General features: G+C 64.7%; 46 protein-coding genes and 1 pseudogene (1 of these 47 running past the window's edge). 20 read left to right on the forward strand and 27 right to left on the reverse strand.

All coding sequences use genetic code 11. The features are described from left to right. Positions 1 to 223: 223 nt before the first annotated feature. From modA to F6X42_RS29120, 3 genes are read left to right on the forward strand one after another with little or no spacing between them, the layout of a single operon-like run. The gene (gene modA / locus F6X42_RS29110; protein WP_187637501.1) at positions 224 to 997 is read left to right on the forward strand and encodes a molybdate ABC transporter substrate-binding protein; all 774 of its coding nucleotides are present in this window, start codon (positions 224 to 226) and stop codon (positions 995 to 997) included. A 21-nt stretch (positions 998 to 1,018) separates the two neighbouring features. Continuing rightward, positions 1,019 to 1,693, forward strand: coding sequence for a molybdate ABC transporter permease subunit (modB, locus tag F6X42_RS29115; RefSeq protein WP_187637502.1), 675 nt, complete (start codon positions 1,019 to 1,021; stop codon positions 1,691 to 1,693). 1 nt (position 1,694) lies between these two features. Then, positions 1,695 to 2,405 (forward strand): sulfate/molybdate ABC transporter ATP-binding protein, encoded by a 711-nt coding sequence (locus F6X42_RS29120; protein WP_187637503.1) that lies wholly within the window; start codon positions 1,695 to 1,697, stop codon positions 2,403 to 2,405. Between the two features lie 60 nt (positions 2,406 to 2,465). On the opposite strand, the gene F6X42_RS29125 is transcribed toward F6X42_RS29120, so the two are convergent. Further along, positions 2,466 to 3,311, reverse strand: coding sequence for a TOBE domain-containing protein (locus F6X42_RS29125; protein WP_187637504.1), 846 nt, complete (start codon positions 3,309 to 3,311; stop codon positions 2,466 to 2,468). Positions 3,312 to 3,395: 84 nt separating this feature from the next. Continuing rightward, a pseudogene (locus F6X42_RS43495) lies at positions 3,396 to 3,530 on the reverse strand (3-oxoacyl-ACP reductase); the annotation flags it as partial. Between the two features lie 263 nt (positions 3,531 to 3,793). Here F6X42_RS43495 and F6X42_RS29135 point away from each other — a divergent pair. From F6X42_RS29135 to F6X42_RS29145, 3 genes are all read left to right on the forward strand, one after another. Further along, a complete protein-coding gene (locus tag F6X42_RS29135) occupies positions 3,794 to 4,042 on the forward strand; it encodes a hypothetical protein (RefSeq protein ID WP_187637505.1) in 249 nt (82 codons plus the stop codon). A gap of 81 nt (positions 4,043 to 4,123) precedes the next feature. Beyond that, entirely contained in the window at positions 4,124 to 4,312 is a 189-nt protein-coding gene (locus tag F6X42_RS29140) for a hypothetical protein (protein ID WP_187637506.1), read from the forward strand. Positions 4,313 to 4,564: 252 nt separating this feature from the next. Beyond that, positions 4,565 to 5,296: a transporter substrate-binding domain-containing protein gene (locus tag F6X42_RS29145; RefSeq protein WP_187637507.1), complete on the forward strand. Its 732-nt coding sequence runs from the start codon at positions 4,565 to 4,567 to the stop codon at positions 5,294 to 5,296. Between the two features lie 629 nt (positions 5,297 to 5,925). Here the strand turns inward: F6X42_RS29145 and F6X42_RS29150 are convergent. From F6X42_RS29150 to oxlT, 6 genes are all read right to left on the reverse strand, one after another. Continuing rightward, positions 5,926 to 6,177, reverse strand: a complete 252-nt coding sequence (locus F6X42_RS29150) for a DUF1488 family protein (protein WP_018425166.1) — start codon at positions 6,175 to 6,177, stop codon at positions 5,926 to 5,928. A 69-nt stretch (positions 6,178 to 6,246) separates the two neighbouring features. After that, positions 6,247 to 6,564 carry a hypothetical protein gene (locus F6X42_RS29155; protein ID WP_187637508.1) on the reverse strand — a complete coding sequence of 106 codons (318 nt, stop codon included), beginning with the start codon at positions 6,562 to 6,564 and terminating at the stop codon, positions 6,247 to 6,249. An 856-nt stretch (positions 6,565 to 7,420) separates the two neighbouring features. After that, complete coding sequence (locus F6X42_RS29160; RefSeq protein ID WP_187637509.1) at positions 7,421 to 7,852, reverse strand: PAS domain-containing protein; 432 nt, start codon at positions 7,850 to 7,852, stop codon at positions 7,421 to 7,423. 100 nt (positions 7,853 to 7,952) lie between these two features. Next, positions 7,953 to 9,203, reverse strand: a complete 1,251-nt coding sequence (frc, locus tag F6X42_RS29165) for a formyl-CoA transferase (RefSeq protein ID WP_187637510.1) — start codon at positions 9,201 to 9,203, stop codon at positions 7,953 to 7,955. Between the two features lie 25 nt (positions 9,204 to 9,228). Beyond that, positions 9,229 to 10,971 (reverse strand): oxalyl-CoA decarboxylase, encoded by a 1,743-nt coding sequence (gene oxc / locus F6X42_RS29170; RefSeq protein ID WP_187637511.1) that lies wholly within the window; start codon positions 10,969 to 10,971, stop codon positions 9,229 to 9,231. 63 nt (positions 10,972 to 11,034) lie between these two features. Next, positions 11,035 to 12,366, reverse strand: a complete 1,332-nt coding sequence (oxlT, locus tag F6X42_RS29175; protein ID WP_187637512.1) for an oxalate/formate MFS antiporter — start codon at positions 12,364 to 12,366, stop codon at positions 11,035 to 11,037. A gap of 579 nt (positions 12,367 to 12,945) precedes the next feature. On the opposite strand from oxlT, the gene F6X42_RS29180 reads away from it, so the two are divergent. Then, the gene (locus F6X42_RS29180) at positions 12,946 to 13,395 is read left to right on the forward strand and encodes a hypothetical protein (RefSeq protein ID WP_312892935.1); all 450 of its coding nucleotides are present in this window, start codon (positions 12,946 to 12,948) and stop codon (positions 13,393 to 13,395) included. Positions 13,396 to 13,558: 163 nt separating this feature from the next. Here F6X42_RS29180 and F6X42_RS29185 read toward each other — a convergent pair whose 3' ends face one another. Beyond that, a complete protein-coding gene (locus tag F6X42_RS29185; protein ID WP_187637513.1) occupies positions 13,559 to 13,942 on the reverse strand; it encodes a tautomerase family protein in 384 nt (127 codons plus the stop codon). A gap of 98 nt (positions 13,943 to 14,040) precedes the next feature. On the opposite strand from F6X42_RS29185, the gene F6X42_RS29190 reads away from it, so the two are divergent. Further along, the gene (locus F6X42_RS29190) at positions 14,041 to 14,892 is read left to right on the forward strand and encodes a LysR family transcriptional regulator (RefSeq protein WP_187637514.1); all 852 of its coding nucleotides are present in this window, start codon (positions 14,041 to 14,043) and stop codon (positions 14,890 to 14,892) included. Between the two features lie 44 nt (positions 14,893 to 14,936). Here the strand turns inward: F6X42_RS29190 and F6X42_RS29195 are convergent, their stop codons facing one another. Continuing rightward, on the reverse strand, positions 14,937 to 15,623 hold the full coding sequence (locus F6X42_RS29195; RefSeq protein WP_187637515.1) for a hypothetical protein: 687 nt from the start codon (positions 15,621 to 15,623) through the stop codon (positions 14,937 to 14,939). Between the two features lie 112 nt (positions 15,624 to 15,735). Between F6X42_RS29195 and F6X42_RS29200 the strand changes: the two genes are divergently transcribed. Together F6X42_RS29200 and F6X42_RS29205 are read left to right on the forward strand one after the other, a co-directional pair. Next, entirely contained in the window at positions 15,736 to 16,173 is a 438-nt protein-coding gene (locus F6X42_RS29200) for an MbcA/ParS/Xre antitoxin family protein (RefSeq protein WP_187637516.1), read from the forward strand. Continuing rightward, positions 16,170 to 16,871, forward strand: a complete 702-nt coding sequence (locus F6X42_RS29205) for an RES family NAD+ phosphorylase (RefSeq protein WP_187637517.1) — start codon at positions 16,170 to 16,172, stop codon at positions 16,869 to 16,871. The genes F6X42_RS29200 and F6X42_RS29205 overlap by 4 nt, the downstream gene beginning before the upstream one ends. Before the next feature lie 38 nt (positions 16,872 to 16,909). Here F6X42_RS29205 and F6X42_RS29210 read toward each other — a convergent pair whose 3' ends face one another. The 4 genes from F6X42_RS29210 to F6X42_RS29225 form a co-directional block, all read right to left on the reverse strand. Further along, positions 16,910 to 17,647, reverse strand: coding sequence for a metallophosphoesterase (locus F6X42_RS29210; protein ID WP_187637518.1), 738 nt, complete (start codon positions 17,645 to 17,647; stop codon positions 16,910 to 16,912). 60 nt (positions 17,648 to 17,707) lie between these two features. Continuing rightward, positions 17,708 to 19,135 carry a cytochrome c gene (locus F6X42_RS29215; protein WP_187637519.1) on the reverse strand — a complete coding sequence of 476 codons (1,428 nt, stop codon included), beginning with the start codon at positions 19,133 to 19,135 and terminating at the stop codon, positions 17,708 to 17,710. Positions 19,136 to 19,155: 20 nt separating this feature from the next. Then, a complete protein-coding gene (locus tag F6X42_RS29220; protein WP_187637520.1) occupies positions 19,156 to 20,757 on the reverse strand; it encodes a GMC family oxidoreductase in 1,602 nt (533 codons plus the stop codon). 109 nt (positions 20,758 to 20,866) lie between these two features. Next, entirely contained in the window at positions 20,867 to 21,493 is a 627-nt protein-coding gene (locus F6X42_RS29225; RefSeq protein WP_187637521.1) for a sugar dehydrogenase complex small subunit, read from the reverse strand. 315 nt (positions 21,494 to 21,808) lie between these two features. Here F6X42_RS29225 and F6X42_RS29230 point away from each other — a divergent pair, with 315 nt between their 5' ends. The 8 genes from F6X42_RS29230 (at position 21,809) to treY (ending at position 41,568) form a co-directional block, all read left to right on the forward strand. Further along, complete coding sequence (locus F6X42_RS29230) at positions 21,809 to 22,471, forward strand: DUF1345 domain-containing protein (RefSeq protein WP_187637522.1); 663 nt, start codon at positions 21,809 to 21,811, stop codon at positions 22,469 to 22,471. Positions 22,472 to 23,004: 533 nt separating this feature from the next. Next, positions 23,005 to 26,457 carry a maltotransferase domain-containing protein gene (locus tag F6X42_RS29235; protein WP_187637523.1) on the forward strand — a complete coding sequence of 1,151 codons (3,453 nt, stop codon included), beginning with the start codon at positions 23,005 to 23,007 and terminating at the stop codon, positions 26,455 to 26,457. Further along, entirely contained in the window at positions 26,454 to 29,921 is a 3,468-nt protein-coding gene (gene treS, locus F6X42_RS29240) for a maltose alpha-D-glucosyltransferase (RefSeq protein ID WP_187637524.1), read from the forward strand. The genes F6X42_RS29235 and treS overlap by 4 nt, the downstream gene beginning before the upstream one ends. After that, positions 29,914 to 32,124 (forward strand): 1,4-alpha-glucan branching protein GlgB, encoded by a 2,211-nt coding sequence (gene glgB / locus F6X42_RS29245; protein WP_187637525.1) that lies wholly within the window; start codon positions 29,914 to 29,916, stop codon positions 32,122 to 32,124. The genes treS and glgB overlap by 8 nt, the downstream gene beginning before the upstream one ends. Positions 32,125 to 32,239: 115 nt before the next feature. Then, on the forward strand, positions 32,240 to 34,453 hold the full coding sequence (gene glgX / locus F6X42_RS29250; RefSeq protein ID WP_187637526.1) for a glycogen debranching protein GlgX: 2,214 nt from the start codon (positions 32,240 to 32,242) through the stop codon (positions 34,451 to 34,453). Positions 34,454 to 34,598: 145 nt separating this feature from the next. After that, positions 34,599 to 36,503, forward strand: coding sequence for a malto-oligosyltrehalose trehalohydrolase (gene treZ, locus F6X42_RS29255; RefSeq protein WP_187637527.1), 1,905 nt, complete (start codon positions 34,599 to 34,601; stop codon positions 36,501 to 36,503). Next, positions 36,500 to 38,704: a 4-alpha-glucanotransferase gene (malQ, locus tag F6X42_RS29260; protein ID WP_187637528.1), complete on the forward strand. Its 2,205-nt coding sequence runs from the start codon at positions 36,500 to 36,502 to the stop codon at positions 38,702 to 38,704. Before treZ ends, malQ begins: the two co-directional genes overlap by 4 nt. Continuing rightward, complete coding sequence (gene treY / locus F6X42_RS29265; RefSeq protein ID WP_187637529.1) at positions 38,701 to 41,568, forward strand: malto-oligosyltrehalose synthase; 2,868 nt, start codon at positions 38,701 to 38,703, stop codon at positions 41,566 to 41,568. Before malQ ends, treY begins: the two co-directional genes overlap by 4 nt. Positions 41,569 to 41,607: 39 nt before the next feature. On the opposite strand, the gene F6X42_RS29270 is transcribed toward treY, so the two are convergent. Together F6X42_RS29270 and F6X42_RS29275 are read right to left on the reverse strand one after the other, a co-directional pair. Next, positions 41,608 to 42,951: a hemolysin family protein gene (locus F6X42_RS29270; RefSeq protein WP_187637530.1), complete on the reverse strand. Its 1,344-nt coding sequence runs from the start codon at positions 42,949 to 42,951 to the stop codon at positions 41,608 to 41,610. Between the two features lie 91 nt (positions 42,952 to 43,042). Beyond that, positions 43,043 to 43,864 (reverse strand): sensor histidine kinase, encoded by an 822-nt coding sequence (locus tag F6X42_RS29275; RefSeq protein ID WP_187637531.1) that lies wholly within the window; start codon positions 43,862 to 43,864, stop codon positions 43,043 to 43,045. Positions 43,865 to 44,066: 202 nt separating this feature from the next. On the opposite strand from F6X42_RS29275, the gene F6X42_RS29280 reads away from it, so the two are divergent. Together F6X42_RS29280 and F6X42_RS29285 are read left to right on the forward strand one after the other, a co-directional pair. Beyond that, positions 44,067 to 44,408, forward strand: a complete 342-nt coding sequence (locus tag F6X42_RS29280) for an FKBP-type peptidyl-prolyl cis-trans isomerase (protein ID WP_187637532.1) — start codon at positions 44,067 to 44,069, stop codon at positions 44,406 to 44,408. 19 nt (positions 44,409 to 44,427) lie between these two features. After that, positions 44,428 to 45,216 carry a helix-turn-helix transcriptional regulator gene (locus F6X42_RS29285; protein ID WP_187637533.1) on the forward strand — a complete coding sequence of 263 codons (789 nt, stop codon included), beginning with the start codon at positions 44,428 to 44,430 and terminating at the stop codon, positions 45,214 to 45,216. Between the two features lie 200 nt (positions 45,217 to 45,416). Here F6X42_RS29285 and purF read toward each other — a convergent pair whose 3' ends face one another. The 11 genes from purF to F6X42_RS29340 form a co-directional block, all read right to left on the reverse strand. After that, a complete protein-coding gene (gene purF / locus F6X42_RS29290; protein ID WP_187637534.1) occupies positions 45,417 to 46,967 on the reverse strand; it encodes an amidophosphoribosyltransferase in 1,551 nt (516 codons plus the stop codon). Between the two features lie 89 nt (positions 46,968 to 47,056). After that, on the reverse strand, positions 47,057 to 47,608 hold the full coding sequence (locus F6X42_RS29295) for a CvpA family protein (RefSeq protein WP_187637535.1): 552 nt from the start codon (positions 47,606 to 47,608) through the stop codon (positions 47,057 to 47,059). A 7-nt stretch (positions 47,609 to 47,615) separates the two neighbouring features. Further along, the gene (locus F6X42_RS29300; protein ID WP_187637536.1) at positions 47,616 to 48,569 is read right to left on the reverse strand and encodes an SPOR domain-containing protein; all 954 of its coding nucleotides are present in this window, start codon (positions 48,567 to 48,569) and stop codon (positions 47,616 to 47,618) included. Positions 48,570 to 48,598: 29 nt separating this feature from the next. Then, positions 48,599 to 49,909 (reverse strand): bifunctional tetrahydrofolate synthase/dihydrofolate synthase, encoded by a 1,311-nt coding sequence (gene folC, locus F6X42_RS29305; protein WP_187637537.1) that lies wholly within the window; start codon positions 49,907 to 49,909, stop codon positions 48,599 to 48,601. A 320-nt stretch (positions 49,910 to 50,229) separates the two neighbouring features. After that, on the reverse strand, positions 50,230 to 51,102 hold the full coding sequence (accD, locus tag F6X42_RS29310) for an acetyl-CoA carboxylase, carboxyltransferase subunit beta (RefSeq protein ID WP_187637538.1): 873 nt from the start codon (positions 51,100 to 51,102) through the stop codon (positions 50,230 to 50,232). A 78-nt stretch (positions 51,103 to 51,180) separates the two neighbouring features. Continuing rightward, a complete protein-coding gene (trpA, locus tag F6X42_RS29315) occupies positions 51,181 to 51,993 on the reverse strand; it encodes a tryptophan synthase subunit alpha (RefSeq protein WP_187637539.1) in 813 nt (270 codons plus the stop codon). A 79-nt stretch (positions 51,994 to 52,072) separates the two neighbouring features. Continuing rightward, positions 52,073 to 52,987, reverse strand: coding sequence for a DNA-methyltransferase (locus F6X42_RS29320; RefSeq protein ID WP_187637540.1), 915 nt, complete (start codon positions 52,985 to 52,987; stop codon positions 52,073 to 52,075). Between the two features lie 9 nt (positions 52,988 to 52,996). Further along, positions 52,997 to 54,190 carry a tryptophan synthase subunit beta gene (gene trpB / locus F6X42_RS29325; RefSeq protein ID WP_187637541.1) on the reverse strand — a complete coding sequence of 398 codons (1,194 nt, stop codon included), beginning with the start codon at positions 54,188 to 54,190 and terminating at the stop codon, positions 52,997 to 52,999. Between the two features lie 59 nt (positions 54,191 to 54,249). Further along, the gene (locus F6X42_RS29330; protein WP_187637542.1) at positions 54,250 to 54,960 is read right to left on the reverse strand and encodes a phosphoribosylanthranilate isomerase; all 711 of its coding nucleotides are present in this window, start codon (positions 54,958 to 54,960) and stop codon (positions 54,250 to 54,252) included. Further along, positions 54,957 to 55,769 carry a tRNA pseudouridine(38-40) synthase TruA gene (gene truA, locus F6X42_RS29335; protein ID WP_187637543.1) on the reverse strand — a complete coding sequence of 271 codons (813 nt, stop codon included), beginning with the start codon at positions 55,767 to 55,769 and terminating at the stop codon, positions 54,957 to 54,959. Before truA ends, F6X42_RS29330 begins: the two co-directional genes overlap by 4 nt. Continuing rightward, positions 55,766 to 57,671, reverse strand: the 3' portion of a protein-coding gene (locus F6X42_RS29340) for a FimV C-terminal domain-containing protein (protein ID WP_187637544.1). Its footprint extends 518 nt past the window's final position; only the last 1,906 of its 2,424 coding nucleotides appear in the window; the start codon falls outside the window, past its right edge — the gene reads right to left on this strand; it ends in the stop codon at positions 55,766 to 55,768. The genes truA and F6X42_RS29340 overlap by 4 nt, the downstream gene beginning before the upstream one ends.

Genomic DNA, 57,671 nt, shown 5'->3' on the forward strand with positions numbered 1-57,671 from the left:
CGCTTGCCCTGCGCCCGGCGTGCGTCACGCAGCTCCGAAAATACGCCTCCGAATATCATCCCTGTTCCCGCCGTCTTGTTTGGACGGTCACAAAGTTAACACGGTCGGACGGAAGTTAACAGCCCTGCGAGTGGACCGTTGCGCGCACCGCTATAACCGTACATATACTACGATAGCGCTTTTAAGCCGCTGCTTCCTGTTCACGTCAGACTCCAGGCCCTTCATGACATTCCTATGCCATCTCAGGAAATACGCGCTGTGCGTCGCAGCCGCCGTACCCCTCGTAGTCAGCGCGAATGCGCGCGCTGATGAACTGGTGGTCTCGGCCGCCGCCAGCCTGACCAATGCGTTCAAGGCGGTCGGCGATGCGTTCGAGCAGCAGCATCCGGGCACCAAGATACTGCTGAACTTCGGCGCGTCGGACGTGCTGATGCAACAGATTGTCAAAGGCGCGCCCGCCGACGTATTCGCGTCCGCGGATCAGAAGGCAATGGATAAAGCCGCGGCGGAGAAGGTGATCGTGCCGTCCACGCGGCGCGACTTCGCCGCCAACTCGCTGGTGCTGATCGTGCCGACCGACAGCCATTTCGCGCCTACGAGCCTCAACGCGCTGACGACCGCGAACGTGAAGCGCATCGCATTCGGCGATCCGGCTTCCGTGCCGGTCGGCCGCTACACGCAGGGCGCGCTGCAGGCCGCGGGCGTGTGGGACGCGGTCAGCGCGAAGGCGGTGCTCGCGTCGAATGTGCGTCAGAGCCTCGATTACGTCGCTCGCGGCGAAGTCGACGCCGGCTTCGTGTTCGGCACCGACGCCGCGATCATGCCCGACAAGGTCAAGGTCGCGCTGAACCTGCCGACGCAAACGCCGATCGCCTATCCGATCGCGCGGGTCGAAGGCAGCCATCGCGCGGCCGACGCCCAGGCGTTCATCGACTTCGTGCTGTCGCCGGCAGGCCAGGCGGTGCTGGCGAAGTACGGCTTCAGGCCGGCGCATTAATTCACGGGAGAGCACACGCTCATGCAACAGGCCTGGGTTCCGCTGCTGCTATCGCTGAAGGTCGCGGGCTGGGCCACCGTACTCAATCTGGTGCTCGGCGTCGCGGCGGCGCTCGGCCTGTCGCGCTGGCGCTCCGGCGCGCGCGACGTGATCGATTCGCTGCTGATGCTGCCGCTCGTGCTGCCGCCCACCGTGCTCGGCTACTACCTGCTCGTGTTGCTCGGCCGACGCGGCGTGATTGGCGCGTGGCTCGACCGTTTCGACATCCAGCTCGTCTTCACGTGGCAGGGCGCGGTGATCGCGTCGACGGTAGTCGCGTTTCCGCTCGTGCTGAAGTCGGCGCGCGCCGCCTTCGAAGGCGTCGATCCGCAGTTGGAACGCGCGGCGCGCACGCTCGGCGTCAGCGAAGCCGCAGTGTTTTTCCGCGTGACGCTGCCGCTCGCCGCGCGCGGCATCCTCGCCGGCGGCTTGCTCGCGTTTGCGCGCGCGCTCGGCGAATTCGGCGCGACGCTGATGATCGCGGGCAACCTGCCGGGCCGCACGCAGACGCTGTCGGTCGCGGTCTATTCGGCGGTACAGGCCGGCGACGACAGCACCGCCAACTTCCTCGTACTCGTGACCTCGCTCGCGTGCGTGACGATTCTGCTGCTCGCGGGGCGCCTCGTGCCGCAGCACACGCTGCTGAGAGCCCGCTGACATGCCGCTGAACGTCGCCATCCGCAAGACCTTCGGAACCGCCGAGCGGCGCTTCACGCTCGACGTCGCCTTCAGCGCGAGCACCCAGCGGCTCGTGCTGTTCGGGCCGTCGGGCGCGGGCAAGAGCCTGACCTTGCAGGCGATCGCCGGCTTGCTGCGTCCCGATGAAGGAATCATCACGCTGCACGGCACTGCGTTGTTCGACAGCGCGGCCGGCATCGACCAGAAGCCGCAGGCGCGCAAGATCGCGTATCTGTTTCAGGATTACGCGCTGTTTCCGCATCTGAACGTGCGGCAGAACATCGGCTTCGGGCTGCGCCGGGGCTGGCTCAATCCGAGTGCGCGCGGCGCGCATGCGCAAATCGACTACTGGCTCGATGCGCTCGAGTTGAAGAGCGTGGCGGGCAATCATCCGGCGCAGCTGTCGGGCGGGCAGAAGCAGCGCGTCGCGCTCGCGCGCGCGCTGATTTCGCAACCGCGCCTGCTGCTGCTCGACGAACCGTTTTCCGCACTGGATAGCGCGCTGCGCCAGCGTATGCGGCGCGAGCTATCGGATCTGCAAACGCGGCTCGATATTCCGATGGTGCTGATTACGCACGATCCGGACGACGTCGCCGCATTCGGCGACCAGGTCGTGCAGGTCAGCGACGGCCGCGTGCGCGAGGATCATCCGTTCGCGGGGTATGCGCGCAGTGAGGCCTCGCCTCGTTGAACGAGTGGCTTGCGAGAGGCTTGCGAGTGGCCCGGCGCCCTCGTTGCACCCCGGCAGTCCTCAATCCTTCACGCCGAGTATCACGCTCGACGCCTTGAACACCGCGACCGCGCGCGCGCCTTCCTGCAAACCGAGCGTATCGACACTGCCATTGGTGACGACCGCGGTGATCACCGCGCCGCCTTCGAGCCCGAGCGACACTTCCGCGTTCACCGCGCCGCGCTTCACGCTCTGCACGGTGCCACGCAACTGATTGCGCGCCGACAGTTTCAACGGCGCGTCACCATCGCCGTCACGCGCGACGAGCAGCACGACCCACGACGCCTTGATCAGCGCAAACGCCGCCACGCCGACCGCGAGCCCGAGCGCTTCGGTGCTCTCGTGCGTGAGCACGGCGACGATGCTGTGGCCACCGGGCAGCGCAAGCGTCACTTCGTCGTTGACGGTGCCGCGCGCGATCGCCGACACCTTGCCGTAGAACTGATTGCGCGCGCTCGTCTTTACACCGATGCGGCCGATCAGATCCCAGTCCGTCGCGAAGCCCTCGCCAATCGCCGCGCCCGCGCGTTCGAGAAAGCGTCGATGCTCGCGCTCGACCGCGCGAAACGTGTCGATCAGCTTCACCGCGCGCGGCGTCAGCGTCGTGCCGCCGCCGCCCTTGCCGCCGGTCAGACGCACGACGAGCGGCTCGCCGGCAAGGTTGTTCATCGTGTCGACGGCATCCCACGCGCCTTTGTAGCTGATGCCGACCGCCTTCGCCGCGCTCGTGATCGAGCCGGTCTCACCGATCGCCGCCAGCAGCGCGATGCGCGCCGCACCGCCGAGCGTCTGCGTGCCGGCCTGAAACCAGACGGAGCCGCTGAGTTCGAGGGTATCGCGGGGAGGATCGGGGCGGTCGATGGTCATGGTAGCGAACGGTCGAGGTCGGTGATAGAGCGGCGAATCATTATAGCGACGCACTCGTCTACCGCCGGTCCCTACGACCGCCGCTCACCACGGCACGACTCTGCCGAGATAGTCGAGGTAGTGCAAGCCGCCACGGCCTTCGTAGGCGTCGATCGTGCTGACCAGGTTCGGGATGCTTTCGTCGATGCTCAAACGTGCGTCCGGGCCGCCCATATCGGTTAGCGATGACTCGCCAGCCGCGCTTCAGGTACTCCTCGACCATCGCGAAGCCGAGGCCGCGCGAGGCGCCGATCAAAAGTACGGTTTTTTGCTGGGTTGCGGGTTCCATCGGTCGTTTCCTTCGAATGAATTCCGGTTGAAAGTGCCTCCACGAAATATAGCCACGCGCCAGACAGGGTGGAAGGCGCAATCGCGACGGCTACGCCCCTGACCGAGCGCAAATCGTCGACAATGGGCAAGCCCCCGAATCAGGAGACCGCGTGATGTCGCCCTCGCATGAATACTGGTTTCCAGCCAAACGCTATGGCTGGGGCTGGGGCCTTCCGGCGCGCTGGCAAGGGTGGGCGACACTGCTCGCGTATGTTGTGTTGCTCGGTGCAGTGGGGTTCGCGTTTCGACCCGCGAGTCATCCGCTGATGTTCGCGATGCTGGTCGCGCTGTTAACCGTTGCGCTCGTGGCCGTGTGCTGGCTGAAGGGCGAGCCGCCGCGCTGGCGGTGGGGCAAGGACTAGCTAGTCCGGTCGCTCACGGTAACTGTGCAACCATTCCAGCCTGCTAGACTGGAAGTTCCCCTGCAAGCCATGGAGGGAAACATGACAACCGTCTACGTCGTAAAAACCGGCGAGAAGTTCCTCTGCACCGCGGAGGACGGCGATATCGGCATGGCCCCGGAGATTAAGGAAGCCACGTCTTTTCGCACGTATGAGGAAGCGAATAAGGTCGCGAACGAGAACGCCGACCCTGGATACGAAATCTTGGCCGTCGACGTTCCGAGACACTGACCAGGAGTCCGCTTCCAGGCGCTCAGTGAAAGCGGGATAGCGATCTGGCAGGCACCGCGCGATAGGGTGCCGCGGTCGGCTGCGTCCAAATCTCTGAGAATGCGCTGTACTCACCCCCGCTGGCGGTGAGGTACCGACTTGCCGTTCCTGTTGCATTGCCGTTACGCCAGCCCAATAAGGCGCCCGATCTGTGGCTCCAACTGGGCGAATGCCGGCTCCGTGATGCCCATTCCCGTTTTGCGAGGAACAGCAATGAAGGTGACGATCGCGTACATCGAAGAACCTCCGTTCGGTTGGACGGAAGCGGATCGTGTCGCTACCGGTGCTGACATCGAGCTGGCCGATGCAGTCCTTCGGGCGATCGGTGTCACCCGGATCGAGCATCGCCTGACGACGTTCAGCGAACTGCTTCCCGGCGTCGAAGCCGGCCGCTGGGATATTAACGTTCCGCTCTTCGTTACGCCTGAACGGGCCAATCACGTGGCGTTCAGCTTGCCTGTTTGGGCGATCGGAGACGGCTTCCTGGTTCGGGCCGGAAATCCAAAAGCGCTCAGCAGCTATGCGTCACTCGCCGAACGTCGCGACGCGCGCCTTGGCATCATTGCCGGTCAGGTGCAACACGACTCGGCGAGAGCGTCAGGTGTCGGCGGGGACCAGATAGCCATCTTCGAGCATCAGGCCGATGCTATCGAAGCGGTTCGCTCGGGGGCGATCGATGCGTACGCGAGCACCGCCTTGGGAAATCGCATACTTGCGGACCGTATCAGCGGCTCGGTGCTGGAGGCGGTCGAACATGAACCCGCAAAGAATGGCAAGCAGCACAATCTCCCGCTCGGAGCGTTCTCGTTTAACAAGAGGAACAGCGATCTGCTCAACGCGGTGAACCGGCAGCTTCGCTTATATCTGGGCTCACCGAACCACCGCTCGCGCATGGCGAAATTCGGGCTTACCAGTAACGAGATCGATCCCGCTCTGGTCCGTTGAATTTTTTTGCCTGCGGCTTATACCCGGCCGCCACCAACTTCGGATGCGGCCGGCTTCGTTCGTTCGAACGATCCTTTGAGTTTGCGAAGGCCGCCTGAATGGCCACCTGCGAGAAAAATCACTGGCCGTCGCGGTCCGTCTGCGGCCGCCTAATGCCTCGCTACTTCTGTGCGCAGTACTGGCAAATCCCATTGCCAAAAGATACGCAAAATAACACGCGTCAAAAACCGCTGAAAGTCGCGCCAGTCAGCGCTTTGGCATGATTTCGCGAGACGCGCGACGCGCCAAATCGAACTCCGCACCGTAGTGCCCGTACTATCTTGTCCGGGATAGAGAGCATGGGCGGCACGCCGTCGAAAGACGTACGTCTGGACGCGGCCAAATACATGAAAGTGCCCGCTACAGCCATGGGCGCCATTACAGACTGAAGGGCTCAAATGGGTCCGATTGCTGCTCTAGACGCGGCCAAGGGGTCAATGGATCTTTCCAGGCTTCATCGCATAAGTTTCTCGAAGCAAGTCGAAGCGAGCGTGCGGTTTCTCCTGCATCCTCGCCTTGAGCGCAATCCTCGGCGGATGCCTGCGCGCCCGATGCGGCGGGTGTGTCGCTCGCGGCCTGCCCTGGCTTCTTTAGTGTAGCGTGTAGAGAGTCTGCGGCCCCTCGGCATAGAGGGTCATGGCGACCTTCAGGATCTCATTGCGATTCCGGTCGAAGGAGGCAAGCACCTCGGCTTCGTCAGTACCGAGGGCGGAGTCGAAATGCTTCAGTACGCGGTCTTCCACAAAAAAGGTAATCTCGCGTGCTTTGTCGTATCCCCAGAACCACACGCCATGCCTGATCCCATCATAGCTGCGGCTGGGGTTGGAAAAACTAAGTGCCATGTGTCGTCCTTCGTTCTACGCCTTAGATGGACCGGGTTGCACGCTCACTACCTGCGCGGAGCGCTCCCGCTAGTGCGGATCGCCTTTCATGCTTTCGGCTTCCATCGCGGCATGCAATTCCTCATACGCCTCGATTGGTTCCATGTCCTGATCGACGAACGCCGTTGCGCGCTCAGCGGCGGTCGACGCGTCGCCCGGGATATCGCTCTCGCTGTCGTCTTCGGTACTTGGCGGCAGCAGCATGTCCTCAAGCATCCCGCGTAGCTCGGGAGTATTCCATGGCTTGCCCAGCTTGGCCTTCCTGTTCAGGTAGTGACGAATTTCCGAGTCTTGCTCGGCCGTGAGCGGAAGCCCGCGAAAAGTGGGGTCCCAGTTGTGATGGATCATGATGCGCCTCCCGAAGCGGTTTGCGCCTTCAATGTGGAGATGTCAATTTCCTGCGGTGAACGTTATAAGTTGCGTGTGATCGCTGTGCCGCGTGTCCGCGGCCAACCGATTTACGTCTTCTTCTTGGCGACACCTTCGTTCGCAACCCGCGGATGAACCGTGCTGAACGGCTTTGCCGGCACTGACGGCTTCGTGGGTTGCTTGGGCTTTTTCGCTTCGCGAGTGCTGCGTAATTGACTCTTGGCCATGGCGTTGCTCCCGGTGCGTTGCGTAACAAGGTTGCATTCCCAGCATACGCGCTTAATTTGGTCGCGGCGTCAAAATGAACTGATGTGGAGTGTCGCTACGCGGAAAACTGACAGGGTTGGCCGATTGCGAATGGCATCTTTGGAGAAATGTGAAAGTCCCCCCTCGGGTAGCGTGCTGCCGATCGCTGCCTCGTGAGGCTGGGGAGCATACGCCCATTGCAAGGCAGTAACCGGCCACTACCGGTCACTCGACGACATCCCCAAGATCGTCGACGATCCCCACGAACCCGGGACATCGCCTCGGCGCATTCCTTTGGGGCGGAACGATCCTGGACGCGCTGCGCCTGATCAGATCTACCCCGGCTCCGTTGCGTGCCGCACCTACGACGGCGTTCGTGCTGGCCGCGCGCACTGTGTCAGTGCATGCACGGGACGACCTCGATCTGGTCAGGCAACTATCCAATCCGATTGCGGCCCAGACTTTCTCTATGTCGACCAAGGCTCGCCGCGACATCCTCGACCGTGCTTACGCGCTTGCGCCGCTGGCTGCGGCAACGCCCGTCATCCCACGTAGACGCGGAACGGGAGTTGCTCATTCAGGCGGCGTCTCACGCGCCCTGGGACGCCTCCAGCTCCGCAAGACGTTTGCGTAGCACACGATCCTGCTGGAAGCGGGCGGTTTCGTCGCGGATCACTGCGACGATGCCGGTGAGTTCGTTTTGCTGCGAACGCAGCAACGCGACTGTAAAGGCGATCGACATTGACCGTCCGTCCTTGTGCACAGCGGGGACGCGCAGCACGTCATTGCCGTAACGGGTTTCGCCCGTTGCCATGGTCTTGTGATAGCCATCCCAATGGCGGCCGCGCAAGCGTTCCGGAATGATCAGGTCCAGCGACTTTCCGAGCGCCTCGCTCTGCGTAAATCCGAACATGCGTTCGGCCGCGGGGTTCCAGAAAGTGATGCTGCCGGCGGAATTGGAGATGATGATGGCGTCGCCGATTGCGGTGGCAAGTTGCTGGAAGTCGATGGCAGTTTGCACGGCGTTCCTCCAAAGTGAACGTAGACTTGAATCGGATGCGGCGCCCTCAGGGGTACCGCATTTGCACGTCGGAGCCTGACACTGCGCCTGTGTGACACCGTTAAACTGCTTTGACTTCGCGTAGATTGAAGATTTCCTGCTGGCTGTAGCCAAGGCCCGCCAGCACTTCGTCCGTATGTTCTCCGAGCAGCGGCGACGCGGTGACTTGCGGCTTCATATCCGAGAACTTGATCGGGCTGCCGACGGTCAGATACGAGCCGCGTTTCTTGTGCGGCACTTCGACAATCGTGCCGCTCGCGCGCAACGACGGATCGTTGGCCAGTTCTTTCATAGTCAGCACCGGCGCGCACGGAATGTCGAACCTGCGCAAGATGTCGACCGCTTCGAATTTCGTCTTGTCGGCAAGCCACGCTTCGATCGTCTTGAAGATTTCGAAGATATGGGGCTGACGCGCTTCAGCGGTATTGTAGGCGGGGTCATTGATCCACTCTGGCTTGCCGAGTGCTTTGCAGATCGGCTCCCATGCATGCCCCTGGATCGTGAAGTAGATGTAGGCGTTCGGGTCCGTCTCCCAGCCTTTGCACTTCAGCACCCAGCCCGGTTGACCGCCGCCACCCGCATTGCCGCCGCGTGGCACCACGTCGCTGAATTCGCCGTGCGGATATTGCGGATATTCCTCAAGATAGCCAACTCGCTCAAGCCGCTGCTGGTCACGCAATTTCACCCGGCACAGATTCAGCACGCTGTCCTGCATCGACACCGCGACCTTCTGACCCTTGCCGGTTTTGTCGCGGCCCAGCAGCGCGGTGAGAATGCCGATTGCCAGATGCATGCCGGTGTTGCTGTCGCCGAGCGCAGCGGCGCTAATTGTCGGCGGACCGTCCCAGAAGCCGGTGGTGGACGCCGCGCCGCCTGCGCATTGGGCGACGTTTTCGTAGACTTTCAGGTCATCGTAGTGATGGCCGTCGCTGAAGCCCTTCACCGAGGCGACGATCATCTTCGGATTGAGTTCATTCAGGCGCTCCCACGAAAAGCCCATCCGGTCCAACGCGCCCGGCCCAAAATTTTCGACCAGAACGTCGGACTCGCGGATCAGCTTTTCGAGCACCTCCTTGCCTTCGGCTTTTTTCGTGTCCAGCGTTAGCGACTTCTTATTGCTGTTGAGCATCGTGAAGTACAGCGCGTCGGCATCGGGAATGTCGCGCAGCTGGTTACGCGTCACATCGCCCGAGCCCGGTCTTTCCACCTTGATCACATCGGCGCCGAACCAGGCGAGCAACTGCGTGCACGCGGGACCGGCTTGAACGTGGGTGAAGTCGATGATCTTGATCCCTTCGAGAGGCTTGGTCATTTGGGTATCTCCTGAGTTATCCCGATTACTTTTTCATTGCCGCGCTTTGCGGATTCAGATTGGTCAGTCGGCCGCTTTCGGTTCCGGCCGCTTCGTCGATGACGACATTGATCAAGGTCGGTTTGCCTGATGCGATAGCCTCGAGCAGCGCCTTCGACAGTTCTTCCGGAGTGGTCGCGTTGTAGCCAACACCGCCGAATGCCTCGATCATCCTGTCGTAACGCGCCCCCTTCACGAATACGGTCGGCGCGACGTCCTTGCCGCCCGTCGGGTTCACGTCGGTGCCGCGATACACGCCGTTGTTGTTGAATACGACCGTGCAAACCGGCAGGTCGTAACGGCAGATCGTTTCGAGTTCCATACCGCTGAATCCGAACGCGCTATCGCCTTCGATCGCGACAACCGGTTTGCCTGTCGTTACCGCTGCGCCGATAGCGAAACCCATACCGATACCCATGATTCCCCACGTGCCCGAATCAAAGCGTTTGCGCGGCTCGTACATGTCGATAATGCTGCGCGCGTAGTCGAGCGTATTCGCGCCTTCGTTGACGACGTTGATTTCCGGGCGCGTCTTCAGCACATCGCGAATCGCGCGCAACGCGCTGTGGAAGTTCATCGGCGACGGGTTCTTGTCGAGCGTCGCGGCCATCTTGGCGAGATTCTTGTTTTTGCGCTCGGCGATCGCTCCGATCCACTCGGCGTCCGGTTTGCCCAAGCTCGCGTCGATGCCGGCGCGAAGCGCCGCCACGCACGAGCCGATATCGCCGATCACCGGCGCGGCAATCGCGACGTTGCTGTCGATTTCCGTCGGCGAGATATCGACCTGGATGAATCTCTTCGGCTGCGCTCCCCACGTCTTGCCTTTGCCGTGCGAGAGCAGCCAGTTCAGACGCGCGCCGATCAACACGACCACGTCGGCTTCCTGGAGCACGAACGAGCGCGCCGCTGACGCCGATTGCTCATGTGTATCGGGCAGCAGGCCCTTGGCCATCGACATCGGCAGATACGGAATGCCGCTTTGCTCGACGAAGCCGCGGATCTCGGCGTCAGCCTGCGCGTACGCCGCGCCCTTGCCCAGCAGGATCAACGGACGTTTGGCGCTCTTCAGCACCTCGATCGCACGTTCGACGGATGCCGGCGCCGGCAGCTGACGCGGTGCGGCGTCGACGACTTTCACCAGCAACTGCTGCGCCTTCACGGCGTCCAGCGTTTGCGAAAGCAGTTTGGCCGGTAAATCCAGATACACGCCACCCGGTCGGCCCGACACCGCCGCGCGGATCGCACGCGCTACGCCGATGCCAATATCCTCCGCATGCAGAACGCGATACGCAGCCTTCGCGTAAGGCTTGGCCGCGTTCAACTGATCCATTTCTTCGTAATCGCCTTGCTGTAGATCGACGATTTCGCGTTCGCTCGAGCCGCTGATCAGGATCATCGGGAAACAATTAGTGGTCGCATTGGCGAGGGCGGTCAGGCCGTTGAGAAAGCCCGGCGCCGACACGGTCAGGCAGATGCCCGGCTTTTGCGTGATGTAGCCGGATATGGCTGCCGCGTTGCCGGCGTGCTGTTCATGACGAAAGCCGATGAAACGCATTCCTTCGGCTTGTGCCAGTCGCGCCAGGTCGGTAATGGGGATGCCGACCAGTCCAAAAATGGTATTGATGTCGTTCAGTTTCAGCGCATCGATGACGAGATGGAATCCGTCGGTCGTTTCGGTCGCCTGTTGTTTCAACGTGCCGTCTGTTGTGAGCTGGTCGGCTTCTGCCATGACATGTCTCCTGGTGGTGGAGCGTTGTGTGGTTGGTCGTGAGCGGTGCACTCACGCTGTCGTTTATTCAGATGAGCCGCCTGGCCACTGCTGCAGCCGTGCTTCGGCAATGGCTACGCCTGCTGGCATGCCCGAGTTTTCGATCCAGCGCTTTCTCATGGGTGCAAGGATGAACTTCGCGGATATGGCGGCCGCGATCGATATCACTGCCGCCGAGATGAACACCGTGCTCCAGCCGCCATTCGCCGACAGAAGCGATGCGACCGGCACCAGCATCGAGGCCGTACCCTTCGCCGTGTAAAGCGTCCCCGCATTCGCAGCGGCGTATTTGCTGCCGAACGTGTCCGCGCAGGTCGCGGGGAAGATCGAGAAGATCTCGCCCCAGCAGAGGAAAACGGCGGCCGCGAAGAACATGAATGCATACGGGTTGTGGCCAAACTGCATCAGTCCCAGCAACGCGACGCCTTCGCCGAGGAAGATCATGAACATCGTGTTTTCGCGGCCAATGCGGTCCGACAGAAAGCCGCATAAGGGACGGGTGAGTCCGTTGCACAGATTGTCGATCGACAGCGTCATCGTGAGGAGCGGCAGCGTGACGCCGATCAAACTCACAGGCAGCTTGGCAAAGCCGTATTCCTTCGCGATCGGCCCAAGCTGCGCGGTCGCAATGATGCCGCCGGCCGCAACGAACACGAACATCAGATACAGCACCCAGAAGAGCGGCGAGCGGACCATCTCGCCGGACGTGTAGTCGATCTTGCTTGCAACGATACGTTTAGTCGGGATCGCACTGGCGGGCGGCTTTGGCCGTACCAGCATGGTGGCGAGCAGCAGGATGCAGATACCCTGGAAAATGCCGAAGAACATGAACGCGTGCTCGTAGCCCGAACGCTGAATCATGTTGGCAATCGGTATCACTGTGACGGCCGCGCCGGCGCCGAAACCCGCCGCCGTCAAACCGGCTGCGAGACCGCGTTTGTCCGGAAACCATTTGAGCGCCATGCCGACGCAGGTGCCATACACACAGCCTGCGCCGATGCCGGCGATGACTGCTGCGACGTATAGCTCCGCGAGACTGGTCGCATGCGCGTTGATGATCCAGCCGAGCGCTGCGCACAGCGCACCGCCGGTCACAACCGGGCGTGGCCCGAACTCGTCGACGAGCCAGCCTTCGACGGGTACGAGCCAGGTTTCAGTGACGATGAAAATAGTGAATGCCGTCTGGATCGCTGCCTGACCCCAATGGTGGGCGTTGTCCATTGGTACTACGAACAGCGTCCACGCATACTGCAGATTCGCGACGAGCCCCATGCACACGATGCCGATAGCGAGTTGCACCCACCGGTGATGCCAGAATCGTGCGCGGCCGCCATCCGATACGTTGGAATGTCCCATGTCTTCGTCTCCTGCATATTCCGTCGCGCTCAAGCGGCGCGTTGGACTTACGTGATCGAATCGCTTCGTCGCCGGTTCGCCTGCGGCAATGAAGCGCCAATGGTCGGCCAGAGGGTATTGCACTAACTTGCACTAACGAAACAACCTTGCTCGTTGAACGCACAACAGTGGAGTGCAAGCTATTGCACGAGCAGCGTGGGTGAGGGGATGCTGCGCGAGAACGGTGATAAACGAAAGTTAAAATGTTTTATCGTTTGCATTAGGTATCCGTAATATATGGGTCGTCCGCGTTGATGCGACACGCGGCTCCCAGCCAACGGAAAGTCTTCCAGGCATTGACTGGCATGTAATTTTTTCGCGTGCAGGCCTATGAAATTGGCTTCGCCCAGCGGGCGGTCGATTTGGAAATTGACCAGATCGGAGAGCACGCGCGACTGGGTTCTCTCGCTGCGCTGGATGTCGTCGGATTCGTGTGATGCGCGGTACGTATTGCACTGCTAGAAGCAGTGTTTTCCATCCGGTCCACGGCGATCACATGTATAAACAAATCGCTATAGATATTTGAAGAAACTTTAACTGTTGTTTATTTATGTGGTCTCCTATGCTTTTGCTCAGGCCATTTGCCGGAAGGAGTCGACCATGAACCCCTCTCAATTCCGTGTTCGCGACAGCGCGCATGACGCGGAAGTCCGGGCACAACTTTGTGCCTATAACGTCGCTTTCGACGAACTCGGCCTGCGTTTCCGTTGGGATGAGCGCACACTGATGTCGCTGGCCATGATTGAGGGCGAACAGCAGCAGATTGCCTCGTACATCGAAGCGCACCATGCACACCTGCTGAAAGCCTATAGCGCCGAGTTTCTGAGCCGAGCCATTCTCGAAAAGAAAAACGCCCGCTATCCATCGCGCTTACAGACGCGCGTCGAAAGCGCGCCGCATCCGAGCCAAGGAATGCATCAACCACCGATGAGCCGCTGGTCCGAACGCATTTCGTATGGCGTGGAGTTGCCAGCGCTGGCTGGCGTGTAGGCCGCGGTGGTTAGCCGCGTATCTTGAACGGCCGTTATTGGTAGAACTGAAAGGCTGCTCCGGGTCGATCTCAGCCGATCGCCTGTAAGCAACACCCTGCCCCCGTCCGCCCCTCCTCGGCTCGCTTGAGCATAACCATCCCCTGCCGACCGCATACGATTGCTCATGTTGCATACTGAGCAACCCCATTGCCGAACGACCAGTCCTCCTTCCCGACCTCGACGAGGTTGATGAACACATCCTCCGGCCGCACGCCCGGCGACTTCCCGAGTTCATCGACGATGCGCCGGTACAGCGCCTTCTTCTGCTCGACCGAGCGCGTATTGCTGACCGTCAGCTGGATCACGACCAGATCGTCGCCACGCTCGATATTCTGGTACTGCCGGTCGTAGATCATGTTGTCGGGCGCGTGCTCGGTGATCAGCATGAACATGTCGTCCTTCGGCACATTGAAGGTCTCCGCCAGCGAGCGCTGGATACCGGCGGTCAGCGCGTGGCGGTAGCCGGCCGGCTTGCCGGCGCGCAGTGAGATTCGGGTGAGCGGCATGACGAACTCCTCGTTGCGGTGTTGGGTTAAACACAGCTTAGGCGCGCTCGGTCATAATAAACAGATATCTCTGTCTATTTCATCCATTTTCGTTTGAAATGAAAGTCCTCGATCTGGATGCGGTGCGGGCCTTCGTGCTGGTCGCCGATCTGCGCAGCTTCACGCGCGCCGCGGACGCGCTCGACACCACACAATCGGCCGTCAGCCTAAAGCTGAAGCGCTTGGAGGCGCACCTGGGCAAACAGTTGCTGGAGCGCACGCCGCGCGTCGTGCGTCTGTCTGCCGACGGCCACGCGTTTCTCGGCGCCGCGCGCGAGTTGTTGAACGCGCACGAGCGCGCGCTCGGCGCGCTGTCGGTGGAGCGGCGGCGGCTCGTGCTCGGGCTCAGCGAGCACGTCGCAGGACCGGATCTGCCACAGCTGCTCGGCCGACTCAACGCGCATGATCCGGGTCTCGTGGTCGAGCTGCATATGGGCACGTCGGCGGCGCTGCTCGCGCAGTTCGACGAACGTCGGCTCGATGCGGCGATCGTCCGCTACGGCGCCGACGAACCGCCGCGCGACGGCGCGCAGACGCTGTTCAGCGAGCCGCTCGGTTGGCTCGCGACGCCGACGTGGCTGCCGCGAGTCGGCGAGCCGCTGGCGCTCGCGCTATTGAGCCCGCCGTGCAACGTGCGTGACGTCGCGCTGCGCACGCTAACGGCGGCGGGGGTCGCATGGCAGGAGGTATTTGTCGGCGGCGGCGTCGCCGCGGTCGGCGCGGCCGTGGCCGCTGGGCTCGCCGTGTCGCCGCTCGCGCGCAGGGTCGCGCCGCGCGGTCTGATCGACGCCGGCGCGCGGCTCGGCCTGCCGGCGCTGCCGGAATCGCGCGTGACGCTGCATTCGCGCGTGCGCGAGCCGCGTTCGGCGGAAACGCTGCGGCTGCTGGCAAACGGCCTCGCCGCGGCGTGAAACCCCGACCGCTGCCGCACCACGCCGCGCGGCTCGAACCAGCCTCAGTGGATGATCGGCGGCAGCGAACCGCTGCTGGCGGTCGCCGGATTAGGCACGGAGCCCATCGGCGCGATGTCGCCAACGTTTGCGGACGCGTCCGGCGAAGTCTGCACGGCTGGTCTGATCGGATTCGCGCGGGAAACCGCCGGCTTCGCCGCGACCCTGTCCACATGCGGACGCGCGGTGTGAGCCGCCGCGAAACTGGCGCTCACCACCTTGCCTTGAGCCGGCTTCGCGCGCGCCAGTTGCACGCGCGGCGGTGCGTGCTTCGCGGCCTGCGCGGTAACGGTGGCGTGCGAGCGGTTCTGGCCCGAGGCCGCGACTTTCATACCGCCCTTCACGCCGCCCCTCACCTTCCCGCCCGCCGCGAGATGTTTCACGCCGTCGCCATGCACCGCGAGTTTGCCGCTGTGGCCGGCGCCGGCCGGCGCGACATGGGGCGCCGCGCGCCGGCCGCTCGCGCTCAGCTGCGCATGCGCGCCGGCTTTCGTCTTGATGCCGCCCTTGGCGCCCGGCTTCACCTTCACCGCCTCGGTCTTTTTCCGCGCGTGCGCCTGCCTGCTAACGTGTCCGCTCGCGACATGCCCGCTCGCCTCCGGCGGATTCCACACTTCCGCGTAACCGGCAGCCAACGCCACTTCCGACACACACCACACGGCCAGCGCCGCTGCTACTGCTCGAACCCGCATTTGCTGCTTCTCCTGATCGACGACTGCCAAAACGAGCCGGGATTATATTCTCTTGCAAAAATCCATTTTTGGACTAATATCAATAAAAAGTACACATAGGGACTTACCCGCAATGGCTCACGCTGCCCGAATTTCCTCGCCCGAAGCGTCCGCGCGACGATCGCTGTCGGAGCCCACGCTCACGCAAATGTCCACGGCGGGTCTGCGTGCGTTCTTCAACATCGCGCATGACTGGGACCTGAACGCCGACGAGCAGATCGTGCTGCTCGGCAAGCCGGGCCGCTCGACGTTCTTCAAGTGGAGGGCGACGCCCGAGACCGCGCGCCTCAGCCGCGACACGCTGGAGCGACTGTCGCTGCTACTTGGCATCTACAAGGCGCTGCAGATCCTGCTGCCACAACCGAGCGCCGCCGACACCTGGGTCAAACGCCCCAACAGCGCGCCGCCGTTCGGTGGCCGCCGCGCGCTGGACCGCATGCTGGCGGGCAACATCAGCGACCTCGTGGCCGTGCGTCAGTATCTCGACGCAATGCGGGGCGGCTGGGCGTGACACAACCGCAATGGCAGGACCGCTGGACCAGCACCGCGCTCGACTGGTCGCCCGCGTATCGCGTGATTCCGACGCGCTTTCCGGCCATCAATCTGTTCGACCGCGTTGCCTCGCCGGAAGACTTCGATGCGCTGTACGCGCTGGAAGCGATGACCAACGACCGTCTGCGCACCGAAATCGGCGAACTCGACCTGGTGCCGCGCGAGGAGCGCCGTTTCGGTCCCGGCTACGGGCCGATCATGGCCGCGCTCACGCATCTGAATCCGCTTGGCAGCCGCTTTTCCGACGGCACGTATGGCGTGTTCTACTGCGCTCGCTCACGCGCGACGGCGATCGCCGAAACGCGCTATCACACTGGCAAGTTCCTCGAAGCGACCGCCGAACCGCCGATGCGCCAGCAGATGCGTCTTTACACGGTGCTCGCGCAAGGCAGCGTGGTCGACCTGCGTCGCGACCGCGAGTTCGATCCCGCTGTGCTGTCGCCCGACGACTACGTTGCCGGGCAGGCGCTCGGGCGCGCGATACGCGCGGCGGGCGCACCGGGCATCGTCTATCCGTCGGTGCGCGACAGCGCCGGGGAATGCCTCGCCGCGTTCCGCACGACGCTGCTGCGCGACTGCCATCACGCGGCATACCTCGAATACAACTGGAACGGCACGAGCGTGGATATGGTGTTCGAGTTGAATCAGGTCGGGTGAGACAGCAGCGACGAAGCAGCGCGGCGAGCTTCGGCCGCTCACGGCAAGGCCAATGCCGCCGCCCCGTCCGCCCGCGCGGCCTCGACTGAGATCGACCAGCGACGCAGCGCCTGTGGCTGCACGATCGTCAACGTGCCGCCCGGCCCGAACGCGCCGGTATCGATGAACACCTGCGAGCCGATCTGCGTGATGTCGCGCACCGGCGTGTGGCCGCAATAGGTCAGCGACAGCCCGCGCTGCCGCAGCGGATCGCCGTCGCCCACCGCGAGCTCGCGCCCCCACAGCAATTGCTGGCGCGTTTCGTCCGAAAAATTGCCGGCGTCGAGCTCGGCATCCGAGCCGAAAAATTCGGCGTGTAGAACATTGAAGCGCGCCTTGCCGCTACCGATCACGCGCACGAGCGGCAGCATGCGCAGATGCTCGGCGTAGTAGCGCAGACGTTCGTCGGGTACGTCGGCCGCCCACGCGCCGCCGATGGCGTACCACCACTGCCGCCGCACGCGGCCGTCGGCGACTGCGCACAGCGCGTCCTCGTGGTTGCCGAGCACCGCGTAGAACCACGGCTTCTCGAGCAGTGTGAGCGCCAGCTCAGACTGCTCGCCGCGATCGACCAGATCGCCGACCGAGAACAGCCGATCGCAGGTCGGATCGAAAGCGATCTGACGCAGCAGGTAACGCAGCGCATCGACGCAGCCGTGCAGATCGCCGACCACGAAATCGCGGCCGGCCTCATTGGCGGCGTGATGCTGAACGAGGTTGGCGGGGGTGGCATTCATCCCCTCATGATAATGCGACCGACGCCCGCGCGTATGCGGGGTGCCTATCGTATCCGCACGCTATTGCAGCGTGCGCAGCTTCGCCACCTGGCCGGTTGTGATCGTCGCTTGCGGATTGCCGAACTGCTTCGTCACGTAGTTCGTGATCGCCGCGATCTGCTCGTCGTCGAGATGGCCGCCGAACCCGGGCATCAGCACGTCCGCATGCGCGGTCGTGCGATTCACGCCGTGCAGGATGACCAACGCAAGATTGTTCGCGTCGTTCGCGCCGACCGTCGAGTTATGGATCAGCGACGGATAGGCGCCCGGCGCGCTCGCGCCAACCCCCTGCCCGGTCCAGCTGTGACAGGTCGCGCAATTGGCGACGAACAGCTGCGCGCCGTTCACGCCGGTGATCTTGGTGCCGCGCATCGCGCTGACGTCGTTGGCGGGACTGCCCCACTGATGACGGGGACGCGCGTCGCCGCCGCTCACGGCCGGCACCGAGCGCAGAAACGCGACGATCGAGCGCAGATCCACCGGCGTCAGATACTGCGTGCTGTTCGCGACCACTTCACCCATCGGCCCGGCCGCGTTCGCGCGGCCCGGCGCCGCACCGGTCGACAGATACGACGCGAATTCATCGTCGCGCCAGTCGCCGACACCGCTCAGCTTGTCCGGCGTGATATTAAACGCATGCCAGCCGGCCTGTACCGCGCCGGAGAAACGCGCACTCGACCTCAGTCCCTGCATGAAATTGCGCGGCGTATGGCACTCCTCGCAATGTGCCAGCCCTTCGACCAGATACGCGCCGCGGTTCCATTCGGCGCTCTGTTTCGGGTCCGGCACGAAGCGCCCTTCGGTGAAATTGAACAGGTTCCAGAACACCATCAGCCAGCGCTGGTTGAACGGAAACTTGAGGTCGTTCGCGGGCGGCGTGTAGTGAATCGGCTTGAGCGTGTTCAGATACGCGCGAATCGCAAGCAAGTCCTGATCGGTCACGCGCGTGTAGGCGGTGTACGGGAACGCCGGGTACAGCCGCTCGCCGCTTTTGCCGATGCCTTCGTGCATCGCGCGCATGAAATCGGCTTCGCTCCATTGGCCGATGCCGGTATCGGGATCGGGCGTGATGTTCGGCGTCACGATCGTGCCGAATGGCGTGCTGATCGGCAGGCCTCCCGCGAACGGGCGCGACTTGTCCGCCGTATGGCAGGCCGCGCAATCGGCGGCACGGGTCAGGTATTGGCCGCGCTTGACGAGGTCGCCATCCGCGCTCGGGCCGGCGAGCGTGGCCTGGCCGTCCGACGCTTGCGCGGCGGCGTCGGCGTGCGCCCGGGTGATCGGCATCTCATCGGTCGAACGTGCGTCCGGGCCGTGCGCCTCGTGCCATGCGATCGACAGCGCGAACAGCGAAAACGCGGCCGCGAGCGCCTTGCCGCCGAAACCGCGGCGCTGGGTGACGTGCATCAGCGCAGGATCCGGCTGCACGCGAGAGGTGTGTTTCAACATTGTGGCTCTCCGGTCAGCGCTCAGATTTCGCGCTTCAGCTTGTCGGCCAGCTTCAGCGACAAGGCGGCGATCGTCAGCGTGCAGTTCACCGACGCGGCGGTCGGCATCACGCCGCTGCTCGCGATGAACAGGTTCAAATGATCGTGCGTGCGGCAGTCCGCATCGACGACCGAACTCGCCGCATCGCTGCCCATGATCGTCGTGCCCATGATGTGATTGTTGGGCGCGAAGCTGTCGTCGAACGAGACCTCGGTGCCGCCGAATAGCGTCGCGATCCGCGCATACAGTTCGTGCGTATTGGCAGCGCTCTTCTTCACGTAGTCGTTGATCGAGTAGTAGATCTCGGGCTGCGCAATGCCGAGCGCGTCCTTGTGATCGGCCGATGGCACGATGCGGTTCTGCGGCTCGGGCAAATGCTCGTGAAAGCTGTTGATGTTCAGCGTGCGCGCCGCGCGGTCGCGAATCTGCCGGTCGAGTTCGGCGCCGGTCAGGCCTTTTTTCAGCAGGTCGGCGGTGACGCCCATCGTCGGCACACCGTTCGACAGATGCAGTTTCTTCGCCGCGTAATCGGAGCGGAACGCGCCGTCGCGGAAGTTGACGATCGAGGTCATCTCCATCGGCCCGCGGCCGGGCCACAGCGGTTCGTTGGCGAGAAACGTGACGCCGGTGCCCGGATGGTCCATCAGGTTGCGGCCCACCTGATCGGAGCTGTTGCCGACGCCGTGCGGGAATTTATCGGAGCTCGACATCAGCATCAGCTTCGGTGTTTCGATGCCGTTCGCCGCGAGCACGAACAGCTTGCCGGTGACGCGTGTGCTATTGCCGTTCGGGTCCTTGTAGTGGACCGCGGTGATGAGCCCTTTGTCGTCCGCTTCGATGCGATACACGACCGCTTCGGGAATCAGTTTCGCGCCGGCCTGCTCGGCCTTCTCCGCGTGGATCACACCGTTGTACATCGCGGCGATCGGGCAGATCGGCATGCAGTTGTTGTTGCCGCAGCAGGTCGGCCGCGCATCGTACGGACGGCTGTTGCGCGCGACCGGTTCGGGCACGACCTTGAAGCCCTGCGCGTTGAGCACGTCGCTGAAACGCTGATCCATGTACGACAGCGGCAGCTGCTGCATCGGATACGGCTTCGAGCGCGGCGAACCGAGATCGATCGAATTATCCGGACCGGACACGCCGAGCTGCACTTCGGCGGCAACGTACCAGGGCTCGAGCGTTTCGTACGGATAGGGCCAGTCGCGCCCGACGCCATACAGCTTGTGCAACTGGAAGTCCGACGGCAGCAGCCGCCACGCGGCCGCCGCCCAGTGCCAGGTGGTGCCACCGACGAGCCGCACATATTGTGAGTTGTACGGATAATCGCCCTTCTGGATCAGATAGTTGTTCGCGGGCGCGTACTCGGGATGCGGCGCGTAAGACGTCGACGGATACGGCGTCGCGAAGTCGGATTTGACCGGCGAGTTGCGAAAGTTCTCGACGATCTGCCAGCGCGAAATGCGCGGCCCCGCCTCGAGCAGGATCACCGACGCGCCCGCCAGCGCCAGCTGATGCGCAACCAGACTGCCGGCGACCCCCGAGCCGACCACGACGATATCGGCGGATTGTGTGTTTGCCATCGTTTCTCTCTTAGGAGCCCTGCCTGATGCGGGCTGTGTTCGTGCGACGCTTGCGGGTTCGTTGGGATACTGGCGTTGCCCACGGGCGGGCTCGCGCGGCTCGAGCGGCTCAAGCGGGCGTCGGCTTCTGCGTCCAGAAGAACGGCACGTCGCGGCAATAGGAGGGAATCGTCAGCACGTCTTTCACGGGATCGAACATCAGCGCCTTTTCATACGCGATCACCTGGACGTGCGGCATGTCGCCGACGAGGCCCAGATACCACGCGCGCATGACCGCGCCGACCGTTTTCGCGAGCGCGGGCTGGTCGGTCCGCAGCGCCTCGGTGACCGTATCGGACGGCACACCGCCGTGACCTTGCAGCCACGCGTTCAGCGCGGTGACGTTCTGCGTGAATTGGCTATCGGAGTGCGACAGTGCATCGTAGACACGCTGGCCGAGCACGGCATCGAAACCGCTGCGACCGGTGAGATGTTGCGACAGCGCGAGGAAGGCATCGAGTCCGCCGCTGGCGGGCGGCGTATCGGCGAAGGCGGGTGCGATCCACGACAGCGAACGGCTCGCGCCGGCGAACGCGAGCGCCGCGGCCACCGCGCACGAGCCGAGCACCCAGGCCCTGCGCGAAGCGGAAAACGACGGGGACAAGCCGGTAAAACGCGTGGCACTACGATAGGACTTCGCTCCTTGCCGATGCGTCACGTTGGGGTGTGCATCGTTATCTTCAGGAACATCTGTCATGGGGGCTCCAGATGGTGAGTCGTTCTCGACGAGCAGCGCGGCGAGGGCATGATGCCGTTCGCGTGCCGCTTCGTTCGCTGTTCCCCAAACCTGGTCTTACGCCGCTTCAGCGGTCTCGAATCCGTGCGCCCGATTCACGCGCACCGCAAGTGTGGTTGCTGCCGCTTTCTGCCAAATGCCTTTCAACTGAAAGCAGCGCGCAAGGCCGCTGCGAAAGACTATAGCCTGTGACCCACCATTCGACAATCGGTCCGCGTTGCGCGCGTGCAATCCGCGACACTGACTGCGATACACTCTCGTCGTTCATCGAGTCCCATGTCCATCAACTACTTTCCGCAGCTTCTTCGCAATCGGCCCCGCACGGTGATCGGCCTCGTGATCGGGATCGTCGTCGCGTTCCTCGTGCCCAGTCATGCGAGTCCGATGGCACGCACACTGATCGGCTGGGACGCGTCCGTCTGGAGCTACCTGCTGATGATCTGGGTGCACATGGCCTTGGCCGACGAGCATCGCGTGCGCGAATACGCGATACGCGACGACGAAAACGCGGGCGTCGTGCTAGTCGTCATCTGCATCGCGACGATCGCGAGCATCGCCGCGATCGTGGTCGAACTCGCGTCGGCCAAGGGCGCGGGCGGCGCATCGACCTTCTCGCACTACCTGCTGACCGGTCTGACGCTGATCGGCGCATGGTTCCTGATTCCGACGATCTTCACGCTGCACTACGCGCGCCTCTACTACGATACCGACGCGCAAGAAACCGCGTTGAAGTTCCCCGATCACCATTTGCTGCCGAACTACTGGGACTTCCTCTACTACTCGTTCACGATCGCGGTCGCGTCGCAGACCTCCGATGTGGTGCTGCGCTCGCGCGGAATTCGTCGCGCGACACTAGCCCAATCGGTGCTGTCGTTCTACTTCAACGTCGCGGTGCTCGGCTTGTGCGTGAACATCGCGGCCGGGCTGCTGGGTTCGTGACACGGCTGTTGTGCGGCGTTCGAATGAATTTCATCCGAATGCCACGCGCGTGCCACACGGCTGCCATGCGAGCGCTACCCCGGCTTCGCGCGTGCGCTTGAAGCGCATTCGGCGCAGCGCCGGTCCGCCCGTGTAAAACCGGCCCCGCGCCGCCCCGTTTTACATGCCGCGCCACCCGCGTCGTGCGTAACAATGCCCGCTTTATCGCGCGCGCTCCGTGCGCACGCGCACCTTCGCCGCCCGCCGTCTCGCCTTAACCTCGCCTTTTCTCCGCTAGCGCGCTGCCCGGCGGCCGGCCGCGTTGGCACACGGTTTGCTCCTTTCCGCGACGAGTGGCGGTGAGCCCCGCTGGACCGGCGTCTGGCGTCAAAGCACCCGCGACTGGCCAGCGGCATGACGATCTTTGCACTACATTGACCAGTACGTGCCTCCGCTGACGCATCGCGCGGTACCCGGCTCGGGAAGCCCAATGAGCGCTGTGATCGCATGCCGACTGCATCCACACCGCAGCAGGACAACTCTGGAAACGACCGATGGAACCTCCAAACGGGTACGCGCCGCGGATTTACTTTTTTCATTCTCTTCTCGTCGGGCCCCTCGATGCGTGGCCCGCGCAGTTCGCTCACGCGGCCGGGCTCGGCTTCGATCACGCGTTGATCGGCGGCCTGTTCGAGCCGGGCCAGGCCGGCCACGGCCAGGTGGTCGGCAATCACGCGCGGCTGCATCCGGTGTTCGAGGCACAGCATTCGGTGCACGACGCCGTGCGCATCCTCGCCGATGCCGCGCGCCGCAACAACCTGACGTTGCTGGTCGATCTCGTGATAGACCGCGTGGCCGCCGACGGCGTGCTGTACGCAGAGCATTCGGACTGGTTTCACGCGCGCGAGTCCGAGCTCGCGCGGCTCGATCCCCGCCACCTGCATCGCGAAGACAACGTCGTCTACGCGAATTTCGACGACCCCGCGACGAGCGCCTCGCTGACCGTCTGGTGGACCCAGCAACTGCTCGCACTCGCCGAGGCGGGCGTCGGCGGCTTCCGTTTCGATTCGCCGCATCGCGTGCCGGCCGCCGTATGGCGCCACCTCGGCGATGAAGTGCGCGCGAAGCATCCGCACGTGCGCTTTCTCGCGGCAACACCGGGCCTGTCGCGCGAGGATCTGCCCGGTCTCGAAGCAGCCGGCTTCGACAGCACGTTTTCGTCGGTGCGCTGGTGGGATTTCCGTTCGAGCTGGATGGCCGAGGAGCATGCGGCGCTCGCCCGCGTTGGCGCGCCGATCACCTTTCCGGAGGCGCCGCACGGCACGCGCCTCGCCGCCGAGCTGAGCGACGTGCATGATGCGGTGATCGTCGAGCGGGCTTATCGACGCATGCTGTTCACGTCGGTTGCATTGGGCAGCGGCTGGATGATGCCGATGGGCTTCGAATACGGCATCGCCGAACCGATGTCGCAAACGCGCGGCGACGCCGCGCAGTTCGCGCGCGCCGCGCAGTCGCGCCGCTTCGATCTGAGCGCCGCAGTCACCCAGGCCAACGACTTCGCACGCAACACGCTGACGCTGCACGCGAACGGTGAGTTGCGCCCATTGAGCGGACCCGGCGCATCGGCCGCGGTTCTGCTGCGCGCCGACGCGGCCGATCTGCGCGACGCAAGCGAAGCCGTTCTGATCGTCGTGAATCCCGAGCTCGGTGCGCCAGTGCGCGTCGATCCCGCGCGCTTCCTCGCGGGCGTGCCGGGCAGCTTTACACGCTTCGCGCCGCTCGATGCGCGCAGCCGAACCGAACCCGCGGCACTCGCGCCGTTCGCGCTCGCGCCCGGTGCGGTGCGGCTGTTGCGCGCGTTCAAGGAAAAACCGATCTGCCTCGCGCCGCCGATCGACAAGGCGAACAGCAAGCGTAGCGGCCGCAAGACCGTGCTCGACGCGATCGACGCGCCGCGCGTCGCAATCGAGAGCGTGTCGCCGTCGGTGGAAAACGGCCGCTTCGCGGCGAAACGCAGCGTCGGCGAGCGCGCGGAAATTCGCGCGGCGATCTTCGCCGAAGGTCATGACAAGATCGCCGCCGCTGTGCTTTGGCGCGCCGCCGACGAAACCGCGTGGCACGAAGAACTGATGTCGGCCGCGCCGCCGGCCGGGCTCGACTTGTGGAGCGCGCGCATTCCGCTCGAGAGGATCGGCCGCTACGAGTTCACCGTGATCGCGTGGCGCGACGACTTCGCGTCGCTCGTCGAGCACATCCAGAAGAAGCTGAAGGCGAACCAGACCGTCGAGATCGAACTCGACGAAGCCGCGCATCTGTTCGCGCTCGTGCTCGCCGAAGTCGAGACGAGCGAGGGCGCTCAGAAGGAGCCGCTCGAACACATCGTACGCGACTTCCAGAAGGCCGACGCCGAACAGAAGCTCGCGCTGATTCTCGCGCCCGCCACTGCGAAGGCGATGACCGCCGCGCGCCATCGTCCGTTTCTGAGCCGCGACCCGGTGACCTACAAGATCGACGCGGAACGCACGGCCGCCCATTTCGCGAGCTGGTACGAGATCTTCCCGCGCTCGATGAGCGACGACGAATCGCGCCACGGCACGTTCGCGGACGTGAGCGCGAAGCTGCCGCGCATCCGCGACATGGGCTTCGACGTGCTGTACTTCCCGCCGATCCACCCGATCGGCCTTGCGAACCGCAAGGGCCGCAACAACACGCTGACCACGCAACCGGGCGATGTGGGCAGTCCCTATGCGATCGGCGCGGCCGAAGGCGGCCACACCGGCGTGCATCCGCAGCTCGGCACGCTCGACGATTTCAAGGCGATGCTCGCCGCCGCGCACGCACATGGCCTCGAGATCGCGCTCGACTTCGCGATCCAGTGCTCGCCCGATCACCCGTGGCTGAAGGAGCATCCGACATGGTTCGCGTGGCGCCCCGACGGCACGCTGCGCTACGCCGAGAATCCGCCGAAGAAGTATCAGGACATCGTCAATCCCGACTTCTATGCGCACGACGCAAAGCCCGACCTGTGGCTCGCGTTGCGCGACGTGATCCTGTTCTGGGTCGATGCGGGCGTGCGCATCTTCCGCGTCGACAACCCGCACACGAAGCCGCTGCCGTTCTGGGAATGGATGATCGCCGACGTGCGCGCGCGGCATCCCGACACGATCTTCCTCGCGGAAGCGTTCACGCGCCCGCGCATGATGAACCGGCTCGGCAAGATCGGCTTCTCGCAGTCGTACACGTACTTCACGTGGCGCGAGTCGAAGCGCGATTTCACCGAGTACATGGACGAACTCACCCAGACCGGCGCGCGCGACTTCTACCGGCCGAACTTCTTCGTCAATACACCGGACATCAACCCGCGCCATCTGCAGTCGCAGGGGCGCACGGGCTTTCTGATCCGCGCGGCGCTGGCCTCAACGATGGCCGGCCTGTGGGGCGTGTATAGCGGTTTCGAACTGTGCGAGGCCACCGCGCTGCCGAACAGCGAAGAGTATCTGGACTCCGAAAAATATCAGCTGCGCGCGTGGGACTGGCACCGCCCCGGCAACATCGTCGGCGAGATCACCGCACTGAACCGCATCCGTCGCGCGAATCCGGCGCTGCAGACGCATCTCGGTCTCACGTTCCTCACGGCGCACAACGATCGCATCCTGTTCTTCGAAAAAGCGACGGAGTCGCGCGACAACGTGATCGTCGTCGCGATCAATCTCGATCCGTTCAACGAACAGGGCGCGGACATCGAGTTGTCGTGGGACACGTTCCAGCGCTGGCATCTGCACGATCACGCCACGCTGGAAGTGATCGATCAGATGACCGGCGCCCGTTTCGAATGGAACGGACGCTGGCAGCACGTGCGGCTCGGCTCGGGCCAACCGTTCTCGATCTGGCGCATCGCGCCGCTAGGCGGCCTGCCCGCCGATCGTCCGGAGGACACCGACCACGCTCCCGACAGCGCTGATCAAGCAGACGCTGGCAACCCAACCTGGATGGAAGGTGGAACATGAAGCGCGACGATCCAGCCCAAACCACGCACGAGGCGCAAACGGCCGCGGCCGTCGGCACCGCGGCGAAGGTACGCGCGCACCGGCGCGGCAAACCCTCGGCTCTCAGCGACGATCCGCTGTGGTACAAGGACGCGATCATCTACCAGGTGCACATCAAGTCGTTCTTCGACGGGAATAACGACGGCGTCGGCGATTTCCCCGGCCTGATGGCCAAGCTCGACTACATCGCCGAGCTCGGCGTCAACGCGATCTGGCTGCTGCCGTTCTATCCGTCGCCACGCCGCGACGACGGCTACGACATCGCCGATTACCGCAACGTGCATCCCGACTACGGTCAGCTCGCGGACGTGCGGCGCTTCATCCACGAAGCGCACGCGCGCGACATCCGCGTGATTACCGAGCTCGTCATCAACCACACGTCGGATCAACACCCGTGGTTCCAGCGCGCGCGGCGCGCGAAGCCCGGCTCGAACTATCGCAACTACTACGTGTGGTCCGATACCGATCAGAAGTACCAGGAAACGCGCATCATCTTCATCGACGCCGAGCCGTCGAACTGGACGCACGATCCGGTCGCGGACGCGTACTACTGGCACCGTTTCTACTCGCACCAGCCCGATCTGAACTTCGACAATCCGGCGGTGATGAAAGAGGTGCTGCAGGTGATGCGCTTCTGGCTCGACATGGGCATCGACGGGCTGCGGCTCGATGCGGTGCCGTACCTCGTCGAGCGTGAGGGCACCAACAACGAGAACCTGCCGGAGACGCACGAGGTCCTGAAGAGGATTCGCGCGACCATCGACGCCGAGTATCCGAACCGGATGCTGCTCGCCGAGGCAAACCAGTGGCCCGAGGACGTGAAGGAGTACTTCGGCAACGAAGACGAATGCCATATGGCGTTCCACTTCCCGCTGATGCCGCGCATCTATATGTCGATCGCGAGCGAGGACCGCTTCCCGATCACCGACATCATGAAGCAGACGCCGGACCTCGCCGAATCGAACCAGTGGGCGATCTTCCTGCGCAATCACGACGAACTGACGCTCGAAATGGTCACCGATTCCGAGCGTGACTATTTGTGGAACACCTATGCGAGCGATCGCCGCGCACGTTTGAATCTCGGCATTCGCCGCCGCCTGGCGCCGCTGATGGAGCGCGACCGCCGGCGCATCGAGTTGATCAACTCGCTGCTGCTGTCGATGCCCGGCACGCCGGTCATCTACTACGGCGACGAACTCGGCATGGGCGATAACATCCACCTCGGCGACCGCGACGGTGTGCGCACGCCGATGCAGTGGTCGTCCGACCGCAACGGTGGCTTCTCGCGCGCCGACCCCGAGCAACTGGTGCTGCCCCCGGTGATGGGTTCGCTGTACGGCTTCGACGCGGTCAACGTCGAAGCGCAGAGCCGCGATCCGCACTCACTGCTGAACTGGACGCGCCGCATGCTGTCGACGCGGCGCGCGAAACAGACTTTCGGACGCGGCACTATCCGCTTTCTGAAGCCGGAAAACCGCAAGATTCTCGCGTATCTGCGCGAGATGCCCGGCGAGGCGCCGATCCTGTGCGTCGCGAATCTGTCGCGCGCGCCGCAGGCGGTCGAGCTCGAGCTGTCAGAATTCAACGGCTTCGTGCCGATCGAGATGACCGCCGATTCGGTGTTCCCCGCGATCGGTCAGCTGACCTATCTGCTGACGTTCCCGCCCTACGGCTTCCTGTGGTTCATGCTGTGCGAAGGCGGCGGGCGTCCGACATGGGCGCAGGCGCATTCCGTGCCGTTGCCCGAGTTCGTCACGATCGTGATCCGCGAAGGACAAACCGGGCCGACACCCGAAAACGTGCGGCTGCTGGAATCCGAGGTGCTGCCGTCGTGGCTGAGCCGGCGCCGCTGGTTCGCGTCGAAAGATCAGAAGATGCATGCGGTGCGGCTCGCCGCACTGACCACGATTCCGAACGGCGGCTTTGCCTTCACTGAAATCGAAGCGGACGTCGGCGACCATACCGAGCGCTACGTTGTGCCGATCGCGCTCACATGGGGCGGCGAAACCACCACGCCGCTGTTTCTGCAACTGGCACTTGCACGCGTGCGGCGGGGCCGCAACGTCGGCCATCTTACCGACGCGTTCTCGCTGCCGATCTTCGCGCACAACGTGCTGCGCAAGCTGCGCGAGCGCGCGGTCGTGCCGACCGTGCAAAAGAGCGAGATCAGGTTCCTGCCGACCGAGCGCTTCGCCGAACTCGACGATCTCGGCGAGCGGCCCGAGATTCGCTGGCTCGCGGCCGAACAGAGCAACAGCTCGCTGATCGTCGCCGATGCCGCGGTGTTGAAGCTCGTGCGGCGGCTCGTCGCCGGCGTCCATCCAGAAGCGGAAATCAGCCGCTATCTGACGCAGCTCGGCTATGCGAATACCGCGCCGCTGTATGGCGAAGTGGTGCGCGTCGATCCCGAGGGCGTGCCACATACGCTCGCGATCCTGCAGGGCTTTATCGACAATCAGGGCGATGCGTGGAACTGGTCGCTCGACTATCTGCGCCGCTCGGTCGACGAACTCGCGATCGCGATCGACACCGAAACGCAGACCGCTCCCGATCGCACGAACGAGTCGATCTTGCTGGACGGTTACGGCGAACTCGCGGGCATCATCGGCCGACGGCTCGGCGAATTGCACGTGGCGCTCGCCACGCCGAGCGACGACCCCGCGTTCGCGCCGGAACCGGCCAATGCCAAACAGGTGAAAGCGTGGGTCGACGCGACGCAGAAGATGCTCGCCAGCGCGCTCGATCTGCTCGCGCCGCGCCTCGCGGAAATCAGCGACCCGGACACGAAAGGACTCGTACAAAGCCTGATCGATCGCCGCGCCGCGCTCGTCGAGGCAGTCCACAAGCTGGTGCCGGGTGACGCGGGCGCGTTGCGCACCCGCATCCATGGCGACTTCCATCTTGGCCAGGTACTAGTCGCGCAAGGCGACGCGTATCTGATCGACTTCGAGGGCGAGCCCGCGCGCTCGCTCGACGAGCGTCGCCAGAAATCGAGCCCATTGCGTGACGTGGCCGGGCTGATGCGCTCGCTGTCGTATGCGAGCGCGGCCGCGCAATCGACCACTGAAAGCGCGCCGCAACAAACGGCGGACCGCAAGCGCGCGCTGTTCGAGCGCTTCCGCGCGCACGCGACCAGCGCGTTCCTCGCCGAGTACCGCGCGGCCGCCGCGCAATCGCCGACACCGCTCGTCGCGCCCGAAGCCGAAGAGGCGCTGCTCGATCTGTTCCTGATCGAGAAGGCCGCTTACGAGATCCGCTACGAAGCGGCTAACCGGCCGACGTGGCTCGGCTTGCCGGTGCGCGGCCTCGCGGGGCTCGCGAGCCGTCTGCTCGGCGACACCGGCGCGCCGCCGCACCACGATCCTTCAACCCAGGCGCCTGGCGCCGCCACGCCGCCTAACCCGGCCGAGGGCGACTATGAGTGAGCATGATCCGGCCGCGGGCCTTCAACCCGTCGATATCGACGCGCTCGTCGAAGCGCGTCACCCCGATCCGTTTTCGCAACTCGGCCTGCATCAGACCGATGGCGGGGCGATCGTGCGCGCGCTGCTGCCGAATGCCGCGCACGTCACCGTGATTTCGCGCGCCGACGGCGCGACGCTCGGCGAGCTCGAGCAGTTGCGGCCTGGCCTGTTCGTGGGACGTGTCACGTCGGCGATGCCGTACCGCTTGCGTATCGACTGGCATGGTGTCGTGCAGGAAGTGGAGGATACCTATTCGTTTGGTCCGGTGCTCGGCGACGAGCCGCTCGAACGTCTGGCGCGCGGCGATCCGTACGCGGTGCTCGAATGTCTCGGCGCGCGGCCGGTCGACGTCGACGGTGTGCCGGGTGTGCGCTTTGCGGTGTGGGCGCCGAATGCGCGGCGCGTGTCGGTGGTCGGCGACTTCAACGCGTGGGACGGCCGCCGTCATCCGATGCGGCTGCGTCACCAGGCGGGCGTCTGGGAGCTGTTCGTGCCGCGCGTCGGCGCGGGCACCCGTTACAAGTACGAGCTGCTGTCGCGCGACGGCCATCCGCTGCCGTTGAAGGCCGACCCGTGCGCGATGCAGACGGAGAAGCCGCCGGGCACCGCGTCGATCGTCGCGCACGTCGACGAGATCGAGCAGTTTCCGTGGAGAGATCACGAGTGGATCCAGACGCGCGCCGACAAGCAGACCGCGCGCACGCCGATCACGATCTACGAAGTGCACGCGGAGTCGTGGCTGCGCATCCCCGAGGAAGGTCAGCGTGGTCTCGACTGGGAAGAACTCGCCGAGCGGCTGATTCCCTACGCGAAGACCATGGGCTTCACCCACATCGAATTTCTGCCGATCGCCGAGCACCCGTTCGGCGGCTCGTGGGGCTATCAGCCGCTCGGGCAGTTCGCGCCGTCCGCGCGCTTCGGCAAGCCCGAGCAGTTCGCGCGCTTCATCGATCGCGCGCACCAATCGGGACTCGGCGTGATTCTCGACTGGGTACCCGCGCATTTCCCGAACGACGCGCACGGCCTGATCGATTTCGACGGCACGCCTCTCTATGAGCATGCCGATCCGCGCGAAGGCTATCACCAGGACTGGAACACGATGATCTACAACCTCGGCCGCAACGAGGTCAGCGCGTTCCTGATCGCGTCGGGGCTCGCGTGGCTGAAGCGCTACCACGTCGATGGCTTGCGCGTGGATGCGGTCGCGTCGATGCTGTATCGCGACTATTCGCGCGCGGCCGGCGAGTGGGTGCCGAACATCTACGGCGGCCGCGAGAATCTCGAATCGATCGCGTTCCTGAAGCGCCTGAATCACGAAGTCCGCTACGTGCCGGGCGCGCCCGGCGCGATCACGGTCGCCGAGGAATCGACCGCATGGCCGGGCGTGACCGCTCGCGTCGCGGACGGCGGCCTCGGCTTCGACTTCAAGTGGAACATGGGCTGGATGCACGACACGCTGCACTACATGCACGAAGACCCGGTGTATCGCCGGTACCACCACCACAACATGACGTTCGGCATGGTGTACGCGTATTCCGAGCGCTTCGTGCTGCCGCTCTCGCACGACGAGGTGGTGCACGGCAAGGGCTCGCTGCTCGGCAAGATGCCCGGCGACCGCTGGCAGCGATTCGCGAATCTGCGCGCGTACTTCGGTTTCATGTGGACGCACCCCGGCAAGAAGCTGCTATTCATGGGCGGCGAATTCGGCCAGATCGCGGAGTTCGACCATGACACGTCGCCGCACTGGCATCTTCTCGACGATCCGAACCACCACGGCGTGCAATTGCTGGTGCGCGATCTGAACCATCTGTATCGCAACGAGCCCGCGCTGCATCTGCTCGACAGCGAACCGGGCGGCTTCGAATGGTTGATCGGCGACGACAGCGGCAACAGCGTGTTCGCCTATCGGCGCACCGACGGCGCGGGCCAGGAGTTCGTCGTGGCGTGCAACATGACGCCGATGCCGCGGCTCGGCTATCGGCTCGGCATGCCGCGCGGCGGACGTTGGGTGGAAGCGCTGAATACCGATGCGGCTGTGTACGGCGGCTCGAACATGGGCAACGGCGGGCTGATTCATACCGATCAGGTATCGAGCCACGGCAGGCCGCATTCCGCGGCGTTGACCCTGCCCCCGCTCGCGACGATCGTATTGCGCGCCGATTGAAGGATCGTGCGGTAACCCGGGCGCGCGGCGCGCAGGCAGGCGCCGCGCGCCCGTTGCATGAAGGCCCAGGCAGATCCGGGCTCTAGCTCGACAAACAGAACAGGAAAGGCAAATCATGTCGCATGCGTTGCCCGAGCGGTTGCTGCCTGGCTCGCCGTATCCGCTCGGCGCGAGCTGGGACGGGCTGGGCGTCAACTTCGCAGTGTTCTCGGCGAACGCACAGAAAATCGAGCTATGCCTGTTCGATTCCACCGGCCGTAAGGAAATCCGCCGCTTCGCCATGCCCGAATGCACCGACGAGATCTGGCACGGCTATCTGCCGAACGCGCATCCGGGCACCGCATACGGCTTTCGCGCGCACGGACCGTATCAGCCGCATTTCGGGCATCGCTTCAATCCGCACAAGCTGCTGCTCGATCCGTATGCACGCAAGCTCGTCGGACAATTTCGCTGGTCCGACGCGCTGTTCGGCTATCGCGTGCATTCGAATCGCGCGGACCTTTCGATCGACCGACGCGATTCCGCGCCCGCGATGCCCAAGTGCGTGGTGATCGACGAGGCGTTCGACTCGTCGCACGACAAGCGTCCCGACGTGCCGTGGGGCGAAACCGTGATCTACGAAACGCACGTGCGCGGCGCGTCGATGCTGCGTGCCGATCTGCGCCAGCACGAGCGCGGCACGTTCGCGGCCCTCACGGCGCCGGAGTTCATCGAGCATCTACTGAAGCTCGGCGTGACCGCGGTCGAGCTGCTGCCCGTGCACGCGTTCGTGAATGACCGCTTCCTGGTGGAGCGCGGCCTGCGCAACTACTGGGGCTACAACACCGCCGCGTTCTTCGCGCCGGAGCCGACCTATCTGAGCACGCACCGGCTCGACGAACTGCGCATCGCCGTGCGCCAGCTGCACGCGGCCGGCATCGAAGTGATTCTCGACGTGGTCTACAACCACACCTGCGAAAGCAACGAGATGGGGCCGACCATTTCATGGCGCGGCCTCGACAACGCCAGCTACTACCGGCTGATTCCCGGCGACGAGCGTCACCATATCAACGACACGGGCTGTGGCAACACGGTCAATCTGCCGCATCCGCGCGTGATGCAGATGGTGATGGATTCGCTGCGCTACTGGTCGACCGCGTTCAATATCGACGGCTTCCGTTTCGATCTCGGCGTGACGCTCGGGCGCGAAAGCCATGGCTTCGACCCGGGCTCGGGCCTGTTCGACGCGTTGCGCCAGGACCCGGTGCTGTCCCAGCGCAAGCTGATTTCCGAGCCGTGGGACATCGGTCCCGGCGGCTATCAGCTCGGCAATCATCCACCGGGCTTCAGCGAATGGAACGACCGTTTCCGTGACACGGTGCGACGTTTCTGGCGCGGCGACGCCGGCCTGCGGCCCGACCTTGCCGCGCGCCTGACCGGCTCGGCGGATCTGTTCAACCGGCGGCATCGCAAGCCGTGGGCGTCGTTGAACTTCGTCACGTCACATGACGGCTTCACATTGGCCGATGTCACCGCGTACGAACAAAAACACAACGAGGCCAACCAGGAGGACAACAACGACGGCCACAACGAGAATTGCAGCCGCAACTGGGGCGTCGAAGGCATCACCGACGACCCGGCGATCCTCGCGACCCGCCGTCGCGTGTCGCGCTCGCTGATCGCGACACTGATGATCGCGCTCGGCACGCCGATGCTGCTCGCCGGCGACGAAGCGCTGCGCACGCAGCGCGGCAACAACAATGCGTACTGTCAGGATAACGATATATCGTGGATCGACTGGGATCTCACGGATTCGCCGGAAGGCCAGCGCATGACCGAGTTCGTCGCGCGCGTGATCGCGTTGCGCAAGCGCCATCCGCTGCTGCGCGAAACGCGCTTTTTGTTCGGCGACCGCGAAGTGCTGCCCGGCCTGTTCGACGTCGGCTGGTTCGACGAACACGGTGATCCGCTGACGATCGAAGCGTGGCAGGACCCGGAGGGACGCGCGTTCACGTTGCGTCGCGCGGGTCCGGGCCTGAATGGCGAAACCGAAGTATTGTTACTGATGCTCAACGCTCACGAGGAGCCGCTGCAGTTCGCTCCACCGGCACCGCACCTGGAATGGCATGTGCTGTTAGACACGGCGGTTCCGGAACGCGCGCCGCAGCGGCTCGCAACGGCCGAACTCGAGGTGGCCGCGTACGGCCTCGTGATCCTCGCCGCGCAGCCGACCGGCGAAGCGGATTGGCAAGCCGGCTGGAAAGCTGGCGCGCAGCACGGGCCACGGCTGTTGACCGCGCTGCCGCCCGATCCGGGCACGCAGACACCGGACGGCGATGGTTCGCAATGAACGACGCGCCGCGGCGGCCCAGCTGGAGCGAGGACAACTCACAACGCAGCCGGGGTGGCAAGAATGTTGCGACGCGATGCTTGCCTGCGTCGCGTCGCAACACTCTTGCCATCCCGGCTCGATCGCAGATTCGAATGGTGAAGACATGTCTGAAAGTCCGATTGATCCTCACGCGCATCATCACGCGCATTGCCTGCCGTTCAGCGCGCAGTTGATCGGCGCGACCAGCATCCGACCGCGCACGCGGTTCCGTTTTTGGGCACCGTCGTGCAAAAGCGTGCAGGTGGTCATCGAAAACGGCCACGCGCAAGGCGCGCACGACATGACGCCGACCGGCAACGGCTGGTTCGAGACCACCGTGGAGTGTGGCGCGGGCACGATGTATCGCATCCAGCTCGATAGCGGGCAGCTGGTGCCAGATCCGGCCTCGCGGTTCCAGCCGCAGGACGTGCACGGCCCGAGCGAAGTCATCGATCCGCGCACCTATCATTGGCAATACACGGCCTGGCACGGCCGGCCTTGGGAAGAAACGGTGCTGTACGAACTGCACGTCGGTGCGATGGGCGGCTACGCGGGCGTGCAAAAGCGTTTGCCCCAATTCGCCGCGCTCGGCGTCACCGCCATCGAGCTGATGCCGTTGAATGACTTTTCCGGTCGTCACAACTGGGGCTACGACGGCGTGCTGCCGTACGCGCCCGACTCCGCGTACGGCCGCCCCGAAGAGCTGAAAGCGCTGATCGATGCCGCGCACGGTCTGGGCCTGATGGTATTTCTCGACGTCGTTTACAACCACTTCGGACCGGACGGCAATTATCTGCATACTTATGCGGAGCCGTTTTTCCGCGCAGGCGTGAACACGCCGTGGGGCCCCGCGATCGACTTCGAGCGCAGCGAAGTCAGCGACTTCTTCACCGACAACGCGGTCTACTGGATCAACGAATACCGCTTCGACGGCCTGCGCTTCGATGCGGTGCATGCGATCGACAATCCCGCGTGGCTGCGCGAGCTATCGGACCATATCCGCGCGCGCGTGCAGCATGGCCGCCACGTGCATCTGGTGCTCGAAAACGAGCACAACAGCGCGAGCCTGCTCGACGCGCATTTCGACGCGCAATGGAACGACGACGCGCACAACACGCTGCACGTGCTGCTGACCGGCGAAACGGAAGGCTATTACCACGCGTATGCAAACGAACCGATTCGCCGGCTCGCGCGGGTGTTGTCCGAAGGCTTCGCGTATCAGGGCGAGCCGTCGCCGCTGCACGACGGTGCGCCGCGCGGCGAAGCGAGCGCGCATCTGCCGCCCACGTCGTTCGTGATGTTTCTGCAGAACCACGATCAGGTAGGCAACCGTGCGTTCGGCGAACGTCTGCGCAAGCTGACCTCGGATGATGCGTTGCGCGCCGCGACGGCGTTACTGTTGCTGTCGCCGCAAATTCCGCTGCTGTTCATGGACGAAGAACATGGCTCGACGCAACCGTTCCTGTATTTCACCGATTACACCGGCGATCTCGCCGACGCCGTGCGCGAAGGACGGCGCCGCGAATTCGCGCGCTTCGTCGCGTTCAGCGACGAAAAGCGCCGCGCACAGATTCCCGATCCGAACGACGCCGAGACCTTCACCGCCTCGTCGCCACCCGCGCCCGATGCGACCCCGACCCCGGATCGGCTCGACTGGATGCATTTCTACAAGTCCGCGCTCGCGGTGCGCGCGAAGCTGATTACGCCGCGCCTGAAAGATACGAAGGCGTCCGGCGCGACCGTGCTGTGCGATGCCGGTGGCGGCGATGCGAACGCGCTGATCGCGCGCTGGAAACTCGGCGATGGCGAGACGCTGTCGATCGCGTTGAATCTGGCGCAACAGAGCGTCGCGTTCGACGACATCCCCGCCGGCAAAATCATTTTCGAAACCCCGCCACGTGCGCGCGAGCAAACCGACGCGCGGGTGTTGCCCGCTCATGCGTGCATCGCGTGGCTGACCGGCGACATCAACGAATTCGCGAGCCGCCACGATGCGCGCATCGCGTCGCACGAGGAGCAGCGCGCGTGACGACCCGACGCCCCAACGACAGGCTCGCCGCGCTCGCCACCCGCGCAGGCTTCGAGGTGGAGTGGCAGGACGCGCATCACAATACGCAGCGTGTGCCTGAAAAGACACTTGGCACGCTGCTCGAACGCCTGGGGCTGCCATGCGGCAACGCCACCGAGATCCGCCATAGCGCCGCTGCTTTGGAAGCCGAACTATCGGGCCGCAGGCTACCGCCGCTGATGACCGCGGTGATCGGCCGTGGCATCGCGCTGCCCGCGGCCGCGGTCAAGTCGGACAGCCATTACCGGATCGAGCTGGAGAGCGGCGCTATCATCGATGGCCGCTTCACCGCGCCGAAGGGCGAGGAAGCGCTGCTCGCGCCGATCGACGAAGCGGGCTATCACACGCTGGTGATCAACGATCAGCGCATGACGCTCGCGGTCGCGCCGCCGCGCTGCTACACCGTCGCCGACGCGTGGCGCACGCTGCATGGCGGCGAAGGCGCAGGCGAACCCGAAGCCGCGTCGCCCGCGCCGCCACTGTGGGGCATCGCCGCGCAGCTGTATGGCTTGCGCCGCATCGGTGACGGCGGCATCGGCGATTACACGGCGCTCGCGCAGCTTGCGCGGCACGGCGCGCAGCGCGGCGCGCACGCGCTCGCCGTCAGTCCGACGCACGCGATGTTCAGCGCGCAGCCTGAGCGCTTCAGCCCGTACGCGCCGTCGTCGCGTTTGTGGCTCAACGTCACGCATATCGATCCGACCGCGGTATTCGGCGCCGACGCCTCTGCGTGCGCATCGGCGCAGGCCCGCGACGCATGGTCGAAGTACGAGGAGCTGCCGCTGATCGATTGGCCCCACGCGACACCGCTGAAGCTCGCGGTATTGCGCGCGCTGTACGAGCAGTTCAATGCGAACGAGCGCCCACAGCACTCGCCCCGCGCGCTCGAATTTCACGGCTTCTGCGAACGCGCGGGGCGCGCGCTCGAAGATCACGCGCGCTTCGAAGCCCTGCAGGCCGCGCAGCTCGCGCAAGGCGGCGACGGCCATTGGCGCAACTGGCCCGATGCGTTGCGCGATCCACGCAGCCCCGAAGTCGAGGCGTTCGCCGCCGCGCATCGCGACGAGGTCGACTTCCATCTGTTCCTGCAGTGGCTGGCCTCGCGCGGCCTGTTGCACGCGCAGCACACCGCGCGCGAAGCGGGCATGGCGATCGGCCTGATCGCCGATCTCGCGGTGGGTTGCGACAGCGCCGGCAGTCACGCATGGTCCTATCCGAACGACATGCTGCGGGGCGTGTCGGTCGGCGCGCCGCCCGACCTCTTCAACCAGGCCGGCCAGTCGTGGGGGCTCACGACATTCTCGCCGCGCGCGATGCGCACGCAAGGCTTCGCCGCGTTCATCGACATGCTGCGCGCGGCGTTCGCCCATGCCGGCGGGATTCGCATCGATCACATTCTCGGCTTGCGGCGTTTGTGGCTCGTGCCCGAAGGCGAAAGCGCGCGCAATGGCGCGTATCTGCGCTATCCGCTCGAAGACCTGCTGCGGCTGATCGCGCTCGAATCGTGGCGGCATCGCGCGATCGTGATCGGCGAGGATCTCGGCACCGTGCCGCCCGGTTTTCGCGAGCGGCTCGACGAGCATGGCATCGACGGGATTCGCGTGCTGTGGTTCGAAGGCGCACCCGACGGCAACGGCTTCAAGGCGCCGACCGATTGGGACCGCTACGCGGTCGGCACGACGACCACGCACGATCTGCCGACCATCGCCGGCTGGTGGCGCGGCAGCGACATCATGTGGCGCAACCGCATCGGCCAGACGATGGCGCGCGCCGACGGGCGCGACCCCGAGGAAGCGGCGCTCGAAGAGCGCGCGCAACAGCGCGCCGACTTGTGGCGCGCGTTCCAGCAAGCGGGCGTGGCCGCACCCGACGTCGCGCCGCCGGACGCCGACAACGCGCCGGTCGACGAAGCGCTCGCGTTCGTCGCCGCGACGCCCGGGCCGCTCGTCACGTTCCCGCTCGAAGACTTGCTCGGGCTGGCCGAGCAGCCGAACGTGCCGGGCTCGATCGACGAACATCCGAACTGGCGCCGCCGCATGGCGCAGCCCGTCGACGCGATATTCGACGACCCCGTGTTCACCGACCGCCTGCTGGCCGTCGACGGCGCGCGCCGCGCCGCCGCGCCTTCATCCCACCCTTCCGCGGAGCCTGACACGCCATGACCGTTCCACGCTCCACGCTGCGCCTCCAGTTCCATCGAGGCTTCACGTTCGACGACGCCGCGCAGCACGTCGAATACTTCGCCGCGCTCGGCATCAGCCATCTGTACGCGTCGCCGATCACGACGGCCGAGCCCGGCTCGATGCACGGCTACGACACCGTCGACTACACCCAGGTCAACGACGAATACGGCGGCGAGGCGGGCCTGAAGCGCCTCGGCGACAAGCTGCGCGCGCACGACATGGGGCTCATCGTCGACATCGTGCCGAATCATATGGGCATCGGCGGTTCGAGCAATGCGTGGTGGCTCGACATCCTCGAATGGGGCCGCCACAGCGCGTATGCGCGTCATTTCGACGTCGACTGGCATTCGCCCGATCCCGCGCTGCGCGGCAAGGTGCTGCTGCCGACGCTCGGCGCGTCGTACGGCGAAGAACTGGCGGCCGCCCGCATCGGACTGCATTTCGCGGCCGACAGCGGACGCTTTTATATCGGTTACGGTCCGCACGTGTTCCCGGTCTGCCCGGTCGATTACGCGGCGATCCTGCAAGGCGCCGACCGCGCCGACCTGAGCGCGCTCGCCAATCGCTTTCAGGGACTCACGACACAGCCCGCCGATCAGCCGCGCGCCGCCGAGGCGCGCGACGCGCTGCGCGAGTTCGTCGAGCGCGAGGGCGAGTCGTCGATCGAGTTCGTGCTGGAGACTTACGCGCCCGAAGAGCCGGTCACGCGCGACCGGCTGCATCGGCTGATCGAGCGGCAGCATTTCCGGCTCGCGTGGTGGCGCACCGCCTCCGACGAAGTGAACTGGCGGCGCTTCTTCGACATCTCGACGCTCGCCGCGGTGCGCGTCGAGCGGCCCGAGGTGTTCGAGGCGGTGCATGCGCTGATCTTTCGCCTCTATCGCGAGGGGCTCGTCGACGGCTTGCGGATCGATCACATCGACGGGCTCGCCGAGCCGCGCGAATACTGCCAGCGTTTGCGCCAACGGCTCACCGAGTTGCGCGACACCGCGCCGTACATGGTGGTCGAAAAGATTCTCGGCCGCGGCGAGCCGTTGCGCGACGACTGGCCCGTCGACGGCACGACCGGCTACGACTTCATGAGCGACGTCGGCGCGCTGCTGCACGATCCGGCCGGCGCTGAACCGCTCGCGCACACGTGGGCCGAGCTCACCGGCCGCAGCGCGAACTTCGCCGATGAAGCGCACGCCGCGCGCCGCAAGATTCTGGCGGAAAACCTGTCCGCGGAACTGGACCGCGCGGCGCGCGCACTGCATCGCATCGCACGCGATTCGCTGAGCACGCGCGACTTCACGTACACGACGCTGCGCCGGGTGCTGGTCGAACTGGTCGTGCATTTCCCCGTGTACCGCATGTATCCGCAGGGCGGCCTGCGCAGCGCCGCCGACAACGTCTATTTCGAGCAGGCGCTCGACGGCGCGCGCGCTTCGCTGCCGCGCTCGGACCATGCGGCGCTCGAGCGCGTGAACGCGTGGCTCGGCGGCAGCGCCGAAGATGCGCCGCCCGCGCGGCCCGGCGCGCAGTCGCAGCAGCAGGCGCAAGGCGGTGCGCCGCCGTCGCATGCGGTTTCGTCGCGACGCAGCGCGCAAACGCTGTTTTCGCAGCTGAGCGCACCGCTCGCCGCCAAGGCGATCGAGGACACCGCGTGCTATCGCTACGGCCGTCTGCTGTCGCGCAACGAAGTCGGCTCCGACCCGGCCGAGTTCGCGCTGTCGGTCGAGCAGTTTCACGCGGGCAACCTCGAGCGTGCGCAACGTTTTCCGCATGCCATGCTCGCGACGGCCACGCACGATCACAAGCGCGGCGAAGACGTGCGCGCACGGCTCGCGGTGCTCAGCGAGATCGCCGACGAGTGGGGTGCAAGGTTGCGCGCATGGTCGACGTTGAACGCGCCGCAGCGTCGCGCGCTCGACGGCACGCCGATCAGCAGCGTGAGTCAGGACAAGAGCGACGCCTGGGCTCCCGGCCCCGCCGCCGAGGCGAGGCTGTATCAGACACTGGTGGGCTGCTGGCCGCCGACGCTGAACGCCGACGACCAAGCCGGCGTCAAGGAGCTGGCTGAGCGCGTCGCGCAATGGCAGTTGAAGGCGCTGCGCGAGGCGAAGCTGCAAACCAGCTGGCTCACACCCGACGAAGCCTACGAAGCCGGCTGCCGGGAGTTCCTGTTCGACATCCTCGCGCCGCAACGGCGCGACGGCTTTCTGAAGGAGCTATCGGCGTTCGTCGAGCGCATCGGGCGCGCCGGCGCGCTCAACAGTCTGCAGCAGACGCTGTTGCGTCTGGCGTCGCCTGGGATCCCCGATCTTTATCAAGGCACCGAGCTGTGGGACTTCAGCCTCGTCGATCCGGACAATCGGCGGCCCGTCGATTTCGCCAAACGCGAGGCGTGGCTGCCGCAATCGCAAACGCCGCCGTCGGAATTTCTCGCGGACTGGCGCAACGGCCGCGTGAAGCTCGCGGTGATCCAGCGCGTGCTGGCGTTGCGCGCACATCTGCCGGAGCTGCTGAGTCAGGGCACGTATCTGCCGCTGACGGTGCGCGGCGCGCATGCGTCGAGTGTGATCGCGTTTGCGCGGCGCCATGGCAATGCGTGGGCCGTGGTGATTGCGAGCCGGTTGGCGGCGGGGTTGCTTGGCCCTGACAGCGATCTGCCGCTCGTCGAGCCGGCGCGATGGGCGGATACGGCCATCGACATGCCGTCCGACCTGTCGGCGCGCGCGCTATTCGACTGGCTGAGCCCCGCCGCGCCGAAAGTCGACGATCATGGCCTGCTGTATCTGCGCGACGCGCTCGCCGCGATGCCGGTCGCGGTGCTGGTGGAGGATGGGGTGCCTCGAAGCTGAGGCGGCCAGAAAGGTTGAGGCTTCGGGATGGCTCGGGCCTCAACCGCCCTCGTCGTCGAACACTTTCGGATACACGCGCACGAGCACGATGCGCGGCCCTTTCATCTTCTTGACCACGACGTCGAAGTCTTCGAATTCGACGCGCTGCCCTTCGGCCGGCAGATCGTTGAGCGCTTGGATGACGAGACCGCCGACCGATTCGGCCTTGCCTTCGTCGATGTCGATGCCCAGCGCGCGTTCGAGCGACACCACCGGCAAGCTGCCCTTGCCCATCAGCGTGCCGTCGTCCATGCGCGTCCAGTCGGCGTCGCCCTGACGGAACTCGTCGTGGATCTGTCCGACCAGCGCGCCGAGCAGGTTGTCGAGCGTCAGGAAACCGATCGGCTTCGCGTTCTTGTGGCCGACCAGCGCGAAGTGCGGCGCGCCCTTGCGAAAGCGCCGGAACAGTTCGAGCGCCGGCATGTCCGGCTTCACGCACTGCACGGGCCGCACGTAGCGCGACAGGTCATCGAGGGTGCTGCCCGCCTGGCGCGCGAGCAGCAGGTCCTTCAGGTGGATCATGCCGGCCACCCGCTCGCCCGATGCATCCTCGAACAGCGGATAGCGGCTGAAGCGATGGCGCGCGACCACCTGCATGTTGTCGCGCAGCGGCAGATCGCGCCGCAGCCCGACCATTTCATGCGACGGCCGCATCAAATCCGATACGGTCATGCGCGAGAAGTCGAGCGAGTGCGCGATCGTGTTCCATTCGTCCTGGCTGTACGCGCCGGTCGATGAACCGAGTTCGCTCGCGACGCTCGCGCGGCGGCCGCGCAGGATCAGCTTCAGTTCGTCGGTCGAGTAATGCGAATCGTGACCGTGCTCGCCATCGAGCCCCGCGGCCTTCAGCACCATGTTCGCACTGGTGTTGAGCAGCCAGATGGCCGGGTACATGGCCCAATAGAAACCGTACAGCGGCATCGCGGCCCACAGCGAAATCTTCTCCGCTTCGCGGATCGCGAGCGACTTCGGCGCGAGTTCGCCGACCACGATATGCAGGAACGAAATGCAGGAAAACGCGAAGAACAGCGAAATGCCGTGGATCAGGCTCTCGGACTCGACGCCGATCACGGTGAAAAGCGGCCTCAGCAGTTGCGCGAACGCCGGTTCGCCGATCCAGCCGAGCCCGAGCGACGCGAGCGTGATGCCGAGCTGACACGCCGACAGATAGGCGTCGAGCTGCCCGTGGACCTTCGCGAGCAGACGTCCGCGCATGCCATGCTGGGTGGCGAGGCTGTGCACGCGGGTCTGCCGCAGTTTGACCAGACCGAATTCGGCGGCGACGAAAAAGCCGTTGAGGGCAACCAGAAACAATGCACCGATAAGGGCGACAACCTGGATCAAAGCGACGGGCTCCGGCAACAAGAGTTGTCAGTATAGAGGCTGAAAGCTCGATGAAATATCGGTCGCGAGCTAACGCATTCGCTCGCAGCGCCTATTTCGGCGCCGCCGCGCTCAACGGCACGCGCAGCATGAGCGTGGCAGGGGTCGCGGTGACGCTGTCCACTGCCTTCGCATCGCTTTGCTCGAAGCTGCCGCCATGCGCCTCCGCGACGCGTTTGCACAACGCGAACACCCACGCGATGCGCTTCGCCTCGCGCGGCTCGCAGGCCTGCTTGCGCGCGAACGCTTCGAGCAGGTGCGGCAGCGCGGCGTCGTTCAATGCCGCGTCGTTCGGCTCGTAAGTCACGCTCGCATGCCATGTGCCGTTGTCCACGCGCGTGGCCAGTGCAACCTCGGCGCCACGCGCGCTCGCCTCGGCGGCGAACGTCAGCATCAGCCACAGCGCGGCGGCGAGGCGAGCGCGGTCGCCGTTCAGTTGCTCGGTGGCGAGCTGGGAATCGAGCCGCACCTCGACGCCGCGCGCGCGGGCGAGGCCGGCGCGGACTTCCTCGACGGTTTCGTCGAGCAGCGGATGCAGCGGAAATGGTTCATACGTGAGCGCGAGCGATTTCGTTTCGGCGCGCGTCGCATCGACGATCGTTTCGAGCAGCTTCACCTGCTGCTCGACGCCGCTGCGAATGCCGGTGATCGCACGCTGCGAGTTGGGATCGTTCGCGTCGAGCTTGCGCTCGAGCACGTACGCCCAGCTATGAATTGCATTCAACGGCCCGCGCAGGTCGTGGGACACCAGCGACAGCACATGATCGCGCATGAACAACGCGGTTTCCGCTCGCAGGAACGCGCTGCGTTCGGAGATGACGAAGCCGGCCGACGCCGGCTGGGCGCCAGCAGTCCCGGTGGGTGACGTAGTCACGATCGAGTCCTCTCAGGCAAAGCCGGTGATGGAAGCAAGCCTCATTATAGGCATCCCGTCGGGGCCGACCAGTCCGGCCGAACGACGAGGCGCGCCGCAATCCGCATGCCATACGGCAAACCGACGACACCGGGCAAGACTCGGCGATCGGCGTCAACGCGCCTACAATGTCGGTTTTAAGTTTTGATCTGAGGAGCAACGCATGTCGACTGTGACGACCGAATCCGGCCTGAAATACGAAGACCTCGTGGAAGGCACCGGCGCCGAAGCCGTGGCCGGTAAGAGCGTGACCGTGCACTACACGGGCTGGCTGACCGACGGCCAGAAGTTCGATTCGAGCAAGGACCGCAATGACCCGTTCGCGTTCGTGCTGGGTGGCGGCATGGTCATCAAGGGCTGGGACGAAGGCGTGCAAGGCATGAAGGTCGGCGGCAAGCGCAAGCTGACCATTCCGCCGCAACTCGGCTACGGCGTGCGCGGCGCGGGCGGCGTGATTCCGCCGAACGCCACGCTCGTGTTCGAAGTCGAACTGCTCGAAGTCTGAGTTACATCCTGCTGATGTCATGAGCCACGCCGCCGTCACCGCCCCTAACGTTTCGCTGCGCTGCTTTGGCGCGATCGAAGCGTCGGACGTACACGACTTCCACCAGGTCGTGCTCGGGCTCGACGGCGCGATGGTGATGGCGGTGGACGGCGTCGCGCAGCAGATCGACGCCGGCTCCGCATGGCTGATACCGGCCGGCGCGCGGCACGATTACGCGGGCGTCGGCGCGAACCGCCAGCTCGTGCTCGATTTGCCGGCGACGTCGCTGGCGGTACCCGAGCGGCTGTTCTCACGCGCGCGGGCCGTGGCCGTCGATGCATCGCTCGCACAGCTTGTGCACGTGATTGCCGCGCATGCGGCGGACGGCGTGGACCAGGCGCCTGGCCATGCCTCTGATAACCGCCGCTTCCATTGGGATGCCGCGGCACGCCTAGGCGCCGCACTTGTCGCCGATTCCGGCGCACTTGCCGGTGCGCAAGCCGATGGCGTTCGTCTCGATTTCGCGCGCATCGACCGCTGGCTGCGCGCGCATCTGTCCGAGCCGCTGAAGATTGCCGACCTCGCCGCGCACTGCGGCTTCGGCATGCGGCGTTTTCACCAACTGTTTATCGATGCGTTCGGCGAGACGCCGCATCGCTATTTGCAGCGGCTGCGGCTCGACACGTCGATCACGCTGCTTGCGGACCCGCGTCTTTCGTTGACCGATATCGCGCTCGACATCGGCTTCGGCGACCAGAGCGCTTACACGCACGCATTCACGCGACGTTTTGGGCTGGCGCCCGGGAAGTGGCGCGCGTTGCGGCACTGAGGGCGCCGGAGGCTTCTGATCGAAGCGGCCCGGGTTCCGTGACCACTTCGGTGGCTACATCACGCAGCAACGAAAAAGCCCGCTTTTGCGTCGGCATAAGCGGGCTTCATGTGCGCGGAGGCTGGAGCCTGGGCGGACGAGCGTGGCTTTGCGCCCTTCGCTTTAGCTGTTTCGGGTTGCTCGCCGCGCGGTGTGTGCGCTCAACCCACCGACAATTGCAGATGCAGCTGCGAACGCGCCGGGCCGCCACCGTCGATCGCTTCGCTCGCGGCATCGCGATCCGATTGCGACGACGGCGCGAGACGCGCGCTTTCGATGCGGTCGAGGTACTCGGTCGTGATGTCACCGGTCACGTAGTTGCCGTCGAAGCACGACGCCTCGAACTCCTTCAGCGCCGGGTTGATATCGCGCACCGCCTGCTTCAGCGCATCGACGTCCTGATACACGAGGTGATCCGCGCCGATCATGCGCGCGACTTCCTCGTCCGAGCGGCCGTGCGCGACCAGTTCGCCGCGCGTCGGCATATCGATGCCGTAGACGTTCGGGAATTTCACCGGCGGCGCCGCCGACGCGAAAATCACCTTGTTCGCGCCCGCATCGCGCGCCATCTGCACGATTTCATGCGACGTCGTGCCGCGCACGATCGAGTCGTCGACGATCAGCACGTTCTTGCCCTTGAACTCGATGTTCATCGCGTTCAGCTTCTGGCGCACCGACTTCTTGCGCACCGCCTGACCCGGCATGATGAAGGTCCGGCCCACGTAGCGGTTCTTGAAGAAGCCCTCGCGATATTCGACGCCGAGCTTCTTCGCGACCTGCATCGCGGCCGGGCGCGACGAATCGGGAATCGGCATCACCACGTCGATCGCGACATCGGGCAGCTCGCGCCTGATCTTCTCGGCGAGGTAGTCGCCCATGCGCAGACGCACGTTGTAGACCGGCACGCCGTCGAGTACCGAATCCGGACGCGCCAGATACACGAGTTCGAAGATGCAGGGGTTCAGGCTCGTGGTTGTCGCGCACTGCTGCGAATGCAGTTGGCCTTCGGCGTCGATGAAAATCGCCTCGCCCGGCCGCACGTCGCGCACGAATTCGAAACCGATGCCTTCGATCGCCACTGATTCCGACGCCAGCATCCACTCGACGCCCACTGCCGTTTCGTGCTTGCCGAGACACAGCGGACGGATGCCGAACGGGTCGCGGAAACCGAGCAGGCCGTAGCCGGCGATCAACGAAACGATCGCGTACGAGCCGCGCACCCGCCGATGCACGCCCGACACCGCCTTGAACACCGCGGCCGGATCGAGCTGCAGACCCGAACTCGACAGTTGCAGCTCGTGCGCGAGCACGTTGAGCAGCACTTCGGTATCGGAATTGGTGTTCACGTGGCGGCGATCGATGCGGAACATCTCATCTTTCAACTGCTGCCAGTTGGTCAGGTTGCCGTTGTGCGCGAGGATGATGCCGAACGGCGCGTTCACGTAGAACGGCTGCGCTTCTTCTTCGCTGGACGCCGAACCGGCGGTGGGGTAACGGACCTGACCGATGCCCGTCGTGCCAGGCAGGCTGCGCATGTTGCGCGTGCGGAACACGTCGCGCACCATGCCGTTGGCCTTGTGCATGTGGAAATTGCTGCCGTTCGCCGTGGCGATGCCGGCGGCGTCCTGACCGCGATGCTGCAGCAGCAGCAGGCTGTCATAGATCAGCTGGTTGACCGGAGAGTGGGAAACTACGCCTACGATGCCGCACATGGCATGTCCTTCAAAGGTACGAAATTCGTGATGGCGACCGGTGCCTGCGACCGCGCCCGCGCTTTAATGCGACGGGACGCGCTGCGACGTCAAGGCAGCCGGTATGCGCCGGAGTCCTGTTGCGCATTGCTCGGGGCATGCGAATCGTCCACATGGACGTAAGCGGCGAGCGCCTCGGGGAGCAGCGGTTTCATTGCGCGGACGCCCGCAACCGCATACGGACGAAGCAGCGCGTTGCGCCAGAATTCCTCTTTGGGCAGTTCGGTCAAGCCTGCGAGGGCGACCAGAATCAGCACCAGAACGACCCCGCGCACGAGGCCGAACATCAAACCGAGCGAGCGGTCCGCACCGCCCAATCCCGTGACCTGCATAAGGCGGCTAAGCAGCGCGCTCACCACGCTCGTGACCAGCACCACGCCGATCACCACGAGCGAGAAAGCGAGCAGCCACTGCGTCAACGCACCGCCCGGCCACGTGGACGGGATATACGGGACCACGTAGCCCACGAACTCGCAAGCGATCAAAAACGCCGCGACCCAGCCGATCAAACCAAACACTTCCGACAGCAAACCGCGCCAGGCACCTCGCAGCGCCGACAAACCGATCACCGCCATTACAGCGTAGTCGAAGGCAGTGAACATCGCTCGCTTACTGTGCGTTGCCGCTGTTAGACCCCGACACGAGGCCTGCCTCGCGGACCTTTGCGACAGCGGCGGTGGCCGCGGCGCGGTCGGCGAACGGCCCGGCGCGCAGCAATGTCAGCGTCGAACCGTCGGCTTGCTTCCTATGCTCGATATATGTGGGTACGCCCGCCGCTTTCAACTTGGCGGCCCAATTGCGCGCGTTCGCTTCGTTGGCGAAGGCGCCGAGCTGCACCGCGAAACGGTTGCCCGGTGGCGAGGCCGGCGCGCCGGAATTCGCGTTGGCGCTGGTCGCGGCCGTATTCGTGTCGTCGTCGGTCGACGCCGACGGGGTCGCGGCGGCTGGCTTCGTCTGTTTGGTCGAGGCAGTGGGCGCGGTGTTGGCCGCGAGCGACTGGGTTGCCGGCTTCGTGGCGGATTTCGGCGTCGCGGCGCCAAGGGTGCCGTTTGCAGGGGACGGGGTCGTCGCCTGTTTCGCTGCGGTGGATTGAGTGGACTGCGTTGGCTTCGCGGCGGACGCCGAGGCCGCCGCCGTAGTCGCCGGGGGCGTTGCCGGCGCGAGGCTGGACGCGGCGACGCCCGTGTCGGCGGCCGACGGATTGTCCGGCGCGACGTCGGCTTGCACGTCTTCGTTGGCGGTGGATTTGGCGAGTCTCGGCGTGGGCCGGCTCGGAATGTCGATGGAGATGTCGTCGGTGACAGGCTTGGGGTGCGAATCCAGCACCATCGGCAGGATGATCACCGCCGCGACGACCAGTGCGATCGCGCCGACGAGCCGGCGCCGCGCGCGCTGCTTTTCGGGCAGCGTGGGGTCGAGCAGCATTGCATCTGCATCGACGTTGCGCTCGGTGCGGCGGGTGCGCCGCTCGACGCGCTCACCCCGGGCAGGCCGATTGGAACTGCTGTTTGCGCCACGCCGGCTGGGCGCGTCGTCTTTCTTGCCGAACGAGAAAATTCCCATGAATCGCTTGGTTCGAGCCTGGCGCCCGCTCAGTGTTGCTGCGATTTCCGGTAGGCCATCACGCCCGCTACCGTATAGAAACTGCCGAAAACGACAATTCTATCATTCTCTGACGCACGTTTTAGCGCGTCCTGGAAAGCCTGTGCCGGTGTCGGGTAACGCGTGACGCTGCTGTCGGCGCTGTCTTCCACACCCAGCTCGCGCAAAACGGTTTCCAGCTCTTGCGCGGACGCGGCGCGCGGAGTCGGTAGATCGGTCACGCACCAGTGATCGATCTCGCCTTTCAGATGATTGAGCACGCCGGCGATGTCCTTGTCGCGCATCGCGCCGAACACCGCGTACGTGTATGGGAAAAAGCCCATATTGCCGAGATTCTGCCCGAGCACCGCGGCTGCATGCGGGTTGTGGCCGACATCGAGCACGACGGACGGCTTGCCCGGCAGCACCTGGAAACGGCCCGGCAGGTCCACGTTGGCGATGCCGAGCCGGATGTCCTGCGCCGACACCGGCAGACGATCGCGCAATGCTTCAAGCCCGGCCAGCGCCGCCGACGTGTTGATCAGCTGATTCGCGCCGCGCAGCGACGGATAGGCGAGCGCCGAGCGCCGCAGCGTTGGGCCGACATAGCTCCACTGCTGGCGCTCGCTGCCGGCCTGGCCTTCGTAACGGAAATCGCGGCCGAATAGCCACAATTGCGCGTCGATCTTTTCCGCATGATCGATCAGCGATTGCGGTGGCACGGGGTCCGCACAGATTGCAGGCTTGCCGGGGCGGAAAATGCCGGCTTTTTCAAACGCGATTTTTTCGCGCGTGTCGCCGAGATAGTCGGTGTGATCAATATCGATGCTCGTGATGATCGCGCAATCGGTATCGAGGATATTGACCGCGTCGAGACGGCCGCCGAGGCCGACTTCGAAAATCACCGCGTCGAGGCCGCGCGACGCGAACAGGCTCATGATCGCGAGCGTCGTGAATTCGAAGTAAGTCAGCGTAACCGGTTTCGCGAGGCTCAGGCGCGCGGCTTCGACGGCTTCGAAGTGCGGCAGCAGATCCGCGTCGCTTGCCATTGCGCCGTTGATGCGCGCGCGCTCGTTGAACGACAGCAGATGCGGCGACGTATGGCAGCCGACCGTGTAGCCCGCGCGCAGCAGGATCGCTTCGATAATCGCGCAGGTCGAGCCTTTGCCATTCGTACCGCCGACCGTGATGATCGGGCAGGCGAACGACAGCCGCATCGCATCGCGCACCTGGGAGATGCGGCCCAAACCCATGTCGATGCCGACCGGATGCGCGGATTCAAGGTGCGTGAGCCACGCGTCGAGGGTGGGGAATGTCGTCATCGGGTGAATCTTGAGTGAGTCGCGGTGGTTCGGTTCTGCCGTGCTGCACGTGGTGCCAGCCTGGCAAGCGGTTGCGGTTGCGGACCGTCCGACAGTTGGTCGGCAGCCGTCGCGCGGTTTATGCGCACAAACCCGCACCTTGAGCCGCACCTGCTTCGGTTTCGACTGCCGCCGCATCGCAGGCGACCGTAATTATCCCGGAAATGACAGCGCGCCGCTTGATTGCTCACGCGGCGCGCTATTTTTTGATTGCTTGTTTGGCCGCCACCGCGCGTTCGACACGGCGGTGAAACAGCGGCGAAGGCGGTGCTGCCCGGCTTTTATGCGACCGCGTCCGCCGGCTGATGGCTCAGCAGTGCCAGCAATTGCGCGATCTCTTCGCGCAGCTTGCGACGATCGACGATCATGTCGATCGCGCCCTTCTGCAGCAGGAACTCGGCGCGCTGGAAGCCTTCCGGCAGCTTCTCGCGCACGGTCTGTTCGATCACGCGCGGACCGGCAAAGCCGATCAGCGCCTTCGGCTCGGCGATCACGACGTCACCGAGGAACGCGAAACTCGCGGACACGCCGCCCATCGTCGGGTCGGTCAGCACCGAGATGAACGGCAGCTTGGCTTCGGCCAGCTTCGTCAGCATCGCGGTGGTCTTCGCCATCTGCATCAGCGACAACAGGCTTTCCTGCATCCGCGCGCCGCCCGATGCGGTAAAGCAGATGAACGGCACTTTCTGTTCGAGCGCGTTCTGCGCGCCGCGCGCGAAACGCTCGCCGACCACCGAACCCATCGAACCGCCCATGAACGAGAACTCGAAGTTCGCGACGACGACCGGCAGCGTGTGAATCGCGCCGCCCATCACGACCATTGCGTCGGTCTCGTCGGTGTCGTCCATCGCCTCTTTCAGGCGCTCGGGATACTTGCGGCTGTCTTTGAACTTCAGCGCGTCGACCGGAACGATTTCCTGGCCGATTTCGTAGCGGCCTTCCGGATCGAGCAGGCCGTCGAGCCGCTCACGCGCGCCGATGCGCATGTGATGGTCGCACTTGGGGCAAACATGCAGATTGGCCTCGACGTCGTTGCGATACAGCACGGCTTCACACGACGGACACTTGATCCACAGGCCTTCCGGAATTCCCTTGCGGTTTTTCGGGTCGGTTTGTTTGATTTTTGGCGGCAGCAGCTTATCGAGCCAGCTCATATTGAATCCTTCTGGGTCAGCAGTCGCGCGAACGGCGGGACGAGCCCGCCGCTCACGTTACCGCGACAAAAATAACTGTTATCGGGCAGTCGCGACGCTATCGAGCGCCTCGCGCACTTCGGCAACGAAACGCGTGAGCGTCTCTGCAGCCGCGTCGGGCGCTGCCTGTTCGAGCAATTGAACGATACGGCTGCCGATCACGACGGCATCGGCCACCTCGCCCACCGCCCGCGCGGTTTGCGCGTCGCGAATGCCGAAACCGACGCCCACCGGCAGGGGGACGCGCGACTTGATCGCCGGGATTTTACTCGCGATGCTGGAAACGTCCAGATTTGCGGCGCCGGTGACCCCTTTCAGCGACACATAGTAGACGTAGCCGCTGGCGATCCTGCCGACTTCGGCGATACGTTCTTCGGTCGAAGTCGGTGCGAGCAGAAAGATCGGATCGATACCGGCAGATTGCATCTGTCCGGCGAAGTCAGCGCATTCCTCAGGCGGATAATCGACGACCAATACGCCATCGACACCGGCTTCCTTCGCGGCTTTAGCGAAGGCCTCGGCGCCCATCCTCTCGATCGGATTCGCATAGCCCATCAGGACGACCGGTGTAGTGTCGTCGGTTTCGCGGAAGCGTTTGACGTCGGCCAGCACATGGCGCAGCGACACGCCTTTCGCGAGCGCGCGCTCGGACGACTGCTGGATCACCGGACCGTCGGCCATCGGGTCCGAAAACGGCACGCCAAGTTCGATCACATCCGCGCCGCCGGCGGCGAGCGCATGCATGAATTCGACCGTACGAGCCGGGTCCGGGTCGCCAGCGGTCATGAACGGAATCAAGCCTTTCTTACCTTGGGCGGACAGCGCGGCAAACGTGTTCTTGATACGGGACATGGAAGTATTCTCGAATTAGGGCTGCTGCGCACTCATCTCAGCGCGCGTTTCAGCGAAATAGCTGCGCTTTTCGCGCTTTTCACTGCATTTCGGTCGACGACTGCACTTTCGGCTTAGCTCGGGTCCGACGCGGCGCAGCAGGCGTAGCGGCGGCGCTGACGCGCTCGCGCGCTATCGCGCAATAGCTCTCGTTGATCTCATAGCCGACGAATTCGCGCTGGTGACGGACGCAAGCGACTGCGGTGGTGCCGCTGCCCATGAACGGGTCGAGCACGCGGCCGCCCTTCGGACAGCTAGACAGCACCATCCGCTCGACGATTTCCAGAGGTTTCTGCGTCGGGTGCGCGACGCGCTCGGAATGTTGCCGATGCAGACGCGAGACCGACCAGACATCCTTCGGATTATAGCCAAGCTCCAACCACTTGCTTCCTTCAAACAACTTACGCGAACGCGCCTTCTTCGTGACTGCATCGTACGGGATGCGGACGGGGTCCAGATCGAAGAAATAGTCCTTCGACACCGCGAAAAAGCCGATGTTATCGTGCACCGACGTGAAGCGGCGCGTGGTGCCGCCCATACTCGGCACGCGCCGGTCCCAGATGATCTCGTTGACCATCGTAAGTTTCGTCTTCAGGAAACTGAAGATTTCCGGCGCGTACTGCCACGTGCAGAAAATATAGAGCGAACCGGTCGGCTTGAGCTTCGGTACAGCGAGCTCAAGCCAACCGCGCGTCCAGACGAGAAATTCCTCGCCGGTGCGCATGTCCGAGTCGTTGCCATAGTCCTTCCCCAGCCCATAAGGCGGATCACAGACGATCAGGTCGATCGACCCGTCGGGAATGTTCGCTATATCGGTCAGAAAATCGCGGTTCAATAGCTGGATATCGGCCGGCACCTGCGCCAGCAGCGGTGCAGATGCCGCGGCCGCCGGTACCTCGGCGGCCGGATTCGCGGTTTCAATCGCCGGCTGCGGCTCGTCGAACTCGTCGCGCATCGTCCCGGCTCAGAACTGAATACCCGATCGCTCGGCGACCGTGTGCATGTCCTTGTCGCCGCGGCCCGACAGGTTGACCAGCAGAATCTTGTCTTTCGACAAGCTCGGCGCGAGCTTCGTAGCGTAAGCGAGCGCGTGGCTCGACTCCAACGCAGGGATAATGCCCTCGATGTGGCAGCAATCGTGGAACGCCTTTAGCGCCTCTTCGTCAGTGATGCCGACATATTGCGCACGATTGCTCTCTTTTAGCCACGCGTGCTCGGGCCCGACACCCGGATAGTCCAGACCTGCCGACACCGAGTGCGTTTCGATGATCTGCCCGTCTTCATCCTGCAATAGATACGTACGGTTGCCGTGCAAGACACCGGGACTACCGCCGATCAGCGATGCCGCGTGACGACCGGTTTCGATGCCGTCGCCGGCGGCTTCCACGCCGATCAACTGCACCGAACTATCTTCGATGTACGGATAAAAGATACCCATCGCATTCGAACCACCGCCGACACATGCAATCACGGCATCCGGCTGGCGACCGGCGAGTTCGGGCATCTGCACGCGGCATTCGTCGCCGATCACACGCTGGAAGTCTCGCACCATCATCGGATACGGATGCGGACCCGCAACCGTGCCGATGATGTAGAAGGTGTTTTCAACGTTGGTGACCCAGTCGCGCATCGCTTCGTTCAGCGCGTCCTTCAGCGTGCGCGAACCCGATTCGACCGGCACGACCGTCGCGCCGAGCAGTTTCATGCGGTACACGTTGGCGGCCTGGCGGCGCACGTCCTCGACGCCCATGTAGACCACGCACTCCATACCGAAGCGCGCACAGATCGTCGCCGTGGCCACGCCGTGCTGACCGGCACCGGTTTCGGCGATCACGCGCGGCTTGCCCATGCGCCTGGCGAGCAACGCCTGGCCGATCACATTGTTGATCTTGTGCGCGCCGGTGTGATTCAAATCTTCACGCTTCAGATAGACCTGCGCGCCACCTAGCAATTCGCTCCAGCGCTTCGCGTGATAAATCGGGGACGGGCGACCGACGAAATACTTCAGTTCGCGCTCGTACTCGGCGATGAATTCCGGGTCTTTCTGAGATTTCTCGTACGCTTCACGCAGCTCGTCGAGCGCGGAAAACAGCGTTTCAGCGACGAAGACGCCGCCAAACTGGCCAAAGTGGCCTCTTTCGTCAGGCAAGTTGTACATGTGATCACTCTTCTCAGGATGGCTCGCGGCTTTCATCGGAAAGTGCCCGCGAGCCTGAATCATTCAGCGTCCGCGGCGCGCACCGCGCGTACGAACGCCGCCATCCGGGCGTGATCCTTCACGCCCCGGGCGCCCGGTACTTCGATGCCGCTCGAGACATCGACCGCGTACGGGCGCACGCAATGGATCGCATCACTGACGTTTTGCGCGTTCAACCCACCACTCAAAACGGCCCGATGCCCGAGCCCTGCTGGAATAAGTGACCAATCGAAAACCTTCCCGCCGCCGCCATAGCCTTCGACATGGGTGTCGAACAGAAGAGCACTGGCTGCCGCATAGTTGAGCGCCGATTTTACCAAATCGGCCGATCGAGTATCCGCCGCTACCCTCAATGCGCGCAACCAAGGCAAACCCGCAACGCCGGCGAGCGTCTCGCATTGCTCCGGCGTCTCGTCGCCGTGGAACTGCAACAGCGTCAGGTTCACGTTGCTCGCGACTTCGTGGACCCATTCCGGCGTCGCGTTGACGAACAGACCGACGACCGACACGAATGGCGGCACGTCGTGCACGAGCTCGACCGCTTGCGCGACGTTCACCGAGCGCGCGCTCGGCGGATAGAACACGAGGCCGATCGCGTCGGCCCCGAGGTCGATCGCGTGGGCGATGTCGGGGGGTCTCGAAAGTCCGCATAACTTGATACGCGTGCGGTGCGGCACGCTTTGCACGGCGGTGGTATCGGCCTGGTTGGCGGGGTTCTCTGCTGCTTTCATGTTTCTGGTTGCTCGGTCCATACGCTGCTCCACGGCACGCTGCCCGTTGCCGAGTCGGGCACGCCGAATTGCTCAGGATAGCCCACTTGCGCGAGATACAAGCCGTCGGGCATGAAGGTCGGCGCCGCGCAATCGCGGCTGCGGCTCGCGAGCACGTCGGCCATCCACGCGGCCGGGCGGCGGCCGCTGCCGATTTCGATCAGACAGCCCATCACATTGCGCACCATGTGATGCAGGAAGGCGTTCGCGCGAAAGCGGAAATGCACGAAGTTACCTTGCCGTTTGACGTCGATCTGGTACAGGTGTTTGAACGGCGTCTTCGACTGGCATTGCGACGAACGAAACGCCGAAAAGTCGTGCTCGCCGATCAGGTGCTTGGCCGCCGAGCGCATCGCGTCGACGTCGAGCGGCGTGTGCACCCAACCGGCGCGCGTCGTGAGCATCGGCGAGCGTACCGGATTTACGTACAGCACGTAGTAATAGGTCCGCTCGAACGCCGAAAACCGCGCGTGAAAATCATCGGGCATCGGCCTGGCCCATTGCACGCCGATCGTCTTCGGCAGGAACGCGTTCGGGCCGCGCACCCAGGAGATGTCGATGCGATCGAGTTCGGTGTCGAAATGCACGACCTGGCCCAAGCCGTGCACACCTCGGTCGGTGCGGCCGGCCACGATCGTCTGCACGGGCGTGCGCGTGAATTCGCGCAGCGCCCGTTCGAGTTCGTCCTGCACCGTGTTGCCGTGCGGCTGCGACTGCCATCCGGCGAACGCCGCACCGTCGTACTGGACGCCTAATGCAATGCGCCTCACGACAGCGGTGCGAGAGTCGAAAGCAACGCGCGGGCTTCGTTGCGCGTGGCTGGATCGTTCGCTTCGATCACTTCGTTGATGAGCGCGCGAGCGCCCGCCAGATCACCGAGCTCGATGTACTCGGAGGCCAACTCCAGCTTGTTGCGCGCGATGCGGCCGAGATCGGCCGCCGTGAAGGCCGGCAACGGCTGGGCCGGGCTCGGCGGCAACTCGAGGTCGAAGTCGAGCTTCAGCGCGCCGAAGCCAGCCGCGCCGAGGCCCGCGACGGCGCCGTGGCCTGCTGTGCCAGCGGCGATCTGGTCGGCAATGTGCGGGGCGTCGTCGTCCGCGCCGTGGACGCCGATGCTCTGCTGCGCGGTCGTGTCGGGCGATGCAACCGGTTGCGTCGACAGCGAGGTGGGACGCTCCGTCTCGCCGGCGGTGGGCGCTTCTATGCGTGGCGGCAGCGGCATGTTCAGGCTACCGAACGCGTCGACGGCGTCGCGCGGAAAATCAGTCGGAGTGGACGGCGCGGGTTGCGCCGGCACGGGGATGTCGCTGAACGGCTGAGCGAACGCCGTGGTGGTGCGCGGTTCGATCTGATGTTGCGTGAAATCGATCACTGGAGGTGGAACGTCTAACGGGGGCTGCGGTTCGGCCGTCGCAATGTGCGGTGCGACCGAGGGCGTTTCTGTCGGGCTTGGGGTCGGGGTTGCGGGGGTGCCTGTCGTTTTATCCGTCGGGCTTTCTGTGGATTCGTCGTCCCATTTCGGACGATGCGCGCCCTCGTCCTCGGTCCCGCCGATGACCGGTTCGAGCGGTCCCAGCGGCAACGCGTCGGCGCCGAGTTCTGCCGCGGCCGCGAGGTTCGCGGCTGTGGCCGCGGAGCGCAGGGTCTCGTCGTGAGCCGGTGCGACTGCCCGTGATTCGGCAGATGGCTCGCTACCGGTGGATAGCGGGATGCTGGCGAGTGGGGCCGTCGGTGCGGCGGGTTCAGGCGTACCTCCTTGCTGTGCCGCCAGTTCCGCAGCCGCGCGCTCGGCTGCGATGCGTTCCGCTGCAGCTTGCTCCGCTGCCGCGTGTTCTGCTGCCGCGTGTTCTGCTGCTGCCTGTTCCGCTCCCGCCTGTTCCGCTGCGGCTTGCTCGGCTGCTGCACGTTCCGCCGCCACGCGTTCCGCCGCAGCGCGCTCCGCTGCCTCTTCTGCCGCTGCCGCGCTTTCTGCCGCTGCCCGCTCGGCTGCCGCGCTTTCCGCAGCCGCACGCTCTGCCGCTGCCGCCGCAGCAGCCTGCCGTGCGACCTCCTGATCTCGCGCATCCGATCCTTCCGTGACCGGATGCCCCGCCACCGCGCTGCCATCGCGCGAATCGGCCTCACGCGCCGATCTCGTCCTTTCGGCATCAACTGCCTCGGCAGCTCGCGCGGCGGCCTCCTTTTCGCGCTTGCGTCGACTCATACGCAGAGCAGCGAGCAGAACGACCAGTGCCGCGCCCACCGCTGCCGCGATGCTCAGCTCGCGCTGAGACATGCCGCCCTCATCCGACGGCGACATCGCCACATTCGCGTGCTCCGGCACCACGGTGGCGGCCGCCGCGGAGCCTGGCGCTGCCGGCTGCGCAGCGCTCGTCGGCGCGGGGCTCGAAGCGACCGGCGCCCCGCCGATACCGTGCTTCTGCAACTCCATCAGCACGCGATTTTTCAGCGCCAGCAATTGCTGCAGACTCGACACCTTCGGATGCGGCTGCGAAGCCGCCCGCGCGGCTGTGGTCGCCGGTGCAGTCGCGCTCGCCGCCGACGGCGCTTGTCCGGCAGGCGCGGATGAGAGCCCGCCACCCGCCGCCGCGCCGGAGACCGCGGGTGCGGCTGGCGTCGCCGCTGGAGCCGCGGCGCTGGCCGCACTCGCGGTGGCGGCGTTGACCTGTGCG

Source organism: Paraburkholderia podalyriae (assembly GCF_014397785.1).
GTDB lineage: Bacteria > Pseudomonadota > Gammaproteobacteria > Burkholderiales > Burkholderiaceae > Paraburkholderia > Paraburkholderia podalyriae.

Coding starts and splice junctions, on each gene's coding strand:
- modA (WP_187637501.1), top strand. CDS start 224: ATGACATTCCTATGCCATCTCAGGAAATACGCGCTGTGCGTCGCAGCC.
- modB (WP_187637502.1), top strand. CDS start 1,019: ATGCAACAGGCCTGGGTTCCGCTGCTGCTATCGCTGAAGGTCGCGGGC.
- F6X42_RS29120 (WP_187637503.1), top strand. CDS start 1,695: ATGCCGCTGAACGTCGCCATCCGCAAGACCTTCGGAACCGCCGAGCGG.
- F6X42_RS29125 (WP_187637504.1), bottom strand. CDS start 3,311: ATGACCATCGACCGCCCCGATCCTCCCCGCGATACCCTCGAACTCAGC.
- F6X42_RS29135 (WP_187637505.1), top strand. CDS start 3,794: ATGTCGCCCTCGCATGAATACTGGTTTCCAGCCAAACGCTATGGCTGG.
- F6X42_RS29140 (WP_187637506.1), top strand. CDS start 4,124: ATGACAACCGTCTACGTCGTAAAAACCGGCGAGAAGTTCCTCTGCACC.
- F6X42_RS29145 (WP_187637507.1), top strand. CDS start 4,565: ATGAAGGTGACGATCGCGTACATCGAAGAACCTCCGTTCGGTTGGACG.
- F6X42_RS29150 (WP_018425166.1), bottom strand. CDS start 6,177: ATGGCACTTAGTTTTTCCAACCCCAGCCGCAGCTATGATGGGATCAGG.
- F6X42_RS29155 (WP_187637508.1), bottom strand. CDS start 6,564: ATGATCCATCACAACTGGGACCCCACTTTTCGCGGGCTTCCGCTCACG.
- frc (WP_187637510.1), bottom strand. CDS start 9,203: ATGACCAAGCCTCTCGAAGGGATCAAGATCATCGACTTCACCCACGTT.
- oxc (WP_187637511.1), bottom strand. CDS start 10,971: ATGGCAGAAGCCGACCAGCTCACAACAGACGGCACGTTGAAACAACAG.
- oxlT (WP_187637512.1), bottom strand. CDS start 12,366: ATGGGACATTCCAACGTATCGGATGGCGGCCGCGCACGATTCTGGCAT.
- F6X42_RS29185 (WP_187637513.1), bottom strand. CDS start 13,942: ATGCCGCTCACCCGAATCTCACTGCGCGCCGGCAAGCCGGCCGGCTAC.
- F6X42_RS29190 (WP_187637514.1), top strand. CDS start 14,041: ATGAAAGTCCTCGATCTGGATGCGGTGCGGGCCTTCGTGCTGGTCGCC.
- F6X42_RS29195 (WP_187637515.1), bottom strand. CDS start 15,623: ATGCGGGTTCGAGCAGTAGCAGCGGCGCTGGCCGTGTGGTGTGTGTCG.
- F6X42_RS29200 (WP_187637516.1), top strand. CDS start 15,736: ATGGCTCACGCTGCCCGAATTTCCTCGCCCGAAGCGTCCGCGCGACGA.
- F6X42_RS29210 (WP_187637518.1), bottom strand. CDS start 17,647: ATGAATGCCACCCCCGCCAACCTCGTTCAGCATCACGCCGCCAATGAG.
- F6X42_RS29215 (WP_187637519.1), bottom strand. CDS start 19,135: ATGTTGAAACACACCTCTCGCGTGCAGCCGGATCCTGCGCTGATGCAC.
- F6X42_RS29220 (WP_187637520.1), bottom strand. CDS start 20,757: ATGGCAAACACACAATCCGCCGATATCGTCGTGGTCGGCTCGGGGGTC.
- F6X42_RS29225 (WP_187637521.1), bottom strand. CDS start 21,493: ATGACAGATGTTCCTGAAGATAACGATGCACACCCCAACGTGACGCAT.
- F6X42_RS29230 (WP_187637522.1), top strand. CDS start 21,809: ATGTCCATCAACTACTTTCCGCAGCTTCTTCGCAATCGGCCCCGCACG.
- F6X42_RS29235 (WP_187637523.1), top strand. CDS start 23,005: ATGGAACCTCCAAACGGGTACGCGCCGCGGATTTACTTTTTTCATTCT.
- treS (WP_187637524.1), top strand. CDS start 26,454: ATGAAGCGCGACGATCCAGCCCAAACCACGCACGAGGCGCAAACGGCC.
- glgB (WP_187637525.1), top strand. CDS start 29,914: ATGAGTGAGCATGATCCGGCCGCGGGCCTTCAACCCGTCGATATCGAC.
- glgX (WP_187637526.1), top strand. CDS start 32,240: ATGTCGCATGCGTTGCCCGAGCGGTTGCTGCCTGGCTCGCCGTATCCG.
- treZ (WP_187637527.1), top strand. CDS start 34,599: ATGTCTGAAAGTCCGATTGATCCTCACGCGCATCATCACGCGCATTGC.
- treY (WP_187637529.1), top strand. CDS start 38,701: ATGACCGTTCCACGCTCCACGCTGCGCCTCCAGTTCCATCGAGGCTTC.
- F6X42_RS29280 (WP_187637532.1), top strand. CDS start 44,067: ATGTCGACTGTGACGACCGAATCCGGCCTGAAATACGAAGACCTCGTG.
- F6X42_RS29285 (WP_187637533.1), top strand. CDS start 44,428: ATGAGCCACGCCGCCGTCACCGCCCCTAACGTTTCGCTGCGCTGCTTT.
- purF (WP_187637534.1), bottom strand. CDS start 46,967: ATGTGCGGCATCGTAGGCGTAGTTTCCCACTCTCCGGTCAACCAGCTG.
- F6X42_RS29295 (WP_187637535.1), bottom strand. CDS start 47,608: ATGTTCACTGCCTTCGACTACGCTGTAATGGCGGTGATCGGTTTGTCG.
- F6X42_RS29300 (WP_187637536.1), bottom strand. CDS start 48,569: ATGGGAATTTTCTCGTTCGGCAAGAAAGACGACGCGCCCAGCCGGCGT.
- folC (WP_187637537.1), bottom strand. CDS start 49,909: ATGACGACATTCCCCACCCTCGACGCGTGGCTCACGCACCTTGAATCC.
- accD (WP_187637538.1), bottom strand. CDS start 51,102: ATGAGCTGGCTCGATAAGCTGCTGCCGCCAAAAATCAAACAAACCGAC.
- trpA (WP_187637539.1), bottom strand. CDS start 51,993: ATGTCCCGTATCAAGAACACGTTTGCCGCGCTGTCCGCCCAAGGTAAG.
- F6X42_RS29320 (WP_187637540.1), bottom strand. CDS start 52,987: ATGCGCGACGAGTTCGACGAGCCGCAGCCGGCGATTGAAACCGCGAAT.
- trpB (WP_187637541.1), bottom strand. CDS start 54,190: ATGTACAACTTGCCTGACGAAAGAGGCCACTTTGGCCAGTTTGGCGGC.
- F6X42_RS29330 (WP_187637542.1), bottom strand. CDS start 54,960: ATGAAAGCAGCAGAGAACCCCGCCAACCAGGCCGATACCACCGCCGTG.